This is a genomic window from Polaribacter sp. PL03, from assembly GCF_033875165.1.
In the GTDB taxonomy this organism is placed as follows: domain Bacteria; phylum Bacteroidota; class Bacteroidia; order Flavobacteriales; family Flavobacteriaceae; genus Polaribacter.
The window spans coordinates 461,372-519,042 of sequence record NZ_JAWZSV010000001.1 but is presented as its reverse complement, the minus strand read 5'-3'; the positions used below and the strand labels follow the sequence as shown (position 1 = coordinate 519,042).

Here is a 57,671-nt window from a genome sequence, read left to right as displayed (position 1 = left end):
GACTTTTTACATTAGATTGTTTAGACTGTAACATATCGAAACCTATAAAGAATATTAAAATTCCACCTGTTATTTTAAATGCAGGAATACTAATATTAAATAGTTCGAAAATATATTTACCCAAAAGAATAAAAACAGTTACAATTATAAACGCTACTATATTTGCTCTTTTATTAATATCATCTTTTGTTTTTTTATCTGCGCCTTGTGTTAAGGATACAAAAACCGTCATGTTAGATATTGGGTTTGTTATCGCAAAAAAACCTGTAAATACTGTAATAAAAAATGTAATAAAATTTTCCATTTATCGTTAAATTTCAATCTGCAAAGAAATTGAAGAACTTCTTTATTTCCTAAGAAATATTAGTATTTTTTTAGTGAATTAAAAGTCTCAAATAAATTAATTCTTATCGATTATATTTCGGTAAATATTTCACTTTCTAATAATCTAGATTTTGGTGTTTTATCCGTCGAATTAAAGTCTGTTGTAGTTCTATAACCTATTGAAACTGCTACTAATGACGTAAAACCTTTAGCTCTTAAACCAAATTCTTCATCTAAAGCTTTTACATCTATACCTTCCATTGGTGTAGCGTCAATACCTAAACTTGCAACACCTAATAAAAAGCTTCCAATGTTTAAATAAACCTGTTTTTCCATCCAATGTTGCAGGTCTTTTAAGTCATATTTATGAATATCTGCAAAAGCATTCATTCCACCATACATACCATTTTTTATATCTTCTGTAGGAAATCTTCCATCTTTATCTTGAACCTCTAAAAGATGCTTCATATAATCTTCATCTGCACTCGTTCTAGAACAAAACAAAACTACAGCAGAAGCATTTACTACTTTTGGTTCGTTAAAATGAAAAAAACCTTTAGTTCCTTTTGCAATTCTTTCTTTACCTTCTTCTGTTTCTGCAATAATAAAATGCCAAGGTTGCAGGTTTACACTAGATGGACTCATCCTTAATAAATTTTTGACTTGCCCCATATCTAATTTTGATATCTTTTTAGTAGTGTCAAACTCTTTAGTTGTATATCTCCAGTTTAGTATTTCTTTTAAATTCATTTTTATATTTTTTTTAAACTATCATTTTTATAGCTACAAAAGTATAAATAGTTTTTACATCTCACAATAACGGTCAAAAAAGATAGTATAAAAAAAAATCTTAAAACACTAAATTAAAGATATTTAAAGGTTGTAATTTTAACTATAAAAAATATAGTTGTATAAATAAATATAGTAGATTACTTTTGTACTAATAAAAGTCAGAAAAGATAAATATTGCTTTATGGAAGATTTAAAAGAGACCAAACACCAATTATTAAAATTTAAAGGAAAAGAGTACCCTTGTTGTGCAAGTTTAACCATGGGAATAATTGGCGGAAAGTGGAAAACAGTAATTCTTTTTCACTTAATAGAAAAACCTTTGCGATATAATGAACTAAGAAAAGAAATGCCAACTGTTACGGAAAGAACTTTAAGCTTACAGTTAAAAACATTAGAAGAAGATGGTATTGTAAAAAGAAAAGTTTACACTTCTAAACCACCTTTAAAAGTTGTGTACTCGTTAACAGATTTAGGAAAAACGTTAATACCCGTAATACAATCTATTGCAAATTGGGGACATTCTGTTTATTATAAATAAGTTTAAAAAATTATTTTCTATCTGCTAAAACTTTTTGTAGATACTCGTTTTGTTTCTCTAAAAGTTCATTGGTTTTGTTCATTAACTCAATATTTTTAGGAGTAACCACTTTTGCGTTTTTTGGATCTTCTGCTTCCTTCTTTAAAGAATTCATTAATTTTACAACTATAAAAACAGAGAAAGCAATTATTAAAAAATCTACTCCTGCTTCTATTAATTTACCATAACCAATAGCAATTTCTTCTTTAGTAGTTTTTCCATTAACTAAAAGAGCTTCTCGTAAAACAAGTTTTCTGTTTTCCCAATTAGCACTATCTGTCATAAAAGATAATGGTGGCATTAAAACTTCTTTTACTAAGACATTAACTACTTTATTAAAAGCGGTACCAATTATTACCCCAATGGCAATATCTATCATGTTTCCTTTTACAGCAAACTCTTTAAATTCTTTAAATAACTTAAACTTCATTATTTATATTTTAAATCTATAAAACCATTAAATTACAACCTCTAATATCAGAATTATCGAAACGACCAATAATTTCGAACGTTTCATTATCATGTACTTTTCCTAAATCTTGAGTAGCAATAAAAGAGCACGAATTGTAATTTGCTAAATCAATAACATTCACTCCTCCATTTTTTCCTGAAGCATTAATTGTTAAAGCATCTTCTGTATCTCTTGTTAAAATACGCATCCAAGGTGGCGTATCAAAAACTCCATTTCCTTTTGAATACCCTTGACTTAATAATTCTGTCATTCCGTATTCTGAATGAATCTCTGCAACCCCAAAACCACTTTGTAAAATTTGATGTAATTCTTCTCTCACCAATTCTTTTCTTCGCCCTTTCATACCACCAGTTTCCATAATAATGGTGTTTTTTAGGTGAAATTGTTGCATTTCAATTAAATCTAACAAAGCGAAAGAAACACCAATTAAAAGTGTTTTTTGTCCGTTTTTATCTAATTGAATCAATTTCTTAGCTAATTCTTCGATATTATCTAAATAAAAACCACTTTCTGGTTTTTTAGATTTCTTTATTAAATCATCAACCATAAAAACTAAAGAAGAACCTTTTCTCTCTAAGTAATTAGGTAATAAAGCTAAAACAGTATACTCTTCTATGTCTCCATAAAAATGTGCAAATCCTTTTAAATAACTTTCTTTATAAAGATTTATATCGGTTACAAAATGTTTACTAGTTACACTACCTGTAGTACCAGAACTTGTAAAAGTTTCTTCTACTTTATCTTGTGATGCAAGTACTTCTTTACTTTTAAAAAACTGAATAGGAAGAAACGGAATTTCTTGAACAGTTTTTACATCTGAAGGATGAATATATAATAGATCACAGAAAGACCTATATACTTTATTGTTTTTAAATTGATGATTAAAAACTGCTAAAGCAACTTCTGTAAACTCTTGTTCTGTTTGTATGTTAAAAATTTTATTTTGCATAAGACATTGCAAAAATAAGACTTATCAAGACATTTTTTTATGATTTTTAAATCAATTTAGAATCAAAAATATAATTGCCATTAACAAACTCTTTTTTATTATTGATGAATGCCGTTTAAAGCAAAAACAACCGCCTTTATCGAGTTTTCTTGTCTTTACAACTAAAAGAAATCTAAAAAATACCATTCTAAACTATTTTCGCATCCTCAAAAAGAACAAAGAATGAATTTTGCAACAAATACATATAGAACTATAACAGGCGTAAAAGAAGTGGTAGAAATTCCTAAAAAGAAATACCATCAATGGCTTGTTTACCAAGATAACAAACCTGCTTATTTTGTAGATTTTTATGATTTAGCAAAAGAATCTAATGCTATGATGAATAGTTTAGTTTTATGTTCAGATAATACTTTAGAATATGTTTTAAAGATTATTAGCCAACGTAATAACATTAATTTATCTCTTCCTAAAATATCTAGAATAGGACTTAAACGAAGAATAAATTCTAAAAAGACTGAACTTGATTTACAACCAATTCCGGAAAAATGGTTGGCTTATTCTTTATAAATTTTTACAACTAATTCATCTTTATCATTCATAGAAGCTCTATACATTCCTGCAGTATTAAACTCAAAAGACATATTTCCGTTTTTATCTAAAGCAATAACACCACCTGTTCCGCCAAGTTTAGTTAGTTTATTTTGTATTACATCTTTAGTTGCTTCTTTTAAGGTTTTATTTTTATACTCCATTTGAGCAGAAATATCATATGCAACTTGGCTTCTAATAAAATATTCTCCCCAACCAGTAGAAGAAACACCACAAGTTAAATTATTTGCATATGTACCAGAACCAATAATTGGTGCATCACCAATTCTACCCCAACGTTTATTAGTCATTCCACCTGTAGAAGTTCCTGCAGCAATGTTTCCATATTTATCTAAAGCAACACAACCAACAGTTCCATATTTTGCATTTTTAATATCTGCATCGTAAAAAGCAGCTTTTTTATCATCATGATCTAACTCCGTTTTTGCTTTATTTTTAATTCTTTGAAGCGATTTAAAGCGTTTTTCTGTATAAAAATAACTTGGGTCTACAATTTCTAATCCTTTTTCTTTAGCAAATATAGAAGCTCCTTTTCCAGATAGCATTACATGATCAGAATCTGTCATAATTTTTACAGCCAATTCAATTGGGCTTTTCACATTCGTTACACCAGCAACAGCTCCTGCATTTAAGGTTTTCCCGTCCATAAAAGAAGCATCTAACTCATTGGTTTCTTCATGTGTAAAAACAGCACCTTTACCTGCATTAAATAATGGCGATTCTTCCATTACCTGAATAGTTTTAACAACTGCTTCTTGGCTTGTTCCTCCGTTTTTAAGAATTGTATGTCCTACTTTTATAGCTTCTTCTAGTTTTGCTTTATAGGCAGCTTCTCTTTCATTAGATAAATTTTTCTTTAAAATTGTTCCTGCGCCACCATGAATTATTATAGCAAATTCATTTTGTGCTTCTGTTGTTTTTTCTTGATTAGACAAAGGCTTAGATTCATTTTTACACCCAAATGAAATCAATAAAACTGCAACAATTAATAAGACTCTTTTCATAGTTATTTGTTTAAAATTAAACAATAATTGTATTTTTTGTTTAATTTATTTATTTGTGAAATTATTCGTAAATTCGAACTTCTAAGTTAAACATCTAAAACGAAACTGCAAAATGACGGATTTTGGAATAAAAGAAGCCTTAAAAGAATTAGGTTTAAAAGATATAAATAATGGAACTTCTACTGGTTCTAACAACTTTTCTAACGGAGAAATTATAGAAAGTTACTCTCCTGTTGATGGAAAACTAATTGGAAAAGTAAAAACTACTACAAAAGAAGATTACGAAAAAGTGATGGAAGCTGCTACGAAAGCTTTTTTATCTTTTAGAAATATGCCTGCTCCACAAAGAGGAGAAATTGTACGCCAATTTGGGAATAAGTTAAGAGAAAAGAAAGAAGCACTTGGTAAATTAGTTTCTTATGAAATGGGTAAATCTTACCAAGAAGGTTTAGGTGAAGTGCAAGAAATGATAGACATCTGTGATTTTGCAGTTGGTTTATCTAGACAGTTAAACGGACAAACAATTCCGTCTGAAAGACCAGGACATGTAATGAGAGAGCAATGGCACCCAATTGGTGTTGTTGGTATTATTTCTGCTTTTAATTTTCCTGTTGCTGTTTGGGCTTGGAATACCGCTTTAGCGTGGATCTGTGGTGATGTTTGTGTATGGAAAGGTTCTGAAAAAGCACCTTTATGTACCGTTGCTTGTCAAAATATAATTACAGAAATTTTAAAAGAAAATAATTTACCAGAAGGAATCTCTTGTATTATAAATGGAGATTATAAAGTTGGTGAAATGATGACTACAGATACTAGAATTCCACTAGTTTCTGCAACAGGTTCTACAAGAATGGGAAGAATTGTTGGTGCAACTGTTGCACAACGTTTCGGAAAATCTTTATTAGAATTAGGTGGAAATAATGCAATTATTATTACACCAACTGCAGATTTAAAAGTAGTAGTTCCTGGTGCTGTTTTTGGCGCTGTTGGTACTTGCGGACAACGTTGTACTTCTACAAGAAGATTAATTATTCACGAATCTGTGTATGATAAAGTAAGAGATGCAATTGTTGGCGCTTATGGTCAAATTAAAATAGGAAACCCTTTAGATGAAAACAATCATGTTGGTCCGTTAATTGACCATGATGCTGTAAATACTTATTTAGCTGCTATTGAAAAAGCGAAAGCTGAAGGTGGAAATGTTTTAGTTGAAGGTGGAGTTTTAGAAGGTGAAGGTTATGAAAGTGGTTGCTACGTTAAACCAGCAATTATTGAAGCCGAAAATCATTTTGAAATTGTACAACATGAAACTTTTGCACCTATTTTATATTTAATGAAATATTCTGGAGAAGTAGAAAATGCAATTGATCAACAAAACGGAGTTGCACAAGGTTTATCTTCTGCAATTATGACGAATGAAATGAAAGAAGCAGAGAAATTTTTATCTTATGCTGGTTCAGATTGTGGTATCGCAAACGTAAATATTGGTACTTCTGGTGCAGAAATTGGTGGTGCTTTTGGTGGAGAAAAAGAAACCGGTGGCGGACGTGAGTCTGGTTCTGATGCTTGGAAAGTTTACATGAGAAGACAAACAAATACGGTTAATTATTCTGATGAATTGCCTTTAGCACAAGGAATAAAGTTTGACCTCTAAGAGGTTTTATGTATTTATATAAAGTGTAAAAAAAAACCAACTCATTTGAGTTGGTTTTTTTGGTTTAATTACTTTATATTTAAAATTCCGTTTCTTAATTCAATTGCAATAGTTCCAGAACTAGTTTTGCTTTCTTTTGCTTTTTTCTCTAATATTTTATCTAATTTTTTATCTTTAGAAAGACCAAAAGTTGTTTTAGTATCATTCATATTTAAAACTGTATTGTGCCCAAACACATCCATAGAAAAATTATTGTCTTCTAATTTGTAAAAATTCAATTCTGAGTAATCTCCTGTTAAATTAAATTTTGAAAAATTTTGACTAAAATTGTAGAGATAGAGTTTGCTATTAAAGTCATTAATTGAAACATTTTTACCGATTTCTCCTGTTTCTAGTTTAGACGTTTCTGTTACTAAATCTGTATTAGAAATTTCGCCAATTAAAACTTTACTCATATCTAGAAACTCGAGTCTAGAATTTGTAACTTTTTCTGCTTGAAAAATACCATTAGAAGAAATAATTCTATTTTCTTTACCTATTATATTTTTAAATCTAAAGACTCCTTTAAAACTATTTATAGTAAAAGGTTTTACAAGATCATAATTAAATGTAATATCAGTTTTAATTGCTTTTATTCTAATTTTTAGGTTTTTTGGCACTTTAATAACAAACTTTTTAATCATCACTTTTTTGTCTTTAATTGATGAATAGTCTTTATAATTTTCTTTATTTCTTTTCATAAAGTTTGTAAGATTATTCCCTTCACTAGAGGCTAACTCTTTTAATACAGAATCTTTACTCTTATAAATATGTTTTCTAGCCTTTTCATATTTTACATAATCCTTAAAAGATGTTAAATAGTCTTTCGAATTAAAATCTAACATATACGTTAAGTTTATCCCTAGAAATTCTGAGTTTCCTACTTTAAGACTTACCAAATTATTTTTTTTAGAAACTTTAGTTTTAGATTGATTTATTATAATTTCTCTCTTACGTTTAGAATATCTACCAAAAATAATAGAGTAATCAAAATGAATTTCACCGTCAAAAGATTCTTCAAAAACAATTGCTACGTTATCTAAATCTAAATTTAAAATGGTGTTTTCATCTACTTTAAAACTTTTTTTAATTATATTTTCTTTTGTTTGCGAAGTAAGATTAAAGGCTATAAAAAAGAAAAAAAATGTAATGTTATAAATATATGGTTTCATTGCTTGTGTTTTTTTGATTTAACTCATTAATATGATCTTTAATATCTCTAATTAATTGCAAACGTCTTTGCAAATTATCTACTAAAGATTCTAATACATTTATACTATTTGGATGCTTATTAAATTGGGCAGTAATTTTTTTATAATCCAAACTCAACTTATATAACTTTACTTGGTATTTATCTACCAAAATAGAATCATTTGTAATTTTCAAGAAACTATTCCATTCTTTATCAATATTATCAAAATAGACTTTCTCTATATTTTCTACTTGTAGTAAAACAGATTCTTGTTTGAGACGTGTGTTTGTATTACTAAATCTAAAAAAACACAATACACCAATAACTACTAAAATAGCTGCATATTTATAAGAGAAAAAAGTTGTATTTTTCTTCTGAATATTTGATGATTTTTTTAGTTTGATTAAGAATTCATCTTTATGAAATTCGGGAAGTTCTTTCTTTTTAAAATCTTTTTCATCAAACATATTTCTAATATCATGTTCCATAATTTCTTGTTTCTAATTGTTTCTTTAAGGCTAACTTTCCTCTTCTTAATTGTGTTCTAGATGTTTTAACAGGAATATCTAATATTTCTGATATTTCTTCATGATCATAGCCATCAATTAAATACAACTTAACAACCAATTGGTACTTTAGCTTTAAGTTTTCTATTGCTGTAATAATTTCTTCTTTACCAATTTTAGAATTGAAATTCCAATTATCATCTTCTATAAGTTCTAAAGGGTAATTATCGATTGAAACTGTTTCTATTTTAACCTTCTTTAATTTATCTATACAAGTGTTAATTACAATCCTTTTTAACCAAGAACCAAAGCTTGTATTATCTTTATGAGAATGTAAACCTAAAAAAGCTTTTAGAAAAGCTTCTTGCATAGCGTCTTTTGCTTCTTCTTCATTTTTTAGATATCTACAACTAATAAAGAACATCGCATCACAAAACAGCTCATATAGCTTTATTTGTGCTTTCTGATTTCCTTTTTTACTCTTAAGAATTAAAAGATGTAGTTCTTTAGACATTAATTAGTTTGGTTCTATTATTAAAAACGAATTAAAATTTGAAGGGTTTCATTCTTTATAAAATTAAGACAAAAAAAAGAGCTTATCATTTCTGATAAGCTCTTTTAATATTTTATAAAGTATTTCTAGTTGTTTAACTTGGTGCTTTTTTATAATTTAACTTCGCTTACGCTATGTTTAATTATTTAAAGCTTCTGCTCCACCTACAATTTCTAGAATCTCGTTTGTAATTGCTGCTTGACGTGCTTTGTTATAAGTTAACAATAAATCGTCTCTTAAATCTGTAGCATTGTCTGTTGCTTTGTGCATTGCAGTCATTCTTGCTCCATGTTCAGAAGCAAAACTATCTCTAATTGCTTTGTACAATTGTGTTTTTAACGACTTAGGAATTAAAGCTTCTACAATTTCTTCTTTTGATGGTTCAAAAATGTAATCAGAATTAACTGCATCTGCATCACCACCTTCAATAGGTTTAATTGGTAAAAATTGTTCTACTTGAGGTATTTGGGTTGCTGCATTCTTAAATTGATTGTAAACAACATCAATATGATCATAACTACCATCAACATACATTTCCATTAACTTTTCTGCAACTACTGCTACATTATCAAAAGTTAAGTCATCAAATAGATCGTTTCTTGTAGCTACAATATTATGTTGTTTAGATAAAACATCGCCACCTTTTTTACCAATAGCAAATAAATCTACATCAACATCACTGTATTTCTCTTCAATTGTTCTTACAACTGTTTTAGTTATAGAAGAATTAAAACCACCACATAAACCTCTATTAGAAGTAACAACTACTAATAAAACTTTAGAAATTTCTCTTTCTGTAGAATACGCTCCACCAGCTTCACTATCTAAAGTTGCGCTTAAATTTTGCAACAATTCAGTTAATTTAGATGAATAAGGGCGCATTGCCGTAATTGCATCTTGTGCTTTTTTCAACTTTGCAGCAGATACCATTTTCATGGCAGATGTAATCTGCATTGTAGATTTAATAGAGGTAATTCTATTACGTATTTCTTTTAAGTTTGCCATTCTATTGGAATTATGAAATTCCCGCTTTCGCGGGAATGACAACTATATATTATGCAAAATGCTTAGATATCTTACTTGCTGCTGCTTCTAAAACTGCAATAGTTTCTGGTGTTAATTTCCCAGATTTTAATGTATCTAAAGTATCTCTATGTTTTGCGTTTAAGTAATCGATGTAATCTTTCTCGAATTTCTTTACTTGGTTTACAGGAACATCTTTTAATAAGTTCTTAGAACCTGCATAAATAATTGCAATTTGATCTTCTACAGAGAAAGGATCATTTTGAGCTTGCTTTAAAATTTCAACATTACGTTGTCCTTTAGAAATTACACTCATTGTAGCTGCATCTAAATCTGAACCAAACTTAGCAAACGCTTCTAATTCACGATACTGTGCTTGATCTAATTTTAAAGTACCAGATACTTTTTTCATTGCTTTAATCTGAGCGTTACCACCAACACGAGATACAGAAATACCTACGTTAATTGCTGGACGAACACCAGAGTTAAATAAATCTCCATCTAAGAAAATTTGTCCATCTGTAATAGAAATTACGTTTGTTGGTATGTATGCTGATACATCTCCTGCTTGTGTTTCAATAATTGGTAATGCAGTTAAAGAACCTCCACCTTTTACAATTCCTTTTAAAGAATCTGGTAAATCATTCATTTCACTTGCAATCTTGTCATCATTAATAACTTTTGCAGCTCTTTCTAATAATCTAGAGTGTAAGTAAAATACATCCCCTGGGTAAGCTTCACGTCCTGGTGGTCTTCTTAATAATAAAGAAATCTCACGGTAAGCAACAGCTTGTTTAGATAAATCATCATAGATAATTAAAGCTGGTCTTCCAGAATCTCTAAAGTATTCTCCAATTGCAGCTCCAGCAAATGGTGCATAAACTTGCATTGCTGCAGGATCTGATGCATTTGCTGCTACGATAGTAGTATAAGCCATAGCGCCTTTTTCTTCTAACATGTTTGCAATTGCTGCAACAGTAGAAGCTTTCTGACCGATAGCTACATATATACAATATACTGGTTTACCAGCATCGTAAAATTCTTTTTGGTTTAAAATGGTATCTAAAGCAACTGTAGATTTACCTGTTTGTCTGTCTCCAATGATTAACTCACGTTGACCTCTACCAACAGGAATCATTGCATCGATAGATTTAATACCAGTTTGTAATGGCTCTGTAACTGGCTCTCTATAGATAACACCAGGAGCTCTACGCTCTAAAGGCATTTCATAAGTAGTTCCTTCGATTGGTCCTTTACCATCGATAGGGTTACCTAAAGTATCTACAACACGTCCTACAATTCCTTCACCTGTTTTTAAAGAAGCAATTCTTTCTGTACGTTTTACCGTAGAACCTTCTCTAATTGCAGTTGAAGCACCTAATAATACAACACCTACATTGTCTTCTTCTAAGTTTAATACGATACCTTCTAATCCGTCTTCGAATTCTACTAGCTCACCATATTGAACATTAGATAGACCGTAAACACGTGCGATACCATCACCTACTTGTAAAACAGTTCCTACTTCATTTAAAGTAGCTTTCGTTTCGAAATTTGTTAACTGTTGCTTTAAAATTGCTGATACTTCAGCTGGTTTAATACTTGCCATCTTATATGATTTGATGTATAATTAAATTTTTGGAATGAAATGACTATTGTCAAATTCCTTTCTTAATTCGTTTAAATAATTAGAGATACTTGCGTCATATTGCACATCTCCAACACGTATAATAAATCCTCCTAAAATAGCTGGATTTATAACATTTTCTAGATTTGCATTTTCGCCTGTTAAAGCAACAATTTTATCTAAAACTAATTTTTCTACTTCTTCTGTTAAAGCTACTGCTGTTGTTACTGTTGCAACTTGCGTACGCTTTAAATGATCGAAAACAATTGCATATTTCTTTGCAACAGAATCTAACATAGGAATTCTCTTATTGTCTTTTAACAAATGGAATAAGCCCAATGTAATATTATTTACCTTACCATCAAACAAAGCATTTAAGACATTCATCTTATTTGTTGCTTTAACAATAGGGCTATTTAACATTACAGCTAAATCTTTGTTTTCAGCAATTGTAGCTGTTATTAAAGACATATCTTCTTTTACTGCTGTTTCAGACTTAGAATCTTTTGCAAGATTTAAGATTGCTTTGGCGTAACGTAATGCTGCTCTTGCGTCTTTCATTTATACTTAGTTTAAAGTAACATCTTTTAAGATTCCTTCAACTAAATCTAGTTGATCTTTCTTGTTAGATAATTCTTTTTTAATTACAGTTTCTGCAATACCTATAGATAATTCTGCAACGCTCTTTTTAATTTCTGCTAAAGCTGCTTGCTTTTCTTGCTGAATAGATGCTTGTGCTTTTTCAATTAATGCAGAAGTAACTTCTTTTGCATCTTCTTTTGCTTCCGAAATTATACTTTCTTTAATTTCTCTTGCTTCCTTCATCATAGCATCTCTTTCTGCTCTAGCTTCTTTAACAAGCTTTGCATTGTCTGCTTGCAGGTTTTGCATTTCTTTACGTGCGTTTTCAGCAGATTTTAATGCATCTTCTATACCAGTTTCTCTTTCTTCTAAAGAGTTTAAAATTGGTTTCCAAGCGAATTTTTTCATCAATAATAATAAAATTATTAAGATGACAATTTGCATTACAAATAAACCTGGTGAAAAATCGTTTAATAAAGTTTCCATTCTGTAAACTAATTATTTTGTTTTTTGTTTAATTTAAAAACACTTTCTGTAACCAACCGTTACAGAAAAGTGTTTTTGCTTCTTTTTTAGGAAATTATGCTTTCCCTAAGATTAATGCACCAAATGCTAAACCTTCTAATAAGGCACCAATGATGATCATTGCAGTTTGAATTTTACCAGCTGCTTCAGGTTGACGAGCAATACCTTCCATTGCTTTACCACCGATTTGACCTAATCCAATACCACCTCCGATAACGATTAATCCTGCTCCAATTAAATTGTACATACTAATTGATTTTTAAATATATTAATTAAACAAATTCTAATTCTCTTCTATACTTAACTTTCGTTAAGATTTTTAATGATCGTCGTGTTCTTGAACAGCCATTCCAATAAATAACGATGATAACATCGTAAAAATAAATGCTTGTAAAAACGCTACTAAAATTTCAATTACCATTATAAATAATGCCAATGCTAAAGACATTCCTGTAGACGCTACTGGCCCAAATGCTTCTTTCATTGTTACCATTAAGGCAATTAAACTCATTACCACAAAGTGACCTGCTGTAATGTTTGCAAATAAACGCACTAATAATGAAAACGGTTTAATTAAAATAAAACCTGCTAACTCTATTACTGCTAATATTGGTCTTAAGATGTAAGGAACACCTGGCATCCATAATGTATGTGCCCAGAAATCTTTACTTCCGTTTGTTATATAAATTACCATTGTAAATAATGCCAAACAAACGGTTACTGCTATTTGCCCTGTTACATTAAAACCTAATGGTGTTAAACCTAATAAATTCAAAATCCAAATAAAGAAAAATACGGTTAATAAAAAGCCCATGAACTTCTTATATTTCTTCTCACCAATATTTGGTCTTGCTATTTCGTCTCTAACATAAATTACTAAAGGCTCTAGAACACGTCCGAATCCTTTTGGCACTTTTCTAGACTTGTATTGTTTTGCTAACCTAGAAAAACCTAAAAACATTAAAAGACTTGCAAACAAAATACCTACAACACTTTTTGTGATAGAAAAATCTAATGTTTTATGAGCGTTTGTTGCATGATGTTTATCATCATAAGAAACAGTAGTTGCTCCTTTGTCTATTTCATAAATTTTGCTATGAATCTTCGCAAATTTTAATCCTTTTTTCTCAACAATTACATGTCCATCATCATTATGATGAAATTCTGATGACATAAAAGACACCAAACCTTCACTTGACCATAAAATTACTGGTAAAGGAAAACCAAAATGTTTTCTCTCTCCCTCATCCGTAGAATACGAAAAAAATGTAAAATCGTGAGAATCTTTAAGGTGATGTTGAATGTACGCTTTTACTTCTTCTTGAGTATTAACTTGACCGCCATCTTTTTGAGGATGGTTTTTCTTATCAGACTCTGATGCAAAAGTTGTACTTGTAATAACCGCTATTACTGCTATTGTAAGATACTTGATTGTTTTTTGTGCAATCTTCATTGTAAATATACGCTTTCTAAATTCGCCGCAAAGGTACGCAATAATTCAAAATTACAAACTTTTTTTTGAAAATAAAATTTATTGCTTTTTGTTCAAAATTTTTGAAACAAAAAACACCTCTGTTAATAAAAAAATAAAAGTAGGTATTAAGAGCGATATTTTAGTAGCTATTGCTAAATTTTCTCCTTTAATTAGAACGTTATAAAAGGTTGCAGAAAATAACATTATTTTTAATAATAAGGTTCCTAAGTATATAAAACCTAGTTGTTCAGAAATTTTATTAACAGTAGATAACAGTTGTAAATTAACACAAACTAGTATAGAAAAACCTGCGTGGAAAAGGTATAATTTCTTTATAGAAAAGGGTGTAATTATGCCCTCATTTTCTAAAATGAATGTGTGAATATAAAAACCAACTATTGCTAGAATAATAAAAGCTAAAAGTGTATTAATAATGCTTTTAATCATTAATTCTATTGGCTTGTTTAATAAGTGCGTACGTTGCTAAAAAAATAGCAATTAACGTAACTGTAGTTGTTAAAAAAGTAAGTTCTAATTTTTTATCTAACCATTCTCCTAAAAGAAAACCTAGATAAATTGTTAAACCCATTTGTAAACCTGCGCCAGAAAGCTGAATTGCTTTATTAAGCGGTTTTTTCTGAACGTTTTTTTGTTTCATTGTTGTTATTCAATTCTTTTAAAGCACCTTTCATTGCACAAGTTGCGTTAAAGGTTGCACCTGGCTCTATAGATAATTTACCAATAGTTACGTCTCCAGAAATATTTGCTGTACCTTTTATGGTTAAAGTATTTGCAACAGAAAGCTGCCCAGAAAACTTACCTTCTATGTCTGCATTTGTAGATTCTACAGTACCTTTAATTAAACCTTCTACACCAATAATAACTCTTCCTTTTGTCTTTAAAGTTCCTTCTAAAATACCATCTATTCTAAAATCTCCGTCAGACGTTATATCACCTATAAATGTTGAGTTTTTTGCAATAACATTTCTTTCCATAGTTCTAGGTTTACCTTTTTGCTTGTCTTCTTTTTGATCTTTGTTTTTAAACATAACTACTTGTTTAATTGTTTTAAAATTTCTTTTGCTTTCTTTCCTTCTTCTGTATTTCCGTAATTAATAGCAACAAATTCTAATGCATCTTTGTACGTTTCTCTATCTAAGTATTTACCAATTGCGTAAGCTTTTAAAAGTTCGAACTTTGGTTTTAATTTAGAATTTGTAATTGTTGGTAAAATATCATTTACACTAACTAGTACTTTTTTATGTTCTCCTTTTTTATATAAATAATATAATTTCTTATACGTTTTTTCAACTTCACTAACCTTTACGCCTCCTTCTATTTTCTGTTCAGGGTTTTTTATAATTTGTGCAAAAACAGTTTTTGGGTATTCTGTAAGAATTACATTTTTGTAAATCGCTGCTTTTTCAGCTTCGCCTAAATCTTTGTAAACTTGGTATAAGTGCCAATTAATTGGAAGTACAAGGTCTTTTCTTGGGTTTAAAGTTGCAACTCTCTCTAACCTTTGTATTGCTAGTTTAGGGTTCTTAAACTGTTCTTTGTAGATTAAACCTAATTCATACAAAGATTCGTTTCTATTAATCTTTAAAGTGTCTATTTTTTCTTTTTGAGTTGGAATCGTTTCTAAATAACTAACCAAATCATACCTTGTATCTTTTACAACTACAGCAGTAGAATCTTTATCTATACCGCTAAAAACGGTGCTTGCAGACCAACGCCAATTATCTTCTAATTTTCGATTCCCCCAAATTTTCTGATACTCTGTTTTACCAAAGCCTAAAGACTGTGTATTGTAAAAATACCATTTACCTTTATTGTTACTTTTTAAAGAATTTGACAAACCTCCAAAAGCAATCTGATTTAATCTTAACTGCGCAGCTTCTTCATCTTGCTTTTTTAAGTTTTCTATATAATTCTCAAAAAATAATACTTGTGCTGCTTTTGGTAAAGATGCTATTCTAATAATACTATCATTTGTAGCAACTACCTCTTCAAACTTAATTAATGAAGCTAAGTTTTTATATTTTCTTTTTACCCTTCTAATACGCAGGTTTAAACTATCGTTAGAAACCTTTAAAACACTATCGTAATAACTACTTGCAAATTGATATTCTGAATTCTTAAAGTACAAATTACCTAAGTTTTCATATGTAAAACTTTTCTGTTTGTCTTCTCCGTTTTTAGCACGTAGAGACCTATTGTAATAATCTATTGCTAAAGAAATACTGTCGTTTTTTTCATGCAAAGCACCAACTTGGTAATACAATTGATCTAGATATGGTCTATTATCCCTGTCTTTAATCAATTTTTCTAATCGCGTTAAAACACTAGATGAAAGTGAATCGTTAGAAACATTTTTTGCCAATTCTATATTTGCGTGAATTTTATATTTGTAAGGTGCCTTTTTAAAAGCAGTTAATTTATTAAATATAAATGCTGCAGAATCTTTTTTATTCTCTTTCGCATACATTTGCCCTAAAACAAACATATTTCTTGCTGCTTGCTCTTTGTTTTTATGAGTTCTAATTGCTAATGTTAAGTGTTTTTTTGCGTTCTGTAAACTGTCTGATTTTACATAAGCCATTGCCAAAGCAGTATTTGCATCTTCTTTAATTTTATCTGACAAGTCTGCTTCTAAGGTATCTGTAATTACCAATAAAAGTTTCATTGTTTCAATTGCAAATTCTTCATTATCCATTCTAATATTAGACTTTGCTCGCCAAATTTTAGTATCTGCAATTAAATCTGCATTTGGGTAATTTGCAATTACATAATTAAAAGCTTCTACTGCAGGAACAAATCTTTGCGAATAATAACGCGCTTTTCCTAATAACAAATAAGCATCATCTATTTTACGGTTTCTTTCTAAACCGTTAATATTCATACCGTGTCTTTGTATTGCTTTTACAGCTTTTTCTTCTGCTCTTTCAAAAGGACCAGATGCTTTTTCTGTTTCTTCACCATCTTCTTTTCCTCCAAAACCTGCTCCAGGACCATTATTTTTAAACGTTGGCGCAACAATTTTACGATCATCAAACACAATTGGTTCTATTGGTAATTGCTCGAACCAATCATCTTTATAACCTTGGTTAATACCTTCTATTCCTTCTTTAAAAGCTTCTTCACCATTAAATAAAATATTAAAATGAGATGTAAATGCGTGGTAGTTTCTACTAATAACTGTATCTTTTTTTGTGCTACAAGCATATAGTGTTCCCAAAAGAACAGTAAAAAGAAGTATTTTTTTGTTGTGTTTCATAAATTAAAAAACTCTTATCTAAAACTAATTTCTTATGAAAATAGTATAAGTAAGAGTGTAAAAATAGGAATAAAATAAGAATAGAGAGAAATGTGACTATAAATAGTGTTTATTGTTTCTCTTTTTTTTTTTTTGCTGATGAACTTTGGATACAATTTCTATAAAAATAGAAATCTATAAAACGAAATTACAACGCAAAATAACTTTCTAATTCCTCTAAAGTTTCTTCAGATGTTTCTATGTCTTTTACCACATTTCCTTTATCTAATACAACAATACGTTCGCAAACTTCGGTTACGTGTGTTAAATCGTGACTAGATACTAAAACAGTAACTTCTTTATTTTCTGTTAGTTTTTTTATAATTTGTTTTAATCTAATTTGTGTTGTTGGGTCTAGATTTGCAAAAGGTTCATCTAAAATTACAACTTTTGGTTCTCCCATTAAAGCAGCAACAATACCTGCCTTTTTTTGGTTTCCTTTACTTAAATCTCTTAAATATTTCTTTTTCCCAACAATTTCTCCATTAAAAAAATCATCAAATTGGGCTAAAAAATTAGAAACATCCGCTTTATTCATTCCTCTTAAATCTCCAATAAACTCGAAATATTCATCTGGCGTTAAGTAGCTAATAAGAAAAGATTCATCTATAAAAGAACTTGTAAATTTTTTCCAATCTTCACTTTTATGAACACTAATGTTGTTATTAGAAATTTCTCCTGTGGTTGGTCTAACTAAATCTAACAAAACATTAAATAAAGTGGTTTTTCCTGCACCATTGTTACCTACTAAGCCAAAACTTTGTCCTACCGGAATTTCAATAGAATCAACATTTAAAACAACTGTTTTTCCGTATTTTTTTGAAATATTATTTATTGTTATCATCTTATATTGATTTAAAAGTTGGTTAATCTTGTTGTTTAAAGCCGTGAATTGTTATGTACTTATTTTTTTGATATTTTTTTTCTATAATATTCATTATTGGGTTTTTTAATAGAAAAGAAATTATACCAATTATAGCAATGGCTAATACTGCTATATTAAAACCTAAATATTTGTTTACTATAAAATAAACTAACATTGGTATAATTAGTACTGGTATCATTACAATAAATTGCGCAGCACTAGTACCTTGCGTGTTACCAAAACCACTTGCATTTAAATCTATTCTCTTTTTATTAAAAGCGCCCATATAAAGCATTACTAAGGGTGTAAAACCTAGATTAAAGAAAAAACCAGCTACAATTAGTAAATACTTATCTAGACCAAAATATAAATACGGTGTACTTAATACAAATAAAACAGCAGTCATAACACTCATTAAAAACAACTTACTGTCTAAAAACTTACGGTAAGATAAATTTTGAGTCATTAACATTCTATAATGTTCACTATCCCACGCAGGAACAAATTGTCCGTAATTCATAGCAAAACCTCCTGTCATAAAAATACAGCCATATAATTGCCATAATTCTGAATCTTTATACGTTTTTGCTGTAAAAAAAAACAATCCGAAAAGTAGAAAGAAAAACGACATAAGAAAAACAGTTTTTGTTCTCTTATTTCTCCAAATTAAACGCATATCATTTTTAATAAATGGCGCTACATCTCCTATTTTATCTACAAAAGACAAATTAGAGGTTTTAGCTTCTTCTTCCTTTTCTTTTATTGCACCATCTAAATATATAATACTAGATAATTGTTTAAAATTTAAATAATACAACACTGCAAGTAGCACAAAACTAATAATTAACAAAGCAGGGTTTTCATAAACTGAATACAGCAAATTACCAAAGAAACCTGTTATATCAAATAGTTTATATTTAAAAGACAACCATAAAACGGCTAAAAAAACAATTAAAACACCAAAAGCAATATTACTTTTATTAATAAGAAAATTAATAAAATTAAAACATAAGGTTAAAATAAGAATAAACAATGTCCAAGACAGTACACCAGTAACGTTGTAACCTTTAGCTATTAAGACAAAAGCAAACGGTATATAAAGAATTAAAGCACCAGCATTAAAAAAAGAAAATACAGATTTTATTAAAAGATAGTTTACTAATTTCCTTTTTTTTATGGGAAGTAATAACATTGGTTTTATATCCATAACAGGAATTTTCTGCATTAAATATCGCACAATTAAATCTGTTATTAATAAGAAAATTATAAACTTATTAGCCAATATAAAAGGATCTTTTTCTGGGTACTCTTTTTTAAGTAAAAAGTATGCACCTGCGCCTAATGAAAGAAGTCCAAGAAGAATCCAAATTGCAAAAAAACCCATAAAAATTTTTAAAGCAATACTTTTTCCTAAAGATGCAGAACGAAAAAATTGTTTCCATTCTAATTTTAAAAAGCGTAAAATCATAAGTTTAGTAAATTAATTTGATTGGTAATAGGTAGTTTAAAACAAGAATTTGTTACAAACTTTTTGCAAGTTTATATTCTGGGTAGGTTTCGATTAGCAATTCTTCTGCTTTTTCTGGAATTAAATATGCAGTAACATAAAACAACAAAATTATTAATGTAGCAGAAAAAGAAATAAGTAATAACCAATGGTTTTCTATGGAGCTAAAAGAAATTTTAAAAGCATTAATGGTATTAAAAATATTACAAAAAACAAGCCAAGAGAAAACACCTCTTGTTTGCCCAATCATATCTTCTAACAAGAAAACTATGTCTTCATTTTTTACTTTATTTTTTTGATTTCTTCTTGCTTTTCCTTGATTAAATAAATCGAAACCAACTAAAATAAATAAGATTCCTAAAAGAAAATATTCAGAATATTGAATTTGAAAAAAGAAAAATAATGATAGAAAAATAGTTAATGTAATTACTATTTTAGGTAATGTGAACCATTCTTTAAAAAAACGCCATAAAATCTTTCTGTAGCGTTTATTCATCTGTTTTTGCTTAGCTTCCACAACATCCATAAAACCAAAAATCCCGAATTTTTTGAATGATTTTTGCCTTGCATCTTCAAATGATAAATTAGGGTGTTCTTCCCAAATTTCTTCAATATCGTTTGCTAAATGATCTACCAATTCTGTTTGTACATCATAATGATATACATAATGTTTTTTTGTGAACTTGTAGAGTTCTTGTATGTGATTTTGGGTTAATTTCATAACTAAACAATTTTATATTTTCTAATTGCTTCTTTATGTTTTTTATAGAAGTAGAAATAACTAAAAGTCACATAAATAAATGAACAAAACATACCTATATTAATTCCGTTTAATTCTTTTAATCTTGTAAAAAATATTGCTAAAACAATTAAACCAGTAAAAGCTCCTAAACTTTGAGCTTTTAAAATAAAACCATAAGTAGTTTTGACTTTATAATTTCTGGAAAGTAACATATAAAGAAAAGACACAAAGCTTAAAGCTATAATTCCTTTAAAAAATATAAAAAAATTAAATTCTGTTGGATTTTCTATTTTGAAATTAAAATGAGTTAACAATAAAAAAGGCAAAAAATAAGAGGTTAATAAAAACACATATTGTTTCCAATATACTTTTTTTGCTTTCTGAATTACAATTTTTGGTGCAGAAAAACCAAGTCCAAAAAACATACTAGAAGTTTCTTTTAATTGAGGACTCCATTTTTGTCTTGCATTTGCAAATGCATGATGAAATGTAATGTTTGTAGTATTTATCTCTACTTCAATTTCTGATAAAATATGGTCTAAAACTTCAGGCCTTAAATCTATAAAGACGATATTTTTAGAGTCAAGATATTTCTCTACTTTTTGTGTTTGTTCTTTTGTTAATTCCATAATTATGAAATTTTATATTTTTTGATAGCTTCTTTGTGTTTTTTGTAGAAATGGAAACAGATATAAGTAGAAAAAATAGAACTTACTAAAAGCACTATTTGTCCCACTGCAATATTTCCATTTTTATTAAAAAAATCAAAATCGAATAAAAGTATAGCACCTATTAAAAAGTTCCAACTTTGTGTTTTCAAAATAAAACTATAAGTACTTTTTTGCTTTTCTCTAAATTTTAAAATAAACAATAAGGTTGAAGCTATAAAAGTTAACACTGTTAGTATTTTAAAAAAAATATTTAATTCATATTTTATACCTTCATAAAAAACAACATTTATCTTATTCACAAAAAAACTAAATACTAAAACTGCCAGAAAATATAGGAAAAACCATTTTTTAAAATACTTCTTAGCTTTATCTAACACTATTTTTGGTAAAGAATATGCAATTCCAAAATAAAAACTTGAAGTTTGTTTTAAGTGCTTATTCCATGTATCTGTTACATTATAAAAAACAGTTTCAAAATCTAGTTTTTTATCCTCCAATTTTGCTTCAATATCAGAAACAATATGATCAAAAACTTCTGTCCTTATATCTATATAAGTAATATCTTTTACATTTAAATAATGTTCTACTCGTTGTAATTGTCTGTTAGTTAAATCCATAGCGTTAGTTTAACAAGTGTTTGTATTTTTCTAAAATAAGTGTTTTGTGTTTTATCAAAACAAGAAGAGCAGCTAATCCATACATCATTATAAATGAGGAATATATTGTAAAAAAGTAACTATTAGATGTTATAAATTCTCCAATATGTTTTTCTGTAAGTAATTGTACTAAGAAAAAAGGGAGCCAAATTTCTGTTCCTAGAAATTTAACTTCACCCAAGTGTTTTAATGCTTTATTATTTATCATCCCTTTGCGAATAGAAACTAAAAACAAAATAGAACTTAGAATGAATATAGACAAACAAGCAATTTTATTATTTAAGTTTTCATTTAAAAAGTAAAAGAAAAGAATGCTACTTATAACAATTGATAAAAATTTAAAATTAGTAAAAAAACTAAAAAACTGACTCCAAGTTTCCTTTCTATAAGTTTTCTTCATTAGGTTAATTCCGTTAGTAACAAAACTTTTAATAAATTCTAATTCATTAGATAAATATTGAGATAAATTACCGTTTTCTGTAGTTGCTTCAAAAGCTAAAATTAAATGATCTGTTAACTCAATTCTTGTTTCAGTAGAAATACCTTTATACTTTCTTTGTAAATAATCTTCTAAAAAAACCAACTGCTTTTCTGTTATTTCATAGTGTTTTTCCATATTAATCCAAACTAAATTTAGGGTTCACCAATTGTTGCATCGTTTTTAAAAACTCTTGCATTTCATCTAACTTGTTGGCTGTTTCTTTGGCTCCACTTTCTGTAAGTTTGTAATATTTTCTTAAACGATTGCCAACTTTAGCAACCTCTACATCTAACAAACCATCTGCTTCTAATTTGTGTAAAGCTGGGTATAAAGCGCCTTCGGTAATTTTTAATTCGCCTTTGGTTAACTCTTTTACATGTTGTGTAATTTCATAACCATACATTTTATCGTTTGTCTCTAACAACTTTAAAATAATGGTTTGTAAAGAACCTTTGTATAATTTCTGATTTCCCATGCTGTAAATATATACATAATTTCCTTATACATAGAATTCTTATGTATACTTTTTTTTCAATAAAAAAAATCCTGAAAAAATTAATTTTCAGGATTTAAAATTTTTAATCTGTAAGATATTTTACTTTTCTACCTTTAAAACATCTGCAATAATACGTTCTAATTCAGCTTTTGGTAAAGCACCATTTGCCATTTGAGGTTCTCCTTCTGCAGGACAAAATAACATAGAAGGTATACTTCTAATTGCAAAAGCAGCTGCTAATTCTTGTTCTGCTTCTGTGTCTATTTTATAAATATCTATTTTACCTTCGTATTCTTCCGATAACTGCTCTAAAACAGGAGCTAAAGATTTACAAGGTCCACACCAATCTGCATAAAAATCAATTAGTACTGGTCTTTTTCCTTCAAATTTCCACTCTTTATTTTTTTCGAAATTAAATACTTTTTCTAAAAATGTTGCTTTTGTTAAATTTTCTGTCATAATAATTTGTTTTTTCCAACAAAGTTGGAAGTATTCTACATTGTTTTACTACATAAATAGTCGTAAAAACCTCGAAAATATTACAAATAGACTTGGTTTACAACTATTGCAAAGTTAAAAAACGTTAAAACAGTTTAATTATAATCTATAAACTTTAATTTTGATGGTATTAAAAACGATTAATTTTATGTTTACACAGAAGTACATCAACAAAAATATAAAAATTTGAAATACCCAAATACTACTAAAAAACCAATAATTGAAGAATACTTTGGTACTAAAGTAACAGATAATTATAGATGGTTAGAAGATGATACAAGTACAGAAACAGAGGCTTGGGTAAAGGCACAAAATGAAGTTACATTTAATTACCTAGATAAAATTCCTTACAGAGAACAGTTAAAAGAAAGGTTAACAAAACTATGGAATTATGAAAAAGTAGGAACACCTTTTAAAGAAGGAGATTATATCTATTTTTCTAAGAATAATGGTTTGCAAAACCAAGCTGTTGTGTACCGTAAAAAAGGAGAAAGTGGTAATGAAGAAGTTTTTCTAGACCCTAATACATTTTCTAAAGACGGTACAACTTCTTTAGGAGCTTTAAGTTTTTCTAAAGATGGCAAAACTGCTGCGTATTCTATTTCTGAAGGTGGTTCTGATTGGAGAAAAATTATAATTTTAGACGTAGAAAGTAAAACCATAAAAGAAAACACATTAGTAGATGTAAAGTTCTCTGGAATTTCTTGGTACAAAAACGAAGGTTTTTATTATTCTAGCTATAACAAACCAAAAGGAAGTGAGTTGTCTGCAAAAACAGATCAACACAAATTATATTATCACAAATTAGGAACTTCACAAAAAGAAGATAAAATTATTTTTGGTGAAAAGGAAGATGAAAAACACAGATATGTTGGTGGTTATTTAACTGAAGACAATAATTATCTAATTGTTTCTGCTGCTATTTCTACTTCTGGAAACAAGCTATTTATCCAAAACTTATTCGAAGAAAACAGTAAACTAACACCTATTATAACCACTGTAGATAGCGATACACAAGTATTAGATAACAGAGGAAGTAAATTGTATTTACAAACAAATTTAAATGCACCAAACAAGAAAATTGTAACTGTAGATGCAAAAAATCCTACTAAAGAAAATTGGGTAGATTTTATTCCGGAAACAGTAAATGTTTTACAACCAACAACTGGTGCTGGTTACTTTTTTGCCAATTACATGGTAAATGCTGTTTCTAAGGTTTTACAGTATAATTTTAATGGAAATTTAATTAGAGAAGTAAAATTACCAGGAATTGGTGCTGCTTTTGGTTTTGGTGGAAAAACAGCTTTAAAAGAATTGTATTTTTCTTTTACAAACTACAATACACCCAGTGCTGTCTATAAATTTTCGCCAAAAGACGGTAATTATATTTTACACAGAAAATCGGCAATCGATTTTAATTCAGAAAACTATACAAGTAAACAAGTTTTTTACGCTTCTAAAGACGGCACAAAAATACCTATGATTATTACACATAAAAAAAGTGTAAAATTAAATGGAAAAAACCCAACAATATTATATGGTTATGGTGGTTTTAATGTTAGCTTAACACCTGCTTTTAGTCTTTCTAATGCAATTTGGATGGAACAAGGTGGCGTTTACGCAGTTCCTAATTTACGTGGTGGTGGTGAGTTTGGTAAAAAATGGCACGACGCAGGAACTCAACTAAAAAAACAAAACGTTTTTGATGATTTTATTGCAGCTGCAGAATATCTAATTGCAGAAAAATATACTTCTTCAGAGTTTTTAGCAATACAAGGTGGTTCTAACGGAGGTTTATTAGTTGGAGCAACATTAACGCAAAAACCTAACTTAGCAAAAGTAGCTTTACCTGCAGTTGGTGTTTTAGACATGTTGCGTTATCATACTTTTACTGCTGGTGCTGGTTGGGCGTATGATTATGGTACTGCAAATGACAGCAAAGAAATGTTCGACTATTTAAAAGGATATTCACCTGTGCACAATGTAAAAAACGGAGTTAATTACCCTGCAACTTTAATAACTACAGGCGATCATGATGATAGAGTTGTACCTGCACATAGTTTTAAGTTTGCTGCAGAATTACAAGAAAAACAAACAGGAGAAAACCCTACTTTAATAAGAATAGAAACCAATGCTGGCCATGGTGCAGGAACACCTGTTGCAAAAACAATTGCCCAATATGCAGATGTTTTTGGGTTTACTTTATTTAATATGGGTTTTAAAGAATTACCAAATTCACCAAAAGAGAAAAAATAATTAAATTGATAAAAGATAGCTGTTACTTATGGCTATCTTTTTCTTTTTTAGAAATATAATTACACAAATATTTTGCGTCTTTTTTTACACCACCCAAAGTAGCAGAACCTCTTGTGTATAACCAAGGAAGTCCAACAAAAAATAAACCTTCCATATCGCTAACACCTCTATAATTTTTAGGATAATGGTGTTCATCTAACTCAATACCATCAATCCAATTAAAATTTGGTTTAAAACCAGTAGCCCAAACAATATTCTTAATGTCGTTTACTTTTTGTTTTTCAAAAATAATAGCTTCTTCATTTGCATCTATAGTTCTACCAACACAAGTAATATTTTCTTTTTTAAATAATGTTTTTACATCTGTACCAATAACTGGCTGACCGCTATTGCTTAATTTTTTTCCAATCCAAGAGTATTTATTGGCAGATAAAAAACCTGTTTTACTAAACCACCACCACAATGTTTTTCCTAAAAATTCTTGCGGAAGTGAAACAATATCTGTGTTTCCAGAAAAATAGACAGTTCTATTTGTTTTAGAAACTTCATTTAGAATTTGCACTCCAGAGTCTCCTGCTCCAACAACTAACGTTGCGCCTTCTTGCAATTGGTCTGGGCTTTTATAATGTTCGCTATGAATTTGTAAAACGTCTTTAGAAATTTTTGTGTGGCAATTTGGTGTAAAAGGTTTATGAAAAGGACCTGTAGCAATAATTACATTTTTCGCTTCAAATGTTGCTGTTTCGCTTTTTAATGTAAAAACACCATTTTCTTTTTTTAGTGAAGTAATTTTCTGATTAAATTCTACAGGAATATTAAATTTAGAAACGTATTTTTTTAAATAATCTGCAACTTCATATTTATCAGCATAATGTCCTTTTTTATGAGGAAACTTTAAACCAGGCAAACTATTAAACTCAGAAGGTGTAAATAATTTTAGAGAATCCCATCTTTTTAGCCAAGGAGCACCAATTTCAGCATTTGCATCTACTAGTAAGTAATTTGCTTTTTGTTTACTTAAATAATAAGCAATTGCTAAACCAGATTGTCCTGCACCTATAATTATGTAATCCTTCATAAAGTATTTTATAGCCACAAAACTAAGGTATTTAAAAGGTTTACGATGGTATTATAAGAATAGTTCAGGTAAAAACTTCAATAAAATATAAATGATTGCTAATTTGAAATTTAACTATCTTTGGTTAGACTTTTTAAACACTAGAAAATTCAACCAGAAATAGAATGTTAAATAGTGTAACAAAAAGCTTATTAGATTACTAATTAATTAAACATTCAAATAATTTACACATGAAAACAATTAACAAAGTTCTTTTTACAACTGCAATTGCATCGTTAGCATTTGTTTCTTGTAATGAAGACAAAAAAGAAGAGAAATCTCCAGGAATTGTCATAGAAAATATGGATACTTCTATGGCAGCATCAGATGATTTTTTTAGACACGTAAATGGTACTTGGATTGATAGTACATCAATACCAGACGATCAAACATCTTGGGGTGGTTTTAACGAGCTTCGTAAAAAAACAGATGCAGACGTTTTAACTATTTTAAACAATGCTATAGAACAAAAAGATTTTCCGAAGGTAAAAGACGCACAAGGAAACGAAATAGATTCAGATCAAGAGAAAGCAGTAAACTACTACCAAACAATAATGGATACTGTTGCTAGAAACCAACAAGGTAAAGCACCTGTTATGCCATTTTTAGCAAAAATAGACGAAATTAAAACTAAAAAAGATGTAGAAAACTACATTACAAACATGGCGCCTTATGGTGGTGGTGGTTTTTATGGTTTTGGTGTTTATAACGACTTAAAAAACAGTAGTGAATATGCTGGTTATATGAGTGGTGGCTCTTTAGGTTTATCTAGAGATTACTACGTAGATGTAAAAGTTGCAGATAAATTAGCTAAATATCAAGAATTTGTTGCTAAAATGTTTCAAGAATTTGGAGACGATGAAGCTACAGCTAAGAAAAATGCAGCTACAATTGTTGCTTTTGAAACTAGTTTAGCAGAACCAATGATGACCAAAGAAGAGAGTAGAGATACTCGTAAAATGTACAACCCAATGTCTGTTGCAGAGTTAACAAAATTATCTCCTGCAATAGATTGGAAAGCACATTTAGAAGGAATTGGTGTTGGTGATATAGACAGAGTTATTGTTACAGATCTTGGTTATTTTAAAGCTATGAGTACTGTTTTTACAAAACGTTCTGTAGAAGACATTAAGTTACTATTACGTTGGAACACGATTAATAGTTCTTTAGGTTCTTTATCTACAGATTTAGAAACTGCAAATTGGGAGTTTTATAGCAAAGAAATGCGTGGTGCTAAAAAGCAACGTGCAAGAGACGAACGTGCTTTAGGAAACTTAAACGGTGCTGTTGGTGAAGCTTTGGGTAAATTATATGTAGATGAGAAATTTCCGCCAGAAGCAAAAGCAAAGGCAAAAGAAATGATAGACAATGTAATGCTAGGTTTCGAAACAAGAATTGCTGGCTTACAATGGATGAGTGAAGAAACTAAAGAAAAAGCATTAGAAAAGTTACATAAATTAACTGTTAAAATTGCGTATCCAGATGTTTGGAAAGATTATTCTGAATTACAAGTAAAAGGTTTAGATAATGGTGGTTCTTATTTTGAAAACGCAATTAACGTTACAAAATGGAACTATAACAAAAACATGGCAAAATTAGGTAAGAAAGTAGACAGAACAGAATGGGGAATGTCTCCACAAACTGTAAACGCTTATTTTAATCCTGTAAATAATGAAATCGTTTTTCCTGCAGCAATCTTACAACCTCCTTTTTATGATTATAAAGCAGATGAAGCTGTAAATTATGGTGGTATTGGAGCTGTTATTGGTCATGAAATTTCTCATAGTTTCGATGATTCTGGTGCTCGTTTCGATGGTGATGGAAACCTTAAAAACTGGTGGACAGATACAGATTCTGAGAAGTTTGCAGTAATTGGTAAACAATTAGTAAAACAATATTCAGACATTATTGCAATAGATTCTATGCATTTAAATGGCGAATATACTTTAGGAGAAAATATTGGAGATTTAGGTGGTGTACAAGCAGCTTACGAAGGTTTACAAATCTTTTTAAAGAAAAGCGGTAGACCAGAAAAAATAGACGGTTATACACCAGAACAACGTTTCTTCCTTTCTTGGGGAACCATTTGGAGAACAAAAATGAGAGACGAAGCTCTTAAAAACTTAATCATGACAAACACACATTCTCCTGGAATGTACAGAGCATATATGCCTCTTAAAAACGTAGATGCTTTCTATGAAGCTTTCGATGTAAAAGAAGGAGACAAAATGTATTTAAAGCCAGAAAATAGAGTAAGAATCTGGTAGACACACAGTGTCTTTAAGTATTAAAATCTATGCGTAAATATTTGCGTAAAAAAAATAAAACCGATACGAAAGTGTCGGTTTTTTTTGTACTCTTTTTGGGCGTTCCCTAAAGGTCGCGCTTTTCGCACTCGCTTTTTGCAAAAAAAGCAAAAGAGCTCAAACAAACGCTACAATCGCTAACGCGCGCATATTTGTTTACTTTATGTTCGTTCGAGTAATTTTTTGAAAAACTAAAAGATTGTATCTAGAACTTTTTTAACCACTAAATTCTTATTTTTACAGTATGCTAAAAGTTAATACAATTTCATTTGGGTATGCTAAAAACAAAACTGTTTTAGATAATTTCAACTTCACATTAAAAGAAGGCGAACATTTGTGTGTTATGGGAGAAAGTGGTTGCGGAAAATCGACCCTTTTAAAAGCAATCTATGGCTTGTTAGATTTAAAAGAAGGCACCATTTATTGGAAAGAAAATAAGGTTTTAGGACCAGAATTTAACCTAGTTCCTGGTATGGATTTCTTTAAATACGTTGCACAAGACTTCGATTTAATGCCTTATATTTCTGTTTCAGAAAATATTAAGAAATTTCTATCTCGTTTTTATCCAGAAGAAAGCGAAAAAAGAACACAAGAGTTATTAGAAGTTATAGAAATGAAAGCTTTTGAACACACAAAAGTTAAAAACTTAAGTGGCGGACAAAAACAACGTGTTGCAATTGCTCGTGCTTTAGCAAATGAACCAGAATTACTGCTTTTAGATGAACCCTTTGGCCAAATAGACAACTTTAAAAAAAACTCTCTAAGAAGAAAGCTTTTTGCTTATTTAAAAGAAAAAAACATTGCTTGTATTGTTGCAACACATGACAAGAGTGATGCGCTTTCTTTTGCAGATAAATTGTTAATTATTCGCAACAATAAAATTTTAGTAAACAATACACCAAAAGATATTTATAACAATCCTAAAGAGAAATACGTAGCTGCTTTGTTTGACGATGTAAATGAGATTCTTCTTAATGAGAAAAAGGTATTATTATACCCACATCAAATAAAAATTACAGATAAATCTAATTTAAAAGCAACCGTTTCAAATTCTTATTTTAAAGGTGCTTATTGGTTAATAGAAGCCGAATTTGAGAATCAAATACTATTTTTAAATCATTCTTTAAATTTAGAAAACGGAACTAATATAAAAATAGAAATTATAAACTAGTTTATAAAATGGCTGAAATTTCTATTACATTTCCATTAAAAGAAAACACTTCATTCGTTTTCTTTCCTAACAACATTTTACCAATTGGAGAAGAAACAGAAACAGCAAAATAAATTTTATCTTTAACAGTTAATTGTCCCGCAGAAATACTCAAAAAATAATTAACTTTCTCTGTAAAAACAACACTTCCTAAATGCGCTATTTCAGCTTTTTTAGAAATATCAACTTTGGCTAAAATTTCTTTCATTTGTCTAATTCCAGCCAATTGTTGTCCTGCTTTTTCCATTTCTAGTTGCAGCATTGCACGCCCAGTTTCATGCTTATCACCAGCAGAACTTTTCGTTTCAGATTGCAACGCTTTTTGGTTCGAAGAAATTACTTCTTCAACCGTTTGCAAACGTTTATTTACAAACGCTTCACATTGTAAAAAAAGCGCCTCTTTAATTTTTATTTCCAACATAAATCATTTTAATATTCACTACTTTAGAAAGCACAAAACTACTACCTCCAACATCAAAATCTTTTCTATTAACACCAAAGTTCGCAGTAATTGTTATTCCGTTTTTAGACGCATTAATATCTAAAGGAGCTTCGACTAACTTGTCTACTCCTTTTATGGTTAAAATGCCTTTTATGTTATATTTAGCATTATTTTCTTGTTTTATTTGCAAAGATTTAAAGACTATTTTCGGATATTTTTCAACATCGAAATAATCAGATTCTAATAAATGTTTATCTCTCGCTTTAGAATCTGTAAATATAGATTTTACACTAATTTCTGCATTTAGAAAACTAGCTTTTAAATCCTTAGAATTAAAATTGGTTAAAACTTTAAAATCGTAAAAATTACCCGCTACGTTAAACCCTAAATTTCTTATTTTAAAAGCAATAGAAGACGTTTTATTATTCTGAACCAACTCTTGTGAAAAAGAGGTAAAAGAGCTAAAAATAAAGATGAATACTATATATTTTAATCGAATAAACATGTGTTCGTTTTTTAGATTCATTTTAGAGGGTAAATACAAATGCACCATAATTTCCATGATGAGAAATTGAGCAAGATTTGGTTAGTAATTTTTCCTTATGATAAAACAAAGGAGCGCCAACCGTTGTTTTTACTTTTACGATTTCATCGGATAAAACGCCTGTTTCTAAGGCCAATTGTATTTTTAAATCGATATGTATATTTTTTGATGAACCAATCTTTGAAAAAATAACAACTTCATTATTCGTTTCCTTGGCAATTGTATGTATATAAGATGGCTTAAAACTTGTAGTTGTAACATATTTACTATCTTCAAAAAGAACAAAGCCTTCTGTTGTAGAAAATAAACTACATTCAAATTTTTGTGGTGTAAAAAAGCGTTTTTCTACTTTTTGAGTATAACATTTATAAGCTGCTTCTTTCATAGACCAAAATTGCCAAACTTTTAAAAACGGATTCTCTGCATCTTGAATTTCTTCTTGCTCTTTTTGGGTGAATTGTTTCTCTAAAAACCCTTTTCGCTGCCAATTACTTTGGGTTTTAGCAAGGTTTAAATCTACAATATCATTGCCAATATTATGCATCCATTTTAGATTGAATTACAGCAATAGTTGCTTTTACAGAAAGCATTTTCTCCATAGAATCGTTGTCTATTTCTATATTAAATTCATCTTCTACATCTAAAATAATATCTACTAAATTTGCAGAATTTATCTCTAAATCATTTATAAAATCTGTTTCTTCAGATAAGTTTTTAAAACCTTCTTCGTTTTGAATATATGGTTTTACAATAACAGTTAATTTCGATATAATTTCTTCTTTTGTCATTTTTTATTTATTGTTTTAGACTTCATAGGTTTTAAAAAACTGTGAGACCTTTCTTTATCTTCAATTAGTTATAATTTATATTTTTTAAAGATAACACATGCATTTACATCACCAAAACCAAAACTTGCTTTTGCTAAAATAGTAATGTTTTTCTCCATCATTTCTGTAGGAATTTTATCTACTGAAATTAATTCAGAAATTTCTGGATGTACATCTTCACAATTAATATTCGGAAACACAAACTGTTCTTTAATTTGTATAACAGAAGCTACAGTTTCAATAGCGCCAGAAGCAGCCAAACAATGGCCAACCATAGATTTTAAAGAATTAATGTAAGGAAAATCAACTCCTTTTCTTTGCAATGCTTTGGTCCAATTTTCTATTTCTAAACTGTCTTTTGAGGTGGCTGTTAAGTGGCCGTTTATCACCTCAATTTCATCAGCAGAAATAGCAGCATCTAAAATTGCATCTGTAATACATTTCTTAACCGCTTCTGCATTTGGCGCAGTTAAAGTTCCGCCATTTCTTTGTCCGCCAGAATTTATATTTCCACCTAAAACCTCTGCATAAATTGTTGCTTTTCTTTCTAAAGCGCTTTCTAACGATTCTAAAACCAAGGCACCTGCGCCACTTCCAGGAACAAAACCAGACGCCGTTTCACTCATAGGTCTCGATCCTTTTTCTGGCGTTTCATTGTGCTTATAAGACATTACACGCATTGCATCAAATCCGCCCCAAGTATACAAACTACTGTCGCTAGAACTACCAACCAACATTCTTTTTGATTTTCCGTTTTTAATACGTTCAAAACCTAATAACAAGGCTTCTGTACCCGTTGTACAAGCAGACGAATTTGTGGTTACTTGGTTTCCTAAACCTAGAATTCCGCCTAAATAAGCCGAAATTCCGCTTGCCATGGTTTGCACCACAGAAGTACTACCCAAACGTCTTACATTTTGATCGTCAATTTTATAAATTGCTTCTCTAAATTTTTCAATACCAGAGGTTCCTGTTCCAAAAATTAAACCAGAATCATAGTCTAATTTAGAATTTTCATCCACAGAAAAACCAGCGTCTTTCCAAGCATCAATTCCTGCCATACAACCGTATAAAATACTTGTACTATTGAAACCTCTTAATTGTAAAGGCGATAAATATGCAGCTTTTTTTTCTTCAGAAACTTCCGGAATTCCACCAATACAGCAAGAAAATCCTTTGTCTTTTAAATTTTGATGAAAAGTAATTCCTGAAGTTCCTGATTTTATGGCATTTGTAAACGCAGGCAAACCAACGCCATTTGGCGACACCACTCCTAAACCAGTAATTACGACTCTATTTTTCATTTGTTTATCGATTTTAGACCTCACAGGTTTTAAAAATCTGTGAGGTCTGTAAAATTAACCTTTTATCATTCCAGAAATAGTTCCTCTACAAACCAGTTCATTTTTCTCATTCATCATTTTTACTTTACATTTTAACTTATTGAATCTAAAATATTCTTTTTCTGAAATTACCGTTACTTTTTCATTTGGTAAAACAGGCAAATAGAAATCAACCTGATTAGAGGTTAAAGCAATTTGTAGTTTTTTTTCTTCGGATGAAATTTCGTCTTTTAATAAATAAATACCCAAACAAACAACACCAATTTGTGCCATTGTTTCTGTTAAAATAACACCTGGCGTAATCGGATTTCCTTTAAAATGACCTTCATAAAAAAAAGATTTTTCGTTGAAAGTGTAATTTCCTGTAACTCCGTTTTCTGAAATTTCTGTGAGTTCATCAACAAACAAAAAAGGATTTGTATACGGAAGGTTTTTAATGATTTCTATTGGGTTCATTTATTTAATTTAACAGACCTCACAGGTTTTAAAAACCTGTGAGGTCTTCTTTATTACTCTAAAGTTAAAGATTCTAAAATAGTTACTTCTTTAATTTTATGAGCCTCGATAAAATTTTGTTTGTCTTCAAAAAGATTGATAACAGAGTCTCTTAATAAACTTGTTATTTTATCTGATAAAATAGAATTGTAAGAAGAATGTTTATACGTTCTAAAATCATCTACAAACTGATGGTGTGTTGGGTTTAAATGAATGTATAAAATCAACTTTCTTAAATACTCTTCATTATCTAATTTTATTCTTGAAAAACGATCTTTAAATAAACTTCCACTTCTTCCATATTTTTTATTGATACTTTTTGAATACACATTAAATAAATTTGAAAATGATTGAGATATTTCTTTTGAAGCAACCTCTTCTTTTGTCTTTATTAATAAGTGAAAGTGATTTTTCAATAAACAATAAGTCAAAATCTCTAAAGTTTTAGAAAGGTGTTTTTTTACTAATAGAAGAAAATAAGCATAATTCTGCTCTTCAATAAAAATATTTTCTTTATTGTTTCCACAGTTATAAATATGGTAAAAAGAATCTTCTACTAAAACTTCATATTTCATATTGTTTTCTTTATCAGACCTCACAGGTTTTAAAAACCTGTGAGGTCTAGTCATTACTTATCATCATTCAATTACCACTCCAACAATATTCGTTGTGCAGAAAACCCAGGACCAAAACTTAACATAAGCCCTCTTTCTCCTTTTGGCAGATTTCGATCCATAAATCGTTCTAAAACATACAAAACAGTTGCGCTAGACATATTGCCGTACAAACGTAAAACTTCTTTTGTGTCGTCTATATTTTTACCTAAAACACCAAATAAATCTTCTACCGTTTGTACAATTTTCTTTCCTCCAGGATGAAAAATTAAGTGGTCTACATCATCAATCGTCAAATTATTTCGTTCTAAAAACGGATGTACAATTGCCGGAAAATGATCTGAAATCTTCTGAGGAACTTCCTTATCCAATATCATTTGCAAACCTGTATTTACCAATTTAAAGCCCATCATAGAAGTGGCATCGTAAAAATGATACATCGCTTCATCAATAATTGCTGGCCCTTTATCATCTTCATAAGAAGATAAAATAACTGCAGAAGCTCCATCACCAAAAATAGCAGCACTTACAATATTTGTCATCGAATAATCTTCTAACTGAAACGTTGCTGTTGGTGCTTCCACAGCAATTACGGCAGCTCTTTTATTAGGATTCGCCTTTAAAAAATTCTTTGCATAAATAATACCCGAAACTCCTGCTGCACAACCCATTTCTGTAACGGGCAAACGCACAATATCTTGTTTCATTTGCAAGGAATTAATCAAATAAGCATCCATAGACGGAATCATAATTCCGGTACAACTTACCGTAATTATATAATCGATATCCGTAGGTTTTAAATTTGCTTTCTCTAATGATTTTTTTAAAGATTGTTCTGCTAATTTTACGACTTCTCTTGCATAAATATCATTTTTTTCTTCAAAAGAAGTTGCCACAAAAACTTCTTCAGGGTCCATTATAGAATAGCGCTTGTCTACACCTGCGCCTTCAAAAAGTTTAATCACTTTTCTTTGAAAACGGGTATCTTGCTCTTGCATCCATAATTTTACAAACGGAATAATATCTTTTGTTTCTCTGTGATATTTTGGTAGTTGTTTTGCAACCGATGTTATTTTAACTTTCATATTTTTAGACACTGATTTCACGAATTCTCGCTAATTTATTTCGACTTGAATTTCACTAGATTTTTATGGTTTAAAGTAAAACCTAAAACTTTTTAACGTTTCAATATCCATTGAAAACGAAATGCCCATTTCCAAGAAATTTGTGCTTTTACATTTAATTTTTGAGAGATTCTTTCTAAATCTTTTCTTTTGAATCCTCTTAAAACGGACGTTAATCCGTCTTCAATAATCATTTTATTTTTGATAAAAAGTGACAACAGCATAAAAAGGTAATATGCCAATTTATGTCGATGTAAATCGTTTACTACAATTGCTATTTTTGTTTGTTTTAAAGTGTTTCCTAAAAAAGAAACCAATTGTTCTTCTTTAAAATGATGTAAAAATAAGGTGGCCAATACTACATCGAATTGTCTGTTTTTAAATGTATCAGAAAAAATATCTTCCGTTTTAAAACTCAGTTCTGGAAACGCTGTTGATAATTCATTGGCGTATGCTATTGCTGTTGGGTTTGCATCAATACCTAACAACGTCATTTTATAGCCTTTCTTTCTTCCAAATTTTGCCACATCTCGTAAAATATCTCCATGACCACAACCAATATCTACAATAGTTAGCTCTTGTTCTTTTGGGTGATTTTTTAATACTTTTTTCAGTGAATTTAAAGTTACTAAATTTCCGCCTAAATACCGATTTATATTTTCTAACTTATCTAAAGTATCTCGCAATAAATCTCCGCCAATAGAAAAATCGTCCATTAATTCTTCTTTGTCTGTTCTATTTTTTGTGCTGATAAAAAAATCCATTAAATTTTCATTGGTTTACCATGTGTTTGCTTAATTATAATTGGTAATAAAAAAGGTAGTTTCTTTAAAATTTGAAGCAAAACAGCTGCAATTTGATCTTTTCGAAACAACATTGCTATAAAATGACCTGCTTTTAAACGCAAACTAAACTTTTTATTCCACTGTCTAATATATTGCTTTTCGAGTTCGTTTCTAGACTCGTTTTCTCCATTCAAGTAATTTAGAATCAATTTAGAGGCAATTTGTGCAGACTGAATTGCCATACTCATTCCGTTTCCGCATAACGGATGAATCATTCCTGCAGAATCTCCGCACATTAAAATATGGTTTTCTACTGGTTTTTTGGTTTCAAAAGAAACCTGACTAATCGTTATCGGTTTCTCAAAAATAGCTTCAGAATTATTAAAAATTTCTTTTAAAAATTGATTTTTAAAAACGACTTGTTCCTGAAAATCATTAATGTTTTTATATTTTTTAAAGGATGCGTAATTGGTAATATAACACAAGTTAATTGCATTATCCTCCACTTTAGAAACACCACAATAACCACCTTTAAAATTATGAAGCGCTACTAAATCTTCTCTAAAGTTTCCTTTTACATGAATTTTAACTCCTAAATAAGGCGATTTTTTTTGGATAAACTCACGTTCCATTTTTACATCTAACAAAGAACGTTTTCCAAAAGCACCAATCGTAATTTTTGAAGTGAACGTGTTATTCTCTTTGGTTTCAACCGAAAAGACATCATTTTTAAAAGTTACATTTATTACGGAATCTTTTAAAATGGTAACTCCGTTTTTTATCGCTTTTTCTGATAAAATAAGATCTAATTGATATCGTGAAATCCCGAATCCTCCCAAAGGTAATTTTGCAGAAATAAGATTATTCTTTGTAGTTGATAATTGAAATTCAGAGATTTTAACCGCTCCAAAATCAAACGGATTAATCTCTAAAAAAGCTAAATAAGGCAATACTTCATTCGAAATATATTCTCCACAAACCTTGTGTTTAGGGTATTCATTTTTCTCAATTAACAAAACCTTTTTATTAAATTTTGATAAATGAATTGCGTTACATAAACCAGCTAAACCGCCGCCAATAATAATTACATCTACAGCTAAGTTACTTTTAGTGAGAGTACCTGTGTTAATAGTCTTTACCATACTAATCTATTAATTCTGCCAATTCTTTACCAACTAGACTTCCAATAGCAATGCCCATTCCACCTAAACGAACACCGCAAAAAACATGATTAGACAATTGTTTTACTATTGCTTTTTTCTGCCCTTTTAAATTTTTAAAGCCTACGCCCATAACTCCGCTCCATCTGTGTTCAATTTCAAAATTTGTGTTTGGTAAAATCGTTTCTTTTAATATTCTTTCTAATTCATTTTGAATAATTGCTGTCTGACCAAATTGTGTAGTTTCTTCTGTTTTAAAATCGAGATTTCTTCCTCCGCCTAATAAAATTCTATTATTAATATTTCTAAAATAATAATACCCTTTATCTAAATGAAAAGTGCCTTTTATATGAAGGTTTTTAATGGGTTTTGTTATTAGAACTTGTGCTCTTGCAGGTTTTACTTCTTCATTTAATAGTTTATTTGCAAAACCATTTGTAGCAATAAATAGTTTGTTTGTTTTAAAAGTAATTTTATCGGTTTTTACTTCCACAAAATCTCCTGTTTCAGAAAAACTTTCAACAGAAATATTGTTTAAAATTTTGATTTCTAATTTTTGAATTTTATTTAATAATTCAAAAGCCATTTTACCAGTATCTATTTGACCTTCAAAGGCATTTACAAAGTGGTTTGGTAATACTTTTTTAAAGCCAAATTTATCATGCTCAACCAAAAAAATATTAGCATTAAAAATTGGTTCTAAAAGTTGATTTATTTTTTCTTTTTGTGCATCACATTCTTCAAAAAAAGAAGCAGATTTGCATAGCTCAAATCCTTTATTTTGCTCAAAATCAATATTTTTATCTCCTAAATTTTGTCTTAGTAATTGCAAACCTTTCCAACGTTTATCTACCAAGTTAAAAACCTCTTGTTCTGTATGCGTTTTTAAATCATCAATAATTTCAGACAAACTTCCAAAACAAGCAAAACCAGCATTTTTTGTACTTGCTCCTTGAGGCAACATACCTTTTTCGAGTATTAAAATTTTTGCTTTTGGATGCTTTTTCTTTAATTCTAAGGCACAATTTAAACCAACAATTCCACTACCAACAATTGTAAAATCGATATTTGTAAACCATTCTTTTAATTCCCAGTAACTGTAGTTCATTTATAAGTTTTTTTCAAAACAAACACTATTTTCCATTCCTTTATATTGCCCGTAATTTGTAATAATTTTATAAGCACATTTATGATAAAATTGTATCGCTTCGACTTGTCTTTTTCCTGTTTCTAAAACACATCTTTTATATTCTAACTCTTTTGCCCAAGATTCTAATTCTATTAGTATTTTCTGTGCAATTCCTTTTCCTCTTTGCTCTAAAGAAACATACATTCTTTTTAATTCGACAGAAGTATTATCAAACTTTTTAATTGCTCCACAACCAATTGCAATTTTATCAACATAAATTACAACAACATTTTTTAAAACATCTATATGATTAAACTGATTGTAAAAATCATGTTCATCTCCATCCGTAATTTTTAGATATGCGTCTAACTTTTTTACCAAATTTATAAAATCTGGGTTTTCAGAATTTGTTCTAATAATGTCCATTTTAATTTTTAATGTTATTTATGTCATTCTAAGACACTGTAAAAAAGAATCAACCATCAATAATACGATACAATTTAGTTCTTTCTCTGGTAAGGTTTATGGTTTTTCTTTCAGTTTGTCATTTCGACCTTTTAAGAGAAATCTCATAAACTTATGCTGTTTTGTGTTTTCATGGTTATGAAATTTCTCCTATTGTCGAAATAACAATTGGAAGTATTATTAATCCTTTCCATTTTTAGGCAAGCCTAAGAGAATTGAACTCTTCATAATTTAAATTAACAGATTACTCAGTAATGCTTCCACATAATACTAACTCTAATTTTGTAGCATACAAAAAGACGCCAAACGTTAGAATTCAAACTTTAACTGTACCCAAACAGGTTCTTTATTTTCGGTATTTAAATTACCAAAAGACAAGCCTAACAAACGCACAGAATTAGTAATTTTGTCTTGAAATAACAACTCTTTTACAACAGGAAAAAACTCATTTTTAGTCTGCATAAAATATTCTTTAGTCTTACTTCTGGTTTGTTGTGTAAAATCTGAATACTTAATTTTTAAGGTAATCGTTTTTCCTTTTGTATCTGTTTTTTTCATGCGTCTCTCTAACTCGTCAGCAATTTTTTCTAACTTTTCTATCATAAAAATTTCCGAAGAAATATTTTCACTAAAAGTTCTTTCTGCCGCAACAGACTTTCGAATTCTATTTGGTTTTACAGCACTATTATGAATTCCGCGAACAATATTATAATAATGAGCACCAGATTTACCGAAGGATTTAACCAATTCTTCTAACGATTTTTTCTTTAAATCGTTCCCAACAAAGATTCCTAGATTATACATTTTAGCTGCGGTAACTTTACCAACACCGTAAAATTTATTAACTGGCAATTCCTCTAAAAACTGAATTACCTCATCCGGATGCACCGTTTTTTGTCCGTTCGGTTTATTAATATCAGACGCTACTTTTGCAATAAACTTATTTATAGAAATTCCTGCAGAAGCTCTTAAACCAGTTTCCTCAAAAATACGATCTCTAATTTCTCTTGCAACGGTATTAGCAGACGGGTTCCCTTTCTTATTCTCTGTAACGTCTAAATAGGCTTCATCCAAAGAAAGTGGCTCTACCAAGTCTGTGTATTCGTAAAATATTTCTCTAACTTTTGCTGATATTTCTTTATAACGATCAAAATCGCTATTTACAAAGATTAAATGCGGACACTTTTGTCTAGCCAAAGTACCGCTCATAGCAGATTTTACACCAAATTTACGAGCTTCGTAACTTGCTGCAGAAATAACACCTCTTCTTCCTTCGCCACCAACTGCAATAGCTTTACCCCTTAATTCTGGGTTGTCTAATTCTGCTACAGATGCGTAAAAGGCATCCATATCTACATGAATTATTTTTCTAAAAGGTGGTTGCAATTCCATGACTCGAAAGTACGGAAAAGAAGTTATTTTTCATTTCTAAATGAGCTTTTTTAAGCGATTAACAAATCTAAGAAAGCTGCGCTATTTTGGGTTCTCTACTTTATAATACTTCTCCTAAAATTGAAATGACAGGTTTGTGAAATTTTAAGTTTTACTTGTTTATTTTAAAAAGTTAATACAAAGTGAAGTTACTTCTTCTAGCTCTTTAGAGAACGTTTTTTCTTTCCAAGGATGAGAAACATTAAAAACATGATCTGCATTTTTAATAATTTCTAATTGACTCTCAGCATTCCAAGAATGTATTTTCTTTCCTTCATCTATAGAAATAGACGTGTCTTTATCTCCGTGAATAACTAACTGTGGTATTTTTATATTTTCTACCGCTTTCTGAATATTTAAACGCTCTTCGTTTTCTTTAAAATCTAAGTAAAACTGATAGAAATGTGGCATATTTTGCTTAGTTCTTCCGTTTAAAACATATTTAACACCCGTTTTTTTCCAGCTTTCTAAATCGCCAATTGTAGAACTTCTAGAACCGAAATCGCACACCGCAGCTAATGAAATTACTTTTTTAACTCTAGTGTCTTCAATTGCTTTTAGTAATACAATTCCACCACCTCTACTGTGCCCAATTATTGAAATGGCATTAATAGCTACTTCGTTTTTAAATTTTTCTTCGGATGAAACCCAATCAATAACACTTTCTAAGTCGTCTAATTCTTTGGTGTAATTATTGTTTCCAAAGGCCTCTAAATCTGGAAAATCTATAGGGTTTTCTAAGGTACCTCCATTATGAGAAAAATTGAATTTGATAAAGAAAAAGCCTGCATTTGCAAACGTTTCTGCCATTAAATTCCAAGCGCCCCAATCTTTAAAACCTTTATAACCGTGACAAAAAATAACTATTTTTTTTTGTTGATGATCTTCGTTGTAAAAAACATCTGTTACAATGGGTTTGCTATGTTTTCCTTTAACAACTGTATTTTTAATTATTTTCATCTTTTGTATGTTATACTACAAATTTAAGAAATGTAACCAAAGCAAAACCACCAGTAATAAAACTTAGTAATAAATTTATATTGTTGGTTAAACTCCCTGTTTTTTGTTGAATTAATTCTGCAAATCGTCCGTATAAATACAGAATAAAATAAGTGCCAATTACAGAACCAAACACAAAGAATAAAATTGAAGCAACATCGAAACTAAAGCTATTAAATGTAATTAAAAGCGCTGCAGAACCACAGAAAAAAGGAATTGCAAACATGTTTAATAAAGATAAAATAACACCTGTAAAAAAAGAGTTTTTTCGCTTCACTTCTAACTGTTTCTTTTCTTTCTTATTCTGTTTATAAAAATAAATTGATAAAAAAAGAAGAACTACAATACCTGTTTTTTCTAATATTTCTAAAAATATTGGCTTTTCAGAAATATATTCAAGAATATAAATAGACACATAAACTTGTAAAAAAACAACCAAAGAAACACCCAAAGTAAACTTGGTAAATTCTCTTTTATTAGTGTCTAAACTAATTTTTAAGGCAGTCATATTTAAAACACTTGGTAGCGTGTATCCTAAAAAGGAAAAAACAAACCCAAAGAAAAAAAGAGAAATCATATTACTTTGTTAATAACAATTCTGTCGAAAATTTTATATGAAAATTACGCTTTTTATTAAAACAACTGTTTTACAAGAGAAAAAACCGCAACTAAACCTGTTAAAATGGCTAAAATTATATTGATATCTTTTGTTAGTTTTCCTGTTTTTTGTTGAATTATTTTTGCGAATTTTCCATATAAATAAAGGATATAAAATGTACCAATTATAGCTCCTAAAGTAAAAAATAGCACAGAAATAAAATCAAAATAAAACAATTTAAAAACATCTAACGTAATTATCGTTCCGCTAAAAAAAGGAATCGAAAACATGTTTAAAAGAGACAACGTAATACCTGTTAAAAACGGGTTTGCTTCTTTTGCTTTTAAACCATCAACTTTCATTTTACCTTTCTTAGATTCTCTATAAAAATAATAAGATAAAAAGATAAAGATAACAATTCCAAATTTCTCTAAAGTTTGTAGAATTGTTGGGTTTTCTGCAATGTATTTGGTTAAAATAACGGCAATTATTACTTGCGGAATTACAACAAGAGAAACGCCTAAAGCATATTTATTTACAGCTTTTCTTCCTATATCTAAGCTAATTTTTAAAGCAGTCATATTTAACATGCTTGGTGTTATAGAGCCAACAAAAGAGAAAAGAAACCCGAAGAAAAAAAGTGAAAATATATTCAAAATAAATTATTTATAAAACAAGAAAACTAGGTTTCCTAATGCAACCAAACCAGTTAAACAACCTAAGATAAAGTCCATTTTAGAAGCAATAAAAGTTAACTTGTGTTCTATTTTTTTGGCAATAATAGCGTACAATGAATATAGCGTAAAAGAACCAATTGTAGAACCAATGGAAAAGTAAAAACCATTTAAGTAAGAATATTCAAAATATTCTAACCCTATTAAAACAGAAATAGATGTAAAATAAAACGGAATTGCAATGGTGTTTAAAAGAGACATACCAATACCATGTAAATAAGCTTTAGATTTAGGTATTTCTTCTTTTACCTTTTTCTCTTTTGATGTAAAATACATTCTAAAAAAGTTAATAGATAGTAAAAATAGAATACCTGTTCCTATCTTTTGTAACAAGGTTATATATTCTGAATTTTCCATTAAAATACTCGATAAATAAGCACCTATATTGGCTTGAAAAAATAAGACGGTTGCATAACCACCAATAAGGTAAAATGCTGCTTTTTTGCCATTTCTTAAACTGAATTTAACGACTGTTAAGTTTAGAAAACTGGGTGTTATACTACCTGCAGCAGCAATACCAAAACCTAAGAAAATAAAAATTAGAAAGCTCATAAATTGATTTTATATAGGCAAATAAACAAAAAAACGCGTCAAAAGATTGACGCGTTTCATATTTGTAATAACTTAAAAGAGTTTATTATAGTACACCTTGATCTAACATTGCATCGGCTACTTTAATAAAACCAGCAATATTTGCTCCTTTTACATAATTAATATAACCATCTTCTTCCGTTCCAAACTTTAAACAAGCAACATGTATAGAGTGCATTATTTGATGTAGTTTAGCATCAACTTCTTCTTTTGTCCAGTTTATTTTCATTGCATTTTGAGACATTTCTAATCCAGAAACTCCAACTCCACCTGCATTTACTGCTTTACCTGGTCCATATAAAATTTTAGCTTTATGAAACTCATGAATAGCTTCTGGAGTACAACCCATATTAGAAACCTCTGCTACATATTTTACACCATTTGCTATTAACTTTACTGCATCTTCTCCGTTCAATTCATTTTGTGTAGCACATGGCATTGCAATATCACATTTTACACTCCAAGGTTTTTCATTTGCATAAAAGGTAGCTTCTGGAAATTCCTCGGCATAAGGAGAAACAATATCGTTATTACTTGATCTTAAATATAACAAGTAATTTATTTTATCTTCATCCAATCCTTTTTCATCATAAATATATCCATCAGGACCAGAAATTGTAACTACTTTTCCGCCTAATTCTGTAATTTTTAAAGCAACACCCCAAGTTACGTTACCAAAACCTGAAAGAGCAATTGTTTTGCCTTTAAAATCGTCTTTTTTAGTTTCTAACATTTCTTTAGTAAAGTAAACTCCACCAAAACCTGTTGCTTCTGGTCTAATTAAGCTTCCTCCCCAATTTAAACCTTTACCAGTAAAAACGCCCGAGTTTTCTTGTTGTAATTTTTTATACATACCGTACATAAAACCAATTTCTCTAGTTCCTGTACCAATATCTCCAGCAGGTACATCTGTACTAGGGCCAATAAATCGCCATAGTTCTAACATAAATGCTTGACAGAAACGCATAATTTCGGTATCAGATTTCCCTTTTGGATTAAAATCTGAACCTCCTTTTCCACCTCCCATTGGCAGAGTAGTTAAGGCATTTTTAAATATTTGCTCGAACCCTAAAAACTTTAAGATACTTAAATTTACACTTGGGTGTAATCGAATACCTCCTTTATAAGGGCCAATTGCATTATTAAATTGTATTCTATGACCTAAATTCACATGAACATTTCCTGAATCATCAATCCAAGAAACTCTAAACGTTAAAATTCGATCTGGCTCTACTAAACGTTCAATAATTTTTGCAGATTCGTATTGTGGGTTTTCATTATAAATCGTCTCTATAGACTCTAAAACTTCTTTAACAGCCTGTAAATATTCCTTTTCGTTAGGGTGTTTCGTTTCTAAATTTGTTAAAATTTCTGTGACATTCATATTAATATAATTAACAACTATTTATAGAATAATTTTATAACAAAAATACATTTTTAAACAACACGTTTAACCGTGTTTTTTTCGATTTAACAAAAAAATAATCCTTTTTTACGAATGTGAAATGTATTTAAATATTTAAAGGATGTTTTTTAACGTATACCTATTTCTACATAAATCCCTCAGGCGGTAATTCTTCATCTGTATTTTCTTCATTTGTATAAATATCTTTCAAAGAAATACCTGCTTTAAAAATTGCAGCTTTATTATTTACACCATCAACAATAGCTGTAAGTGGTTTTTTAAAAGAAATATGTCTTAAATAAGTATCTTCAAAGACAGCTTCTTGTTCATTTAAATAATCTACATCAAAAAAACCATCTTTTACAAAAGGGTTTATAGTTAAATAACCCACTTTAAATGAGGTTAAATTTTGAAAAAAATGAGTTCCTTGACTTGGATCTATTCTAAAATCATTTAAACCAGATTCTACAATTATTTTTGCTGCAGAAATTTGAGACCAAAGTACAGGTATTCCTAACCAAGAATCACTTGAACCCCAACGCCCAGGACCTACCAAAATATAAGGTTTATCTGCTGCTACAAATTTTTTATTAATGGCTTCTACTGCCTCTGCTATTTCTCTTGTATTAGCAGAGTTAAACGTTTGAGGTTTTACGTAAACAAGATCGCAAATGTTTTCATATTTCCCATTTCCTAATGCAGATTCAGAATAAATTATGGTGTCTGAAATTTCTAAATTTTCAGGCAATTTACATACCGTTTCTACACTTTCTACAATAGGTCTTATTTGTAAAAAACTAAATTCTTTTGGTTTTCCTAACGGAACATCTAACTTTACAGCAAATTCTATTTCTATTGGATTTCTCATTTCTCGTTGTCCAATTCGTAATAGTTCTTTTAAAATTTCTGGCAACGGAAAAGTGTTATATTTTAAAATATTATCGAATGTAATTACACGAATTCCATCATGCATAACACCAGGTCTAATCATGTTATTTTGTATGTCGTAGGTTGATGCTACAAACTTTAAAGAACCATGTTTTTCTGCTTTTCTAATTGTTATTTTCTTTTTATTAATTGCTTCTGATGTTGATGTTTTATAACTATCTGGATCTACATCTAAACCATAAAAATATTGCTGTGTGTCTCTTTGAGTTGAACCTGGCGAAGATAATTGCAACACTTTTTTAGGGTGATATGGTGAAAAACGTAAAGATTGCCCTCCGCCTACAATTATCTCACCTAAACCTAAAGCAATATTAGCAATTCCTTCATTTGCTTTTTCTTCTCCTATTGGATAAAAATTAATAGAACGTGCTACGCCAGATATATTTGGGTAATACACATCTTTGTATTGTTTACCTGTAACTTCTTGTAAAATTACAGCCATTTTATCTTCTTCTATAGTATGCGATACCGCTTTTAAATATAATTTACTGTTTGTAAAAAAAGAAGATGCCATAACAGATTTTATGGCGTTAGAAACCATTTCAACTTTTTTATCGATTTCAGAATCTGGAATCATATATGTTGAAAAAACACCTGCAAAAGGCTGATAACTAGAGTCTTCTAAGATACTCGAAGACCTAACAGCAATTGGACATTTAGTGGTTTTTAAAAATGCTTTAATATCTTCTAAAGCCCATTCTGGTAAGTCTTTTGAAATAAATTCGTTTAATATTTTATTATCATCAGAACATTCTGCAACAAATTTAATTAGCTTGTGCGTATCTATAAATTGATCAAAAACATCTGTACTTATTACAACCGTTCTTGGTATTGTTATACTTACATCTTCATATTTATTATATAAATTATTTCGCTTTAAAAAGGAATCTATAAAAGCTAAACCTCTTCCTTTTCCTCCTAAAGCTCCTTCTCCTATTCTTGCAAAACCAACAAATTCATCGTATTTAAGTTTGTTAAATTTTACAATTACACCTCTAGATCTATATATTTTATATAATTTAATAGAGCTACTTAAAAACTCTCTTATTTGATTGTTGTTCTCAAAATCGTTATATTCTATTGTGCTTAATAAATCTCCTAAAGGAAAAAGTGCTCTAGATTTTAACCATTTAGAAAACTCGCTTCTTGTTGCATGATACATTAAACAATCTTCTGTAACAATTTTTATTGCTTTTTGAAATTCGCTTAAATCTTTAACTGTTGCTAAGACTTTCATTTGCGTTGGATCCCAAAATTCGAAGTCGCCAAAAGCAAAGTATTTTACAATATAATTTCTTATATCTACCCCTAATGTTTCTGAATGTTTGTATAAAAATTTTCCTTTAAGTTCTAAAGCTCGTTTTTCATTATTTGCATCAGAAGATTGAATTAAAAACGGAAAATAACGTTTGTAATTTCTTACATAATTTAAGAATAAGAATCCTGCCTCTTCATTTCTTACTCCGTCTTTATAATAATTAACATCAGATATTACACCTAATAAATTATCTCTATACGCATCAAATAAATGTATACCTTCTTCATAAGTTGTAGCCAATAAAATTTTTGGTCTTCCTCTCATTAGCAACATTTTTCGTTGCTCATTTAACCCTTCAGACATTATTTGTTGGGTTTGTTTAAGGATCACTTTATAAATAAGTGGAATGTATCTTGAATAAAATTTAAGCGAGTCTTCTACCAACAAAATTGCTTTTACACCAACACCGTTAATATCAACTTCGGCATTCATTCTGTCTTCGGTTAACTTTATGATCGCTAAAAATATGTCTGCATTTCCATTCCAATGAAAAACAAAATCTATAATACCTGTGTTTCCTTTTTGTAGCTTACTTCTTAATTGTGATGAATGATGACTTAATGCTGCAATTGGTACATTAGGAAAGGCTTCTTTAATTATTTTTGATGTTTCAAATGCTTTATAATTACCAATATCTAGCCAAGTGATAACGATATCTATTTTATGAGAATTCATCATTTTAAGAGCCCTTCTTGCAGAATTTGCATGAACAAAATTTGGCGGATACCTTAAATTTAATGAGGTGTATTCATTAAAAATTCGCTCTTCAATTCTACCATCTTCTTCAAGCATGTAAAAATCGTAGTTAGAACAAACTATTAATACCTGATTAATTCTTTTTTTCATTAACTTATCGAAAGTAACTTCTTTAAATGCGTAAGATTTTAAGCTATCTATTATATTATCTTTCATATTAGTTTTATTGTTTAATAACACACAATATATAAATTTTAGTTTCTAAAAATTTAAAAATAAAAAAAAGCGCATCAAAAATGATGCGCTTTTTTATTTTAATATGGTTTTTATTTACACAACACCTTGATCTAACATAGCATCTGCAACTTTTACGAAACCAGCAATATTTGCTCCTTTTACGTAATCTACATAACCATCTGCTTCTGTACCATAAGCAACACAAGATGTGTGAATATCGTTCATAATAGCTTTTAATTTAGCGTCAACCTCTTCTCTTGTCCAGTTATAACGTAATGAGTTTTGGCTCATTTCTAAACCTGAAGTTGCTACACCACCTGCATTAGATGCTTTTCCTGGTGCAAATAAGATTTTTGCATTCTGAAAAACTTCAACAGCTTCTGGTGTAGAAGGCATGTTTGCTCCTTCTGCAACACAAATTGTTCCGTTTGCAACTAATATTTTTGCTTCTTCGCCGTTTAACTCATTCTGAGTTGCACATGGTAAAGCTACATCACATTTAACACTCCAAGGTCTTTCACCTTTAAAGAATTTAGCGTTAGGATATTTTGTTACATATTCGCTAATTCTAGCTCTACGAACATTTTTAATTTCCATAACATGTGCTAATTTATGAGCATCAATTCCGTCTGCATCATAAATATATCCTGAAGAATCTGATAAAGTAACTACTTTAGCTCCTAATTCAGTTGCTTTTTCAGTAGCATATTGTGCAACGTTTCCAGAACCAGAAACCACAACCGTTTTACCTTCAAAAGAATCTCCTTTTACTTTTAACATGTTTTCGGCAAAATAAACATCACCGTAACCTGTTGCTTCTGGTCTAATTAAAGAACCACCCCAAGAAGCACCTTTACCAGTTAAAACGCCAACAAACTCGTTACGTAATTTTTTATATTGACCAAACATAAAGCCTATTTCTCTTCCTCCAACACCAATATCTCCAGCAGGAACATCTGTATTAGCTCCAATATGACGAAATAATTCAGACATAAAAGATTGACAAAAAGCCATTACTTCTCTATCTGATTTTCCTTTTGGATTGAAATCTGAACCTCCTTTTCCTCCACCCATTGGTAAAGTTGTTAGTGAGTTTTTAAAAACTTGTTCGAACCCTAAGAATTTTAAGATGGATAAGTTTACAGATGGATGAAAACGTAAACCACCTTTGTAAGGTCCAATAGCAGAATTAAACTCTACTCTGTAACCTCTGTTTACTTGTGTTTCTCCTTTATCATCTACCCAAGCAACTCTAAACATTAAAGTTCTTTCTGGCTCGACCATTCTTTCTAACAATTTTTTCCCTTGGTACTTAGAATTGTTTTCAATAAATGGAATTACAGTTTCTGCAACTTCATGTACAGCTTGTAAAAATTCTGGCTCGTTTAAATTACGTTCATTTACGTAATTCATAAAAGCATTTATTTTAGATTCCATAATTTTTAATGTTATTTTTTATGAATTTAATAAAAATTTAAAGGCACAAAGATAGTTAATTTATGAATTCACAAATAAGAAAAGTAAATTTATTTATTCTCTACATTCCCTTATTTCAATCGATTTCGGAAGCTGTTATTGTTTTCTTAACTTTAGTCTAAGAAAACTCTATAAAAAACACTAAATTTGTACCTTAATTTTACCCAAGAATGTTAGATAAAGTAAAAGAGCTTATTGGTGATGTAAAAGCATTTAATGCTACAACCAAAGATGAAGTAGAAACATTTAGAATTAAATATTTAGGAAGCAAAGGTTTGCTAAAGGATCTTTTTGCTGAATTTAAAAATGTAGATGCAGCATTACGTAAAGATTTTGGACAAGCCTTAAACAACTTAAAAAAATCTGCAGAAGGTAAAGTTGCCGAATTAAGTGAGTCTTTAGATAACTCTACAAGTCAGAAATCTTTTTACGGTGATTTAACACGTCCTTCCGAGCCAATTGAGTTAGGTTCTCGTCATCCAATTTCATTAGTTAAAAACCAAATTATTGAAGTTTTTAATAGAATTGGTTTTACGGTATCTGAAGGCCCAGAGATTGAAGATGATTGGCATAACTTTACTGCCTTAAATTTACCCGAATATCATCCTGCAAGAGATATGCAAGACACGTTCTTTATAGAACAAGATCCAGATATTTTATTAAGAACACATACTTCTTCTGTACAAGTACGTTATATGGAAGAAAATAAACCACCTATAAGAACAATTTCTCCGGGAAGAGTTTTTAGAAATGAAGATATTTCTGCAAGAGCACATTGTATTTTTCATCAAGTAGAAGGTTTATATATAGATACAGATGTTTCTTTTGCCGATTTAAAACAAACCCTTTTATACTTTACAAAAGAGATGTTTGGTAAATCTAAAATTAGATTACGTCCTTCTTATTTCCCATTTACAGAGCCAAGTGCAGAAGTAGATATTTATTGGGGATTAGAAACAGAAACCGATTATAGAATTACAAAAGGTACTGGTTGGTTAGAAATTATGGGATGTGGTATGGTAGATCCTAATGTATTAAAAAATGCTAATATAGATCCTACTAAATACTCTGGTTATGCTTTTGGTATGGGAATAGAACGTATTGCAATGTTACTATATCAAATACCAGATATTAGAATGTTTTATGAAAACGACAAGCGTTTCTTAGAACAATTTAAATCTGTCTTATAAGAAACTATACTCACTTTTTCGAAAAGTATATTTTAAGAATAGTATTTGTTAACATATTAACAAAAGAGTAAAAATAATTTTAATAAAATAATTTATATAATGAACTATTTTACACAATTTTGGGACGAAGAAAGAGATGATGAAAATGCAAGCTGGGGAACTTCTACTTGGTATTTTGAAACAAATGAGGCAGACGAAGTTATAAAACAAATTACTATTTATAAAAACGAAAAGGTTTTTAAGTATAGTGAAGATAATTTAGAAGATGAATTTGGTGGTTTATGTGAAGGACCATTAACTATTGATGACTGTGATGGAGAAGAAATTTCTAAAGAAGATTTTTATAAAATCTGGTAATTTTATCAATATTAAAACAAGATTAAAATAGCGTTATACCTAATAATTCTCTTTAGATAAACAACAATAACACTATTAAAATACATTTTACTTACACTATTTAAAGCCGATATTTCTATCGGCTTTTTCCTTTAACAATAAATTAACTTCGATTAGTTCGGTTTGTTCCGAACCAATAATATATCTTTGCAAAGAATTTACTGTGAATGAAAAATAATTTTTCGAAAAAACAGTTGTAAAGTAATTAAAATGAAAGAAGAAATCTGCAAAGAAAAAATGGGCTTAGTTGAAAAACTAGGTGTGCATTTAGAAGATAGAGAGCAACTAGCTCCTGTTGCAGCCCGTATTTTAGCTTATATAATACTTACAGGTAAAAAAGGAACCACCTTCGAAGACATGGTCACTATCCTTTGTGCAAGTAAGAGTACAATTTCTACACACCTTAAACATTTACAGGATTTACATAAAATTGTGTACTTCACAAAAACAGGAGATCGTAAAAAGTATTTTATTCTAAATAAAGATATGGTTGTTCATCATATAGACAATATGATACATAAATGGGAGGAAGAGCGTGAAATGCATCTAGAAATTAAGAACTACAAAGAAAGTATAAACAATAATAAAATTGAAAACGAAAGTGAAAAATTCGATTTGAATTTTCATGACGATTATATAAAATTTATAGATGGCGCAACAGCCTCTATAGAAGAATTAAGAACAAAATTAGCCAATAATAAATTCGATATTTAAATTAAGATCAAAAATGAAAAACAATAAATTATTAATATTAGTAGCACTAAGTCTTTTTTTAGTGATTGTAAGTTGCGCCAAAAATGAAAAACAAGCAGCAACAGCGGTAAAAGGACCAGCTCCTTCTTTTCCAGTAGTTACCATGCAAACTAAAACGGTAACAGGTTTTAAAGAATACCCAACAAGTATAGAAGGTGTAGTAAATAGTGCAGTAAGAGCAAAAGTTTCTGGTTACATTCAAAAAGTAATGGTAGACGAAGGTGAGAAAGTACGAAAAGGACAAATATTATTTAGACTAGAAACACAGTCTTTAAGTCAAGATGCTGGTGCAGCAAAAGCACGCGTTAATGTAGCACAAGTAGAAGTAAATAAATTAGTACCATTAGTAGAAAAAAACATTATAAGTGCTGTACAATTAGAAACTGCTAAAGCAAATTTAGCACAAGCTAAAGCAAACTATAGTAGTGTTTCTGCAAGTATAAGCTACGGAACAATAAGAAGCCAAGTAGATGGTTATGTTGGTGCTATTAATTTTAGAGAAGGTGCATTAGTTAGTCCTGCAGACCCAAATCCTTTAACAACTGTTAGTAATATTAGTAAAGTCTATGCTTTTTTTAGTTTAAATGAAAGTCAGTATTTAGACTTTTTACAAAATTCTGAAGGAAAAAACTTAAAAGAAAAATTAGCGAATTATTCTGCAATCAATTTAATTTTAGCAAACGGAAGTACATTTTCTGAAAAAGGTAAAATTGAAACAAGTACAGGACAAGTTAATAAAAGTACCGGTACTGTTAGTTTAAGAGCCGTTTTTAACAATCCGAACCAATTATTAACAAATGGTAATAGTGGTAAAATTCAAATTCCAACTGTTTACGAAAACGCTATTGTTGTTCCACAGCAAGCAACTTACGAACAACAAGGAAACATTATGTTATTTAAGTTAGGTGAAGATAATAAGATTACAGCTTCTATTGTTAAGGTAAAAGCAACTGTAGGCAATCTTTATGTTGTAGCAAGTGGACTCTCTTTAAAAGATAAAATTATAGTATCTGGTGTTGGAAAATTAAGAAATGGTATGGCTATTTCACCTAAAGAAACCTCTTTCGAAGAAGCACTTACACCAGTAGCAACTTTATTTAAAAACTAGTAACTAATAAATATACTTAGTCATGTTAAAAACATTTATTGAAAGACCAGTGCTTTCAACAGTAATCTCCATTATCATAGTTATATTAGGAGTTATAAGCATAACAGGATTGCCTATAGAAGAGTATCCTGATATTGCACCGCCAACCATAAAAGTAATTGCTAATTATCCTGGTGCCAATGCAGAAACGGTATTAGAAAGTGTTATTGTACCAATAGAAGAGCAAATTAACGGTGTAGAAGGGATGACGTATATTACGTCTACCGCATCAAATACAGGATCCGCAGAAATTACTGTTTATTTTAATCAAGAAATAGATGCTGATATTGCTGCAGTAAACGTTCAAAACCGTGTAGCAAGAGCAACACCTTTGTTACCTCAAGAGGTTATTCAAACTGGTGTAACAACTCAAAAGCAAGAAACAAGTGCTTTAATGTTTATATCTATGTATTCTGAAAGCGACAATTACGATGCTACATTTATTCAGAATTACTTAAAAATAAACGTTATTCCTGCAATACAACGTATTAGTGGTGTTGGAGATGTTAGTGTATTCTCTCAGCAAGATTATGCAATGCGTATTTGGTTAAAACCAGAAAAGTTAGCTGCTTATAAATTAATTCCTTCAGATATTACTGCGGCATTAAAAGAACAAAACTTAGAAGCAGCAGCAGGATCTTTAGGTCAGAATAATGGTGAAGCATTTTCATATACACTAACATATAGTGGTCGTTTTAAAGAAGAAAAGCAATATGAAGATGTTGTTATAAAAGCTTTGGGGGACGGAGAATTTTTACGCTTAAGTGATGTAGCAACTATTGAGTTAGATGCACAATCATATGCATCTAATGCAATGAGTAAAGGAAACCCTGCCGTTTTTATGGGTATTTTTCAAACAAAAGGATCTAATGCAAGAGAAATTATTGAAAATATTAAAACAACTTTAGAAGCTGTTAAAAAAGACTTACCAGAAGGGTTAGATGTATTTGTACCATATGATACAAGTTTGTTTTTAAATGCCTCAATAGAAAAAGTAATTAGTACATTATTAGAAGCCTTTTTATTGGTGTTCTTAGTGGTATTTATTTTCTTACAAGATTTTCGTTCTACCTTAATTCCTGCAATTGCAGTACCAGTTTCTATTATTGGTACTTTCTTTTTCTTAAATGTCTTTGGGTACTCTATTAACTTGTTAACATTGTTTGCGTTAGTACTTGCAATTGGTATTGTGGTAGATGATGCTATTGTAGTTGTAGAAGCAGTACATGCAAAGTTAGATGAAGGTGAGAAAGATCCTAAAAAAGCTACGTTAACTGCCATGAATGAAATTTCTGGAGCAATTATATCTATTACCTTGGTAATGGCAGCGGTATTTATTCCGGTAACTTTTATATCTGGACCAACAGGAGTTTTTTATGAGCAATTTGGAGTTACTTTAATTATTGCAATTCTTATTTCTGCAGTTAATGCTTTAACTTTAAGTCCGGCTTTATGTGCTTTATTATTAAAACCACATAAAGAAGACGAAGAATTAAAAGGTAAAAGTCCTTTAAAACGTTTTTACACATTATTTAACCGTGGTTTTAACGCTACAGTAGAACGTTATGGAAAATCGTTACACTTCTTATACAAAAGAAAATGGGTGCCTGTTTTATTATTAGCTTTAGCTATTGTAGGTATTTTCTGGGCATCAGAAAAAACACCAACAGGGTTTGTACCTAATGAAGATAGAGGAATTATTTTTGCTAATATAGAATTACCAGCAGGTTCTTCTTTAGATAGAACCAATGCTGTTGCGAAAGATTTATATGGAAAAATAAATGGAATAGAAGGTGTTGTAGCAGTTAACTTTATTAAAGGTAGAAGTTTAATTAGTGGAGCTGGTAGTAATTACGGTTTTGGTATTATAAAATTAGCAGATTGGAGCGAACGAAAAGATCCATCAACTTCTGTACAAGCAATTACAGGTAAGCTATTTGGCGTTGTAGCAGGAATACCAGAAGCAAATATAATTTTCTTCTCACCGCCAAGTATTCGTGGTTTTGGTAATTCAGCTGGTTTTGAAGTAAATTTATTAGATAAATTTGGAGGTAAATTTAAAGACTTAGATAAAGCAAATAAAGAATTTGCAATGGCTTTAATGGCACATCCAGAAGTAAAATATGCACAATCTTCTTTCAACACAAATTACCCACAATATGAAATGAATATTAATGTGCCTTTAGCAAAAGAAAAAGGAGTGCCTATTAATAGTATTTTCTCAACATTACAAGGTTATATTGGTGGTGTATATGCTTCAGATTTCTCTAAATTCGGAAAACAATTTAGAGTATATATTCAAGCTTTACCAGATGATAGAGCAACGGTAGATGATTTAAATAGCATGTATGTAAGAACAAACTCTGGCGAAATGACGCCAATTACACAGTTTGTAAAATTAGAGCGTGTATATGGGCCACAATCGGTAACCCGTTTCAACTTATTTAACTCTACAACTATTACAGGTGCTACAAACGATGGTTTTAGTACTGGAGATGCTATTAGGGTTATTGAAGAAGAAGTTGCAAAGTTACCAAGTAACTATACCATTGCATATTCTGGTTTAACAAGAGAAGAAGTAAGTGCAGGTAACCAGACAGCATTCATTTTTGCATTAAGTATTCTATTTGTATACTTTTTATTAAGTGCACAATACGAAAGTTACTTATTACCATTTGCAGTAGTATTATCACTTCCGTTTGGTGTATTCGGAGCTTATATTAGTACCTATTTCTTCGGATTAGAAAATAATATATACTTTCAAATTGCCTTAATTATGTTAATTGGTCTGCTCGCCAAGAACGCTATTTTAATTGTGGAGTTTGCATTGCAGAGACGTAAAAATGGAGAAAGTATTGTAGATGCAGCCATAGACGGAGCAAAATCACGTTTACGTCCTATTTTAATGACCTCATTTGCCTTTATTCTTGGTTTAATGCCATTAGTATTAGCAAAAGGAGTTGGGTCTGAAGGAAACAATTCTATTGGAACAGGTGCTGTTGGAGGAATGTTAATAGGAACTATTTTAGGAGTCTTTATAATTCCGATACTATTTATCTTATTTCAATGGTTACAAGAAAAAGTTTCTAGTAAACCAGCAGTTATTTCTCAACAAAATGAAGATTAATTATATGAAATCAATACTAAAAAATACGAGTCTTCAAAAAGGACTAGTTATGGCAATAATGGCTTTTACATTACAGAGTTGTTTTGTTGCCAAAGATTATACAAGACCAGAGGTTACAGAAACCGAAAACTTGTACAGAACAGATAATTTGCCATCAGATAGTATATCTATGGCAGATGTATCTTGGAAAACGTTGTTTACAGATACCTATTTGCAGCAATACATAACAGAAGGATTGCAAAACAATATGGATATTCGAATTGCAATTCAACAAATAGTTGCAGCAGAAGCATATGCAAAACAAGGTAAAGCAGGTTATTTACCTTCTTTAAGTGTTGGTCCTAATCTAACACATCAAGAATTATCTAAAAACACCCAATTCGGAGCATTTTTAACAGATACTTCTACAGATCAATGGGATATTACAGCTTCACTTTCTTGGGAAGCAGATATTTGGGGAAAAATACGTAGTAATAAACGTGCAACACAAGCTGTTTATTTACAAAGTGTTGCTGGCCATCAGGTAGTAAAAACGCAATTAATTTCTAGCATTGCTGCTACTTACTACAGTATTTTAGCTTTAGATGCGCAATTAGAAATTACAAAAACATCTATTACAACAAGAAAAAAAGGAGTAGAAACTATTAAAGCTTTAAAAGAAGCGGGGTTAACAAATCAGGTTGCAGTAGATCAAAATATTGCACAATATAATAATGCAAAAGCATTAGAAGTAGATTTAGAAGTTGCACTTTTTAAAGCAGAAAATACATTAAGTATTTTATTAGGTAAAACACCTCAACAGATTAATAGAAGTACTTTAGATAACCAAACTATAAATTCTGAAATTAAATTAGGTGTTGCTTCTCAATTGTTAAGTAATAGACCAGATGTTATAGCTGCAGAATATGGCTTAATTAACGCGTTCGAACTAACAAATGTTGCAAGAAGTAGTTTATACCCTTCTTTTACATTAACTGCTTCTGGCGGATTGCAAAGTTTAGAATTAGATAAGTTATTTAACGCAAACTCATTATTTGCAAATATTGTTGGTGGTTTAACACAACCTATTTTTAATAAACGAAAATTAAAAACACAAAAAGAAGTTGCCATTGCACAACAAGAACAAGCACTTTTAAAGTTTAAAAAAACATTGTTAGTTGCTGGTAACGAAGTTTCTAATGCGTTGTATTCTTACAATTCTGAAAATAAAAAATATGTATTCTTAAAAAATGAAGTGGAAGCTTTGCGAAAAGCAGAAGCAAATTCTGAAGAATTATTAAAAAACGGATATGCAACTTATTTAGACTTATTAACAGCTAGACAAAGTGCTTTAAGTTCAGAAATTAAAGTTATTGGTAGCAGATTACAACAATTACAATCTGTTGTTAATTTATACGAAGCACTTGGTGGTGGTTTAAAATAAATAATTAAAAATGGTTAGTAAACAAGAACTTTTAGAATGTTCTATTACAAACTTTATCAAGTTTGGGAGCAAGCGTTTTTCTATGAACGAACTTGCTTCTGAACTTGGTATTTCTAAAAAAACCATTTATAAACACTTTAAAAATAAAGACGAATTAGTTTCTAAAGGTATTCGTTTTATTATTGATAAGTTTCTACACGAAGTAGATAAAATTCTAAAAAACACAGAAGATCCTATAGAAAGAGTGCTCT

Annotated in this window: 60 protein-coding genes (2 of these 60 running past the window's edge); 13 read left to right on the top strand and 47 right to left on the bottom strand. The window is 29.7% G+C overall.

Annotated elements, in window-relative coordinates; all coding sequences use genetic code 11:
* Positions 1-304: the 5' portion of a MarC family protein gene (locus SHK09_RS02315; RefSeq protein WP_319809158.1), read on the bottom strand. 320 nt of this gene lie to the left of the window's left edge; the window shows 304 of its 624 coding nt (coding positions 1-304); it begins with the start codon at positions 302-304; its stop codon lies off the left edge, out of view.
* Positions 305-414: 110 nt separating this feature from the next.
* A complete protein-coding gene (gene nfsB, locus SHK09_RS02310; RefSeq protein ID WP_319809157.1) occupies positions 415-1,074 on the bottom strand; it encodes an oxygen-insensitive NAD(P)H nitroreductase in 660 nt (219 codons plus the stop codon).
* A 223-nt stretch (positions 1,075-1,297) separates the two neighbouring features.
* On the opposite strand from nfsB, the gene SHK09_RS02305 reads away from it, so the two are divergent.
* On the top strand, positions 1,298-1,654 hold the full coding sequence (locus SHK09_RS02305) for a helix-turn-helix domain-containing protein (protein ID WP_319809156.1): 357 nt from the start codon (positions 1,298-1,300) through the stop codon (positions 1,652-1,654).
* Positions 1,655-1,664: 10 nt separating this feature from the next.
* On the opposite strand, the gene mscL is transcribed toward SHK09_RS02305, so the two are convergent.
* Both mscL and SHK09_RS02295 read right to left on the bottom strand, forming a co-directional pair.
* Positions 1,665-2,123, bottom strand: coding sequence for a large conductance mechanosensitive channel protein MscL (gene mscL, locus SHK09_RS02300; RefSeq protein WP_319809155.1), 459 nt, complete (start codon positions 2,121-2,123; stop codon positions 1,665-1,667).
* Between the two features lie 16 nt (positions 2,124-2,139).
* Positions 2,140-3,114 (bottom strand): acyl transferase, encoded by a 975-nt coding sequence (locus SHK09_RS02295; RefSeq protein ID WP_319809154.1) that lies wholly within the window; start codon positions 3,112-3,114, stop codon positions 2,140-2,142.
* A 222-nt stretch (positions 3,115-3,336) separates the two neighbouring features.
* Between SHK09_RS02295 and SHK09_RS02290 the strand changes: the two genes are divergently transcribed.
* Positions 3,337-3,681 carry a hypothetical protein gene (locus SHK09_RS02290; RefSeq protein ID WP_319809153.1) on the top strand — a complete coding sequence of 115 codons (345 nt, stop codon included), beginning with the start codon at positions 3,337-3,339 and terminating at the stop codon, positions 3,679-3,681.
* On the opposite strand, the gene SHK09_RS02285 is transcribed toward SHK09_RS02290, so the two are convergent.
* On the bottom strand, positions 3,669-4,727 hold the full coding sequence (locus SHK09_RS02285) for an isoaspartyl peptidase/L-asparaginase (RefSeq protein WP_319809152.1): 1,059 nt from the start codon (positions 4,725-4,727) through the stop codon (positions 3,669-3,671). The genes SHK09_RS02290 and SHK09_RS02285 overlap by 13 nt on opposite strands.
* 112 nt (positions 4,728-4,839) lie before the next feature.
* Between SHK09_RS02285 and SHK09_RS02280 the strand changes: the two genes are divergently transcribed.
* Entirely contained in the window at positions 4,840-6,381 is a 1,542-nt protein-coding gene (locus SHK09_RS02280; protein ID WP_319809151.1) for an aldehyde dehydrogenase family protein, read from the top strand.
* A 68-nt stretch (positions 6,382-6,449) separates the two neighbouring features.
* On the opposite strand, the gene SHK09_RS02275 is transcribed toward SHK09_RS02280, so the two are convergent.
* From SHK09_RS02275 to trxA, 21 genes are all read right to left on the bottom strand, one after another.
* On the bottom strand, positions 6,450-7,592 hold the full coding sequence (locus SHK09_RS02275) for a hypothetical protein (protein ID WP_319809150.1): 1,143 nt from the start codon (positions 7,590-7,592) through the stop codon (positions 6,450-6,452).
* Entirely contained in the window at positions 7,573-8,100 is a 528-nt protein-coding gene (locus SHK09_RS02270; protein ID WP_319809149.1) for a hypothetical protein, read from the bottom strand. Before SHK09_RS02270 ends, SHK09_RS02275 begins: the two co-directional genes overlap by 20 nt.
* On the bottom strand, positions 8,090-8,632 hold the full coding sequence (locus SHK09_RS02265) for an RNA polymerase sigma factor (RefSeq protein ID WP_319809148.1): 543 nt from the start codon (positions 8,630-8,632) through the stop codon (positions 8,090-8,092). Before SHK09_RS02265 ends, SHK09_RS02270 begins: the two co-directional genes overlap by 11 nt.
* Before the next feature lie 177 nt (positions 8,633-8,809).
* Positions 8,810-9,676, bottom strand: coding sequence for an ATP synthase F1 subunit gamma (gene atpG, locus SHK09_RS02260; RefSeq protein WP_319809147.1), 867 nt, complete (start codon positions 9,674-9,676; stop codon positions 8,810-8,812).
* 49 nt (positions 9,677-9,725) lie between these two features.
* Positions 9,726-11,303 carry a F0F1 ATP synthase subunit alpha gene (gene atpA / locus SHK09_RS02255; protein WP_319809146.1) on the bottom strand — a complete coding sequence of 526 codons (1,578 nt, stop codon included), beginning with the start codon at positions 11,301-11,303 and terminating at the stop codon, positions 9,726-9,728.
* 21 nt (positions 11,304-11,324) lie between these two features.
* A complete protein-coding gene (gene atpH / locus SHK09_RS02250) occupies positions 11,325-11,882 on the bottom strand; it encodes an ATP synthase F1 subunit delta (protein ID WP_319809145.1) in 558 nt (185 codons plus the stop codon).
* Between the two features lie 6 nt (positions 11,883-11,888).
* The gene (locus SHK09_RS02245) at positions 11,889-12,389 is read right to left on the bottom strand and encodes a F0F1 ATP synthase subunit B (RefSeq protein WP_319809144.1); all 501 of its coding nucleotides are present in this window, start codon (positions 12,387-12,389) and stop codon (positions 11,889-11,891) included.
* Between the two features lie 94 nt (positions 12,390-12,483).
* Positions 12,484-12,675: an ATP synthase F0 subunit C gene (atpE, locus tag SHK09_RS02240; protein ID WP_013620961.1), complete on the bottom strand. Its 192-nt coding sequence runs from the start codon at positions 12,673-12,675 to the stop codon at positions 12,484-12,486.
* A 72-nt stretch (positions 12,676-12,747) separates the two neighbouring features.
* Positions 12,748-13,881: a F0F1 ATP synthase subunit A gene (gene atpB, locus SHK09_RS02235; RefSeq protein WP_319809143.1), complete on the bottom strand. Its 1,134-nt coding sequence runs from the start codon at positions 13,879-13,881 to the stop codon at positions 12,748-12,750.
* A 78-nt stretch (positions 13,882-13,959) separates the two neighbouring features.
* Positions 13,960-14,349, bottom strand: coding sequence for a DUF6168 family protein (locus tag SHK09_RS02230; RefSeq protein WP_319809142.1), 390 nt, complete (start codon positions 14,347-14,349; stop codon positions 13,960-13,962).
* Complete coding sequence (locus SHK09_RS02225; protein ID WP_319809141.1) at positions 14,342-14,560, bottom strand: AtpZ/AtpI family protein; 219 nt, start codon at positions 14,558-14,560, stop codon at positions 14,342-14,344. The genes SHK09_RS02230 and SHK09_RS02225 overlap by 8 nt, the downstream gene beginning before the upstream one ends.
* Positions 14,526-14,951: a polymer-forming cytoskeletal protein gene (locus SHK09_RS02220; protein ID WP_319809140.1), complete on the bottom strand. Its 426-nt coding sequence runs from the start codon at positions 14,949-14,951 to the stop codon at positions 14,526-14,528. The genes SHK09_RS02225 and SHK09_RS02220 overlap by 35 nt, the downstream gene beginning before the upstream one ends.
* Positions 14,952-14,953: 2 nt before the next feature.
* Positions 14,954-17,179: a tetratricopeptide repeat protein gene (locus SHK09_RS02215; protein ID WP_319809139.1), complete on the bottom strand. Its 2,226-nt coding sequence runs from the start codon at positions 17,177-17,179 to the stop codon at positions 14,954-14,956.
* A gap of 187 nt (positions 17,180-17,366) precedes the next feature.
* Positions 17,367-18,062, bottom strand: a complete 696-nt coding sequence (locus SHK09_RS02210; RefSeq protein WP_319809138.1) for an ABC transporter ATP-binding protein — start codon at positions 18,060-18,062, stop codon at positions 17,367-17,369.
* A gap of 22 nt (positions 18,063-18,084) precedes the next feature.
* Positions 18,085-19,551, bottom strand: coding sequence for a DUF5687 family protein (locus tag SHK09_RS02205; RefSeq protein ID WP_319809137.1), 1,467 nt, complete (start codon positions 19,549-19,551; stop codon positions 18,085-18,087).
* Between the two features lie 52 nt (positions 19,552-19,603).
* Positions 19,604-20,311, bottom strand: a complete 708-nt coding sequence (locus SHK09_RS02200; protein ID WP_319809136.1) for a hypothetical protein — start codon at positions 20,309-20,311, stop codon at positions 19,604-19,606.
* A 2-nt stretch (positions 20,312-20,313) separates the two neighbouring features.
* Positions 20,314-20,961, bottom strand: coding sequence for a hypothetical protein (locus SHK09_RS02195; RefSeq protein ID WP_319809135.1), 648 nt, complete (start codon positions 20,959-20,961; stop codon positions 20,314-20,316).
* Positions 20,962-20,963: 2 nt separating this feature from the next.
* Positions 20,964-21,620: a hypothetical protein gene (locus SHK09_RS02190; protein WP_319809134.1), complete on the bottom strand. Its 657-nt coding sequence runs from the start codon at positions 21,618-21,620 to the stop codon at positions 20,964-20,966.
* A gap of 4 nt (positions 21,621-21,624) precedes the next feature.
* Positions 21,625-22,275 (bottom strand): hypothetical protein, encoded by a 651-nt coding sequence (locus SHK09_RS02185; protein ID WP_319809133.1) that lies wholly within the window; start codon positions 22,273-22,275, stop codon positions 21,625-21,627.
* A gap of 1 nt (position 22,276) precedes the next feature.
* Entirely contained in the window at positions 22,277-22,615 is a 339-nt protein-coding gene (locus SHK09_RS02180) for a PadR family transcriptional regulator (RefSeq protein ID WP_319809132.1), read from the bottom strand.
* A 120-nt stretch (positions 22,616-22,735) separates the two neighbouring features.
* On the bottom strand, positions 22,736-23,095 hold the full coding sequence (gene trxA / locus SHK09_RS02175; RefSeq protein WP_319809131.1) for a thioredoxin: 360 nt from the start codon (positions 23,093-23,095) through the stop codon (positions 22,736-22,738).
* 225 nt (positions 23,096-23,320) lie between these two features.
* On the opposite strand from trxA, the gene SHK09_RS02170 reads away from it, so the two are divergent.
* Positions 23,321-25,390, top strand: coding sequence for a prolyl oligopeptidase family serine peptidase (locus SHK09_RS02170; RefSeq protein WP_319809130.1), 2,070 nt, complete (start codon positions 23,321-23,323; stop codon positions 25,388-25,390).
* A gap of 22 nt (positions 25,391-25,412) precedes the next feature.
* On the opposite strand, the gene SHK09_RS02165 is transcribed toward SHK09_RS02170, so the two are convergent.
* Positions 25,413-26,468: an NAD(P)/FAD-dependent oxidoreductase gene (locus tag SHK09_RS02165; RefSeq protein ID WP_319809129.1), complete on the bottom strand. Its 1,056-nt coding sequence runs from the start codon at positions 26,466-26,468 to the stop codon at positions 25,413-25,415.
* Positions 26,469-26,698: 230 nt separating this feature from the next.
* Between SHK09_RS02165 and SHK09_RS02160 the strand changes: the two genes are divergently transcribed.
* Positions 26,699-28,774 carry a M13 family metallopeptidase gene (locus tag SHK09_RS02160; protein ID WP_319809128.1) on the top strand — a complete coding sequence of 692 codons (2,076 nt, stop codon included), beginning with the start codon at positions 26,699-26,701 and terminating at the stop codon, positions 28,772-28,774.
* A 283-nt stretch (positions 28,775-29,057) separates the two neighbouring features.
* The gene (locus SHK09_RS02155) at positions 29,058-29,984 is read left to right on the top strand and encodes an ABC transporter ATP-binding protein (RefSeq protein WP_319809127.1); all 927 of its coding nucleotides are present in this window, start codon (positions 29,058-29,060) and stop codon (positions 29,982-29,984) included.
* Between the two features lies 1 nt (position 29,985).
* Here SHK09_RS02155 and SHK09_RS02150 read toward each other — a convergent pair whose 3' ends face one another.
* The 20 genes from SHK09_RS02150 to gdhA (SHK09_RS02055) all read right to left on the bottom strand — a co-directional run bounded on the left by SHK09_RS02150 (position 29,986) and on the right by gdhA (SHK09_RS02055) (position 49,345).
* Positions 29,986-30,444, bottom strand: coding sequence for a 3-oxoacyl-ACP synthase (locus SHK09_RS02150; RefSeq protein WP_319809126.1), 459 nt, complete (start codon positions 30,442-30,444; stop codon positions 29,986-29,988).
* Positions 30,425-30,970 (bottom strand): YceI family protein, encoded by a 546-nt coding sequence (locus SHK09_RS02145; RefSeq protein WP_319809125.1) that lies wholly within the window; start codon positions 30,968-30,970, stop codon positions 30,425-30,427. Before SHK09_RS02145 ends, SHK09_RS02150 begins: the two co-directional genes overlap by 20 nt.
* Before the next feature lie 22 nt (positions 30,971-30,992).
* Positions 30,993-31,553, bottom strand: coding sequence for a 4'-phosphopantetheinyl transferase superfamily protein (locus SHK09_RS02140; protein WP_319809124.1), 561 nt, complete (start codon positions 31,551-31,553; stop codon positions 30,993-30,995).
* Positions 31,546-31,797 carry an acyl carrier protein gene (locus tag SHK09_RS02135; RefSeq protein ID WP_319809123.1) on the bottom strand — a complete coding sequence of 84 codons (252 nt, stop codon included), beginning with the start codon at positions 31,795-31,797 and terminating at the stop codon, positions 31,546-31,548. Before SHK09_RS02135 ends, SHK09_RS02140 begins: the two co-directional genes overlap by 8 nt.
* 68 nt (positions 31,798-31,865) lie before the next feature.
* The gene (locus tag SHK09_RS02130; protein WP_319809122.1) at positions 31,866-33,140 is read right to left on the bottom strand and encodes a beta-ketoacyl-[acyl-carrier-protein] synthase family protein; all 1,275 of its coding nucleotides are present in this window, start codon (positions 33,138-33,140) and stop codon (positions 31,866-31,868) included.
* A gap of 54 nt (positions 33,141-33,194) precedes the next feature.
* Complete coding sequence (locus tag SHK09_RS02125; RefSeq protein ID WP_319809121.1) at positions 33,195-33,635, bottom strand: hydroxymyristoyl-ACP dehydratase; 441 nt, start codon at positions 33,633-33,635, stop codon at positions 33,195-33,197.
* A 53-nt stretch (positions 33,636-33,688) separates the two neighbouring features.
* Positions 33,689-34,303: a transposase gene (locus SHK09_RS02120; protein WP_319809120.1), complete on the bottom strand. Its 615-nt coding sequence runs from the start codon at positions 34,301-34,303 to the stop codon at positions 33,689-33,691.
* A gap of 17 nt (positions 34,304-34,320) precedes the next feature.
* Positions 34,321-35,373 (bottom strand): type III polyketide synthase, encoded by a 1,053-nt coding sequence (locus tag SHK09_RS02115; RefSeq protein WP_319809119.1) that lies wholly within the window; start codon positions 35,371-35,373, stop codon positions 34,321-34,323.
* 92 nt (positions 35,374-35,465) lie between these two features.
* Positions 35,466-36,176 carry a methyltransferase domain-containing protein gene (locus SHK09_RS02110; protein WP_319809118.1) on the bottom strand — a complete coding sequence of 237 codons (711 nt, stop codon included), beginning with the start codon at positions 36,174-36,176 and terminating at the stop codon, positions 35,466-35,468.
* Entirely contained in the window at positions 36,176-37,339 is a 1,164-nt protein-coding gene (locus SHK09_RS02105) for an NAD(P)/FAD-dependent oxidoreductase (protein WP_319809117.1), read from the bottom strand. Before SHK09_RS02105 ends, SHK09_RS02110 begins: the two co-directional genes overlap by 1 nt.
* Position 37,340: 1 nt before the next feature.
* Positions 37,341-38,465 (bottom strand): FAD-binding oxidoreductase, encoded by a 1,125-nt coding sequence (locus SHK09_RS02100; RefSeq protein WP_319809116.1) that lies wholly within the window; start codon positions 38,463-38,465, stop codon positions 37,341-37,343.
* Positions 38,466-38,912 carry a GNAT family N-acetyltransferase gene (locus SHK09_RS02095; protein ID WP_319809115.1) on the bottom strand — a complete coding sequence of 149 codons (447 nt, stop codon included), beginning with the start codon at positions 38,910-38,912 and terminating at the stop codon, positions 38,466-38,468.
* Positions 38,913-39,260: 348 nt separating this feature from the next.
* Positions 39,261-40,343 carry a DNA polymerase IV gene (gene dinB, locus SHK09_RS02090; RefSeq protein ID WP_319809114.1) on the bottom strand — a complete coding sequence of 361 codons (1,083 nt, stop codon included), beginning with the start codon at positions 40,341-40,343 and terminating at the stop codon, positions 39,261-39,263.
* Between the two features lie 159 nt (positions 40,344-40,502).
* A complete protein-coding gene (locus SHK09_RS02085; protein WP_319809113.1) occupies positions 40,503-41,342 on the bottom strand; it encodes an alpha/beta hydrolase family protein in 840 nt (279 codons plus the stop codon).
* Between the two features lie 10 nt (positions 41,343-41,352).
* A complete protein-coding gene (locus tag SHK09_RS02080; protein WP_319809112.1) occupies positions 41,353-41,958 on the bottom strand; it encodes a LysE family transporter in 606 nt (201 codons plus the stop codon).
* 56 nt (positions 41,959-42,014) lie between these two features.
* Positions 42,015-42,635, bottom strand: a complete 621-nt coding sequence (locus SHK09_RS02075; RefSeq protein ID WP_319809111.1) for a LysE family transporter — start codon at positions 42,633-42,635, stop codon at positions 42,015-42,017.
* 6 nt (positions 42,636-42,641) lie between these two features.
* Entirely contained in the window at positions 42,642-43,265 is a 624-nt protein-coding gene (locus SHK09_RS02070) for a LysE family translocator (RefSeq protein ID WP_319809110.1), read from the bottom strand.
* Between the two features lie 85 nt (positions 43,266-43,350).
* Positions 43,351-44,688, bottom strand: a complete 1,338-nt coding sequence (gene gdhA / locus SHK09_RS02065) for an NADP-specific glutamate dehydrogenase (protein WP_319809109.1) — start codon at positions 44,686-44,688, stop codon at positions 43,351-43,353.
* Positions 44,689-44,854: 166 nt separating this feature from the next.
* On the bottom strand, positions 44,855-47,887 hold the full coding sequence (locus tag SHK09_RS02060; protein ID WP_319809108.1) for a PEP/pyruvate-binding domain-containing protein: 3,033 nt from the start codon (positions 47,885-47,887) through the stop codon (positions 44,855-44,857).
* A gap of 114 nt (positions 47,888-48,001) precedes the next feature.
* Entirely contained in the window at positions 48,002-49,345 is a 1,344-nt protein-coding gene (gdhA, locus tag SHK09_RS02055) for an NADP-specific glutamate dehydrogenase (RefSeq protein WP_319809107.1), read from the bottom strand.
* A gap of 209 nt (positions 49,346-49,554) precedes the next feature.
* Between gdhA (SHK09_RS02055) and pheS the strand changes: the two genes are divergently transcribed.
* The 7 genes from pheS to SHK09_RS02020 form a co-directional block, all read left to right on the top strand.
* Entirely contained in the window at positions 49,555-50,574 is a 1,020-nt protein-coding gene (gene pheS / locus SHK09_RS02050; RefSeq protein WP_319809106.1) for a phenylalanine--tRNA ligase subunit alpha, read from the top strand.
* 99 nt (positions 50,575-50,673) lie between these two features.
* Positions 50,674-50,931, top strand: a complete 258-nt coding sequence (locus SHK09_RS02045) for a hypothetical protein (RefSeq protein ID WP_319809105.1) — start codon at positions 50,674-50,676, stop codon at positions 50,929-50,931.
* 249 nt (positions 50,932-51,180) lie between these two features.
* Complete coding sequence (locus SHK09_RS02040) at positions 51,181-51,684, top strand: transcriptional regulator (RefSeq protein WP_319809104.1); 504 nt, start codon at positions 51,181-51,183, stop codon at positions 51,682-51,684.
* A gap of 13 nt (positions 51,685-51,697) precedes the next feature.
* Complete coding sequence (locus SHK09_RS02035; protein WP_319809103.1) at positions 51,698-52,831, top strand: efflux RND transporter periplasmic adaptor subunit; 1,134 nt, start codon at positions 51,698-51,700, stop codon at positions 52,829-52,831.
* 22 nt (positions 52,832-52,853) lie between these two features.
* Positions 52,854-55,997, top strand: coding sequence for an efflux RND transporter permease subunit (locus SHK09_RS02030; protein WP_319809102.1), 3,144 nt, complete (start codon positions 52,854-52,856; stop codon positions 55,995-55,997).
* Between the two features lie 4 nt (positions 55,998-56,001).
* Positions 56,002-57,420, top strand: a complete 1,419-nt coding sequence (locus SHK09_RS02025; RefSeq protein WP_319809101.1) for an efflux transporter outer membrane subunit — start codon at positions 56,002-56,004, stop codon at positions 57,418-57,420.
* 10 nt (positions 57,421-57,430) lie between these two features.
* Positions 57,431-57,671 carry the beginning of a TetR/AcrR family transcriptional regulator gene (locus SHK09_RS02020; protein WP_319809100.1) on the top strand. The gene runs 356 nt beyond the window's last position, so 241 of the gene's 597 nt are visible here — the first part of the coding sequence; the start codon lies at positions 57,431-57,433; its stop codon lies beyond the right edge, outside the window.

Bases quoted from the DNA above. Each gene is read 5' to 3' on its own strand.
- SHK09_RS02150 (WP_319809126.1), bottom strand. From the start codon at position 30,444: ATGTTGGAAATAAAAATTAAAGAGGCGCTTTTTTTACAATGTGAAGCG.
- SHK09_RS02245 (WP_319809144.1), bottom strand. From the start codon at position 12,389: ATGGAAACTTTATTAAACGATTTTTCACCAGGTTTATTTGTAATGCAA.
- gdhA (WP_319809107.1), bottom strand. From the start codon at position 49,345: ATGGAATCTAAAATAAATGCTTTTATGAATTACGTAAATGAACGTAAT.
- SHK09_RS02140 (WP_319809124.1), bottom strand. From the start codon at position 31,553: ATGCATAATATTGGCAATGATATTGTAGATTTAAACCTTGCTAAAACC.
- nfsB (WP_319809157.1), bottom strand. From the start codon at position 1,074: ATGAATTTAAAAGAAATACTAAACTGGAGATATACAACTAAAGAGTTT.
- pheS (WP_319809106.1), top strand. From the start codon at position 49,555: ATGTTAGATAAAGTAAAAGAGCTTATTGGTGATGTAAAAGCATTTAAT.
- SHK09_RS02200 (WP_319809136.1), bottom strand. From the start codon at position 20,311: ATGAAATTAACCCAAAATCACATACAAGAACTCTACAAGTTCACAAAA.
- SHK09_RS02215 (WP_319809139.1), bottom strand. From the start codon at position 17,179: ATGAAACACAACAAAAAAATACTTCTTTTTACTGTTCTTTTGGGAACA.
- SHK09_RS02115 (WP_319809119.1), bottom strand. From the start codon at position 35,373: ATGAAAGTTAAAATAACATCGGTTGCAAAACAACTACCAAAATATCAC.
- SHK09_RS02185 (WP_319809133.1), bottom strand. From the start codon at position 22,275: ATGGAAAAACACTATGAAATAACAGAAAAGCAGTTGGTTTTTTTAGAA.
- SHK09_RS02180 (WP_319809132.1), bottom strand. From the start codon at position 22,615: ATGGGAAATCAGAAATTATACAAAGGTTCTTTACAAACCATTATTTTA.
- atpB (WP_319809143.1), bottom strand. From the start codon at position 13,881: ATGAAGATTGCACAAAAAACAATCAAGTATCTTACAATAGCAGTAATA.
- gdhA (WP_319809109.1), bottom strand. From the start codon at position 44,688: ATGAATGTCACAGAAATTTTAACAAATTTAGAAACGAAACACCCTAAC.
- SHK09_RS02225 (WP_319809141.1), bottom strand. From the start codon at position 14,560: ATGAAACAAAAAAACGTTCAGAAAAAACCGCTTAATAAAGCAATTCAG.
- SHK09_RS02040 (WP_319809104.1), top strand. From the start codon at position 51,181: ATGAAAGAAGAAATCTGCAAAGAAAAAATGGGCTTAGTTGAAAAACTA.
- SHK09_RS02220 (WP_319809140.1), bottom strand. From the start codon at position 14,951: ATGTTTAAAAACAAAGATCAAAAAGAAGACAAGCAAAAAGGTAAACCT.
- dinB (WP_319809114.1), bottom strand. From the start codon at position 40,343: ATGGAATTGCAACCACCTTTTAGAAAAATAATTCATGTAGATATGGAT.
- SHK09_RS02195 (WP_319809135.1), bottom strand. From the start codon at position 20,961: ATGGAATTAACAAAAGAACAAACACAAAAAGTAGAGAAATATCTTGAC.
- SHK09_RS02130 (WP_319809122.1), bottom strand. From the start codon at position 33,140: ATGAAAAATAGAGTCGTAATTACTGGTTTAGGAGTGGTGTCGCCAAAT.
- SHK09_RS02045 (WP_319809105.1), top strand. From the start codon at position 50,674: ATGAACTATTTTACACAATTTTGGGACGAAGAAAGAGATGATGAAAAT.
- SHK09_RS02145 (WP_319809125.1), bottom strand. From the start codon at position 30,970: ATGTTTATTCGATTAAAATATATAGTATTCATCTTTATTTTTAGCTCT.
- SHK09_RS02025 (WP_319809101.1), top strand. From the start codon at position 56,002: ATGAAATCAATACTAAAAAATACGAGTCTTCAAAAAGGACTAGTTATG.
- SHK09_RS02110 (WP_319809118.1), bottom strand. From the start codon at position 36,176: ATGGATTTTTTTATCAGCACAAAAAATAGAACAGACAAAGAAGAATTA.
- mscL (WP_319809155.1), bottom strand. From the start codon at position 2,123: ATGAAGTTTAAGTTATTTAAAGAATTTAAAGAGTTTGCTGTAAAAGGA.
- atpA (WP_319809146.1), bottom strand. From the start codon at position 11,303: ATGGCAAGTATTAAACCAGCTGAAGTATCAGCAATTTTAAAGCAACAG.
- SHK09_RS02035 (WP_319809103.1), top strand. From the start codon at position 51,698: ATGAAAAACAATAAATTATTAATATTAGTAGCACTAAGTCTTTTTTTA.
- SHK09_RS02295 (WP_319809154.1), bottom strand. From the start codon at position 3,114: ATGCAAAATAAAATTTTTAACATACAAACAGAACAAGAGTTTACAGAA.
- SHK09_RS02125 (WP_319809121.1), bottom strand. From the start codon at position 33,635: ATGAACCCAATAGAAATCATTAAAAACCTTCCGTATACAAATCCTTTT.
- SHK09_RS02190 (WP_319809134.1), bottom strand. From the start codon at position 21,620: ATGGATTTAACTAACAGACAATTACAACGAGTAGAACATTATTTAAAT.
- SHK09_RS02230 (WP_319809142.1), bottom strand. From the start codon at position 14,349: ATGATTAAAAGCATTATTAATACACTTTTAGCTTTTATTATTCTAGCA.
- atpE (WP_013620961.1), bottom strand. From the start codon at position 12,675: ATGTACAATTTAATTGGAGCAGGATTAATCGTTATCGGAGGTGGTATT.
- SHK09_RS02100 (WP_319809116.1), bottom strand. From the start codon at position 38,465: ATGAACTACAGTTACTGGGAATTAAAAGAATGGTTTACAAATATCGAT.
- SHK09_RS02030 (WP_319809102.1), top strand. From the start codon at position 52,854: ATGTTAAAAACATTTATTGAAAGACCAGTGCTTTCAACAGTAATCTCC.
- SHK09_RS02105 (WP_319809117.1), bottom strand. From the start codon at position 37,339: ATGGTAAAGACTATTAACACAGGTACTCTCACTAAAAGTAACTTAGCT.
- SHK09_RS02270 (WP_319809149.1), bottom strand. From the start codon at position 8,100: ATGGAACATGATATTAGAAATATGTTTGATGAAAAAGATTTTAAAAAG.
- SHK09_RS02060 (WP_319809108.1), bottom strand. From the start codon at position 47,887: ATGAAAGATAATATAATAGATAGCTTAAAATCTTACGCATTTAAAGAA.
- trxA (WP_319809131.1), bottom strand. From the start codon at position 23,095: ATGACAGAAAATTTAACAAAAGCAACATTTTTAGAAAAAGTATTTAAT.
- SHK09_RS02160 (WP_319809128.1), top strand. From the start codon at position 26,699: ATGAAAACAATTAACAAAGTTCTTTTTACAACTGCAATTGCATCGTTA.
- SHK09_RS02080 (WP_319809112.1), bottom strand. From the start codon at position 41,958: ATGATTTCTCTTTTTTTCTTTGGGTTTGTTTTTTCCTTTTTAGGATAC.
- SHK09_RS02210 (WP_319809138.1), bottom strand. From the start codon at position 18,062: ATGATAACAATAAATAATATTTCAAAAAAATACGGAAAAACAGTTGTT.
- SHK09_RS02135 (WP_319809123.1), bottom strand. From the start codon at position 31,797: ATGACAAAAGAAGAAATTATATCGAAATTAACTGTTATTGTAAAACCA.
- SHK09_RS02095 (WP_319809115.1), bottom strand. From the start codon at position 38,912: ATGGACATTATTAGAACAAATTCTGAAAACCCAGATTTTATAAATTTG.
- SHK09_RS02265 (WP_319809148.1), bottom strand. From the start codon at position 8,632: ATGTCTAAAGAACTACATCTTTTAATTCTTAAGAGTAAAAAAGGAAAT.
- SHK09_RS02305 (WP_319809156.1), top strand. From the start codon at position 1,298: ATGGAAGATTTAAAAGAGACCAAACACCAATTATTAAAATTTAAAGGA.
- SHK09_RS02120 (WP_319809120.1), bottom strand. From the start codon at position 34,303: ATGACTAGACCTCACAGGTTTTTAAAACCTGTGAGGTCTGATAAAGAA.
- SHK09_RS02155 (WP_319809127.1), top strand. From the start codon at position 29,058: ATGCTAAAAGTTAATACAATTTCATTTGGGTATGCTAAAAACAAAACT.
- SHK09_RS02290 (WP_319809153.1), top strand. From the start codon at position 3,337: ATGAATTTTGCAACAAATACATATAGAACTATAACAGGCGTAAAAGAA.
- SHK09_RS02205 (WP_319809137.1), bottom strand. From the start codon at position 19,551: ATGATTTTACGCTTTTTAAAATTAGAATGGAAACAATTTTTTCGTTCT.
- atpH (WP_319809145.1), bottom strand. From the start codon at position 11,882: ATGAAAGACGCAAGAGCAGCATTACGTTACGCCAAAGCAATCTTAAAT.
- atpG (WP_319809147.1), bottom strand. From the start codon at position 9,676: ATGGCAAACTTAAAAGAAATACGTAATAGAATTACCTCTATTAAATCT.
- SHK09_RS02070 (WP_319809110.1), bottom strand. From the start codon at position 43,265: ATGAGCTTTCTAATTTTTATTTTCTTAGGTTTTGGTATTGCTGCTGCA.
- SHK09_RS02165 (WP_319809129.1), bottom strand. From the start codon at position 26,468: ATGAAGGATTACATAATTATAGGTGCAGGACAATCTGGTTTAGCAATT.
- SHK09_RS02285 (WP_319809152.1), bottom strand. From the start codon at position 4,727: ATGAAAAGAGTCTTATTAATTGTTGCAGTTTTATTGATTTCATTTGGG.
- SHK09_RS02280 (WP_319809151.1), top strand. From the start codon at position 4,840: ATGACGGATTTTGGAATAAAAGAAGCCTTAAAAGAATTAGGTTTAAAA.
- SHK09_RS02085 (WP_319809113.1), bottom strand. From the start codon at position 41,342: ATGAAAATAATTAAAAATACAGTTGTTAAAGGAAAACATAGCAAACCC.
- SHK09_RS02275 (WP_319809150.1), bottom strand. From the start codon at position 7,592: ATGAAACCATATATTTATAACATTACATTTTTTTTCTTTTTTATAGCC.